Origin of the sequence: Butyrivibrio sp. AE3009 (assembly GCF_000420845.1) — a bacterium.
GTDB lineage: Bacteria > Bacillota > Clostridia > Lachnospirales > Lachnospiraceae > Butyrivibrio.
Window position 1 is genome coordinate 57,672 of the sequence record NZ_ATVS01000004.1, and the last position, 57,671, is coordinate 115,342.

The 57,671-nt window shown below is 43.1% G+C and carries 53 protein-coding genes (2 of these 53 cut by a window edge); 26 read left to right on the forward strand and 27 right to left on the reverse strand.

Going from position 1 to position 57,671, the window contains the following annotated elements:
- The 5 genes from G588_RS0103410 to G588_RS0103430 all read right to left on the reverse strand — a co-directional run.
- Positions 1 to 718, reverse strand: the 5' portion of a protein-coding gene (locus G588_RS0103410) for an energy-coupling factor transporter transmembrane component T family protein (RefSeq protein WP_022777358.1). Its footprint begins 110 nt before the window's first position; only the first 718 of its 828 coding nucleotides appear in the window; its start codon is at positions 716 to 718; its stop codon lies beyond the left edge, outside the window.
- A 3-nt stretch (positions 719 to 721) separates the two neighbouring features.
- On the reverse strand, positions 722 to 2,449 hold the full coding sequence (locus tag G588_RS0103415) for an ABC transporter ATP-binding protein (RefSeq protein ID WP_022777359.1): 1,728 nt from the start codon (positions 2,447 to 2,449) through the stop codon (positions 722 to 724).
- Between the two features lie 4 nt (positions 2,450 to 2,453).
- Entirely contained in the window at positions 2,454 to 3,011 is a 558-nt protein-coding gene (locus G588_RS0103420; protein WP_022777360.1) for an ECF-type riboflavin transporter substrate-binding protein, read from the reverse strand.
- A 141-nt stretch (positions 3,012 to 3,152) separates the two neighbouring features.
- Positions 3,153 to 3,632, reverse strand: coding sequence for an S-ribosylhomocysteine lyase (locus G588_RS0103425; RefSeq protein WP_022777361.1), 480 nt, complete (start codon positions 3,630 to 3,632; stop codon positions 3,153 to 3,155).
- A gap of 14 nt (positions 3,633 to 3,646) precedes the next feature.
- A complete protein-coding gene (locus G588_RS0103430; protein ID WP_022777362.1) occupies positions 3,647 to 4,513 on the reverse strand; it encodes a MurR/RpiR family transcriptional regulator in 867 nt (288 codons plus the stop codon).
- A 224-nt stretch (positions 4,514 to 4,737) separates the two neighbouring features.
- Here G588_RS0103430 and G588_RS0103435 point away from each other — a divergent pair, with 224 nt between their 5' ends.
- Positions 4,738 to 5,130: a Fur family transcriptional regulator gene (locus G588_RS0103435; protein WP_022777363.1), complete on the forward strand. Its 393-nt coding sequence runs from the start codon at positions 4,738 to 4,740 to the stop codon at positions 5,128 to 5,130.
- Between the two features lie 66 nt (positions 5,131 to 5,196).
- Positions 5,197 to 5,736 carry an NADH peroxidase gene (locus tag G588_RS0103440; RefSeq protein WP_022777364.1) on the forward strand — a complete coding sequence of 180 codons (540 nt, stop codon included), beginning with the start codon at positions 5,197 to 5,199 and terminating at the stop codon, positions 5,734 to 5,736.
- A gap of 340 nt (positions 5,737 to 6,076) precedes the next feature.
- Here G588_RS0103440 and G588_RS0103445 read toward each other — a convergent pair whose 3' ends face one another.
- Complete coding sequence (locus tag G588_RS0103445) at positions 6,077 to 6,541, reverse strand: hypothetical protein (RefSeq protein ID WP_022777365.1); 465 nt, start codon at positions 6,539 to 6,541, stop codon at positions 6,077 to 6,079.
- A 192-nt stretch (positions 6,542 to 6,733) separates the two neighbouring features.
- On the opposite strand from G588_RS0103445, the gene G588_RS0103450 reads away from it, so the two are divergent.
- Together G588_RS0103450 and G588_RS0103455 are read left to right on the forward strand one after the other, a co-directional pair.
- Positions 6,734 to 7,591 (forward strand): alpha/beta hydrolase, encoded by an 858-nt coding sequence (locus G588_RS0103450; RefSeq protein ID WP_022777366.1) that lies wholly within the window; start codon positions 6,734 to 6,736, stop codon positions 7,589 to 7,591.
- Between the two features lie 95 nt (positions 7,592 to 7,686).
- The gene (locus tag G588_RS0103455; protein WP_022777367.1) at positions 7,687 to 8,850 is read left to right on the forward strand and encodes a GGDEF domain-containing protein; all 1,164 of its coding nucleotides are present in this window, start codon (positions 7,687 to 7,689) and stop codon (positions 8,848 to 8,850) included.
- Between the two features lie 105 nt (positions 8,851 to 8,955).
- On the opposite strand, the gene G588_RS0103460 is transcribed toward G588_RS0103455, so the two are convergent.
- From G588_RS0103460 to G588_RS21210, 5 genes are all read right to left on the reverse strand, one after another.
- Positions 8,956 to 10,032 (reverse strand): undecaprenyldiphospho-muramoylpentapeptide beta-N-acetylglucosaminyltransferase, encoded by a 1,077-nt coding sequence (locus tag G588_RS0103460; protein ID WP_022777368.1) that lies wholly within the window; start codon positions 10,030 to 10,032, stop codon positions 8,956 to 8,958.
- Between the two features lie 27 nt (positions 10,033 to 10,059).
- Positions 10,060 to 10,305, reverse strand: a complete 246-nt coding sequence (locus G588_RS0103465; RefSeq protein WP_022777369.1) for a TIGR03905 family TSCPD domain-containing protein — start codon at positions 10,303 to 10,305, stop codon at positions 10,060 to 10,062.
- A gap of 87 nt (positions 10,306 to 10,392) precedes the next feature.
- Positions 10,393 to 11,481 (reverse strand): hypothetical protein, encoded by a 1,089-nt coding sequence (locus tag G588_RS0103470; protein WP_022777370.1) that lies wholly within the window; start codon positions 11,479 to 11,481, stop codon positions 10,393 to 10,395.
- 18 nt (positions 11,482 to 11,499) lie between these two features.
- Positions 11,500 to 13,017 carry an MBOAT family O-acyltransferase gene (locus G588_RS0103475; RefSeq protein WP_022777371.1) on the reverse strand — a complete coding sequence of 506 codons (1,518 nt, stop codon included), beginning with the start codon at positions 13,015 to 13,017 and terminating at the stop codon, positions 11,500 to 11,502.
- 114 nt (positions 13,018 to 13,131) lie between these two features.
- On the reverse strand, positions 13,132 to 16,968 hold the full coding sequence (locus G588_RS21210) for an endo-1,4-beta-xylanase (RefSeq protein WP_022777372.1): 3,837 nt from the start codon (positions 16,966 to 16,968) through the stop codon (positions 13,132 to 13,134).
- Between the two features lie 288 nt (positions 16,969 to 17,256).
- Between G588_RS21210 and G588_RS19035 the strand changes: the two genes are divergently transcribed.
- On the forward strand, positions 17,257 to 18,189 hold the full coding sequence (locus G588_RS19035; RefSeq protein WP_022777373.1) for an alpha/beta hydrolase: 933 nt from the start codon (positions 17,257 to 17,259) through the stop codon (positions 18,187 to 18,189).
- 120 nt (positions 18,190 to 18,309) lie between these two features.
- Here the strand turns inward: G588_RS19035 and trpA are convergent, their stop codons facing one another.
- From trpA to G588_RS0103515, 6 genes are all read right to left on the reverse strand, one after another.
- Complete coding sequence (gene trpA / locus G588_RS0103490; protein ID WP_022777374.1) at positions 18,310 to 19,080, reverse strand: tryptophan synthase subunit alpha; 771 nt, start codon at positions 19,078 to 19,080, stop codon at positions 18,310 to 18,312.
- A complete protein-coding gene (trpB, locus tag G588_RS0103495; protein WP_026668558.1) occupies positions 19,073 to 20,263 on the reverse strand; it encodes a tryptophan synthase subunit beta in 1,191 nt (396 codons plus the stop codon). The genes trpA and trpB overlap by 8 nt, the downstream gene beginning before the upstream one ends.
- Positions 20,260 to 20,865 carry a phosphoribosylanthranilate isomerase gene (locus G588_RS0103500; RefSeq protein ID WP_026668559.1) on the reverse strand — a complete coding sequence of 202 codons (606 nt, stop codon included), beginning with the start codon at positions 20,863 to 20,865 and terminating at the stop codon, positions 20,260 to 20,262. The genes trpB and G588_RS0103500 overlap by 4 nt, the downstream gene beginning before the upstream one ends.
- 33 nt (positions 20,866 to 20,898) lie before the next feature.
- A complete protein-coding gene (gene trpC, locus G588_RS0103505) occupies positions 20,899 to 21,678 on the reverse strand; it encodes an indole-3-glycerol phosphate synthase TrpC (protein WP_022777375.1) in 780 nt (259 codons plus the stop codon).
- 9 nt (positions 21,679 to 21,687) lie between these two features.
- Positions 21,688 to 22,704 carry an anthranilate phosphoribosyltransferase gene (gene trpD, locus G588_RS0103510; protein WP_022777376.1) on the reverse strand — a complete coding sequence of 339 codons (1,017 nt, stop codon included), beginning with the start codon at positions 22,702 to 22,704 and terminating at the stop codon, positions 21,688 to 21,690.
- Positions 22,705 to 23,139: 435 nt separating this feature from the next.
- The gene (locus G588_RS0103515) at positions 23,140 to 23,664 is read right to left on the reverse strand and encodes a hypothetical protein (protein ID WP_022777377.1); all 525 of its coding nucleotides are present in this window, start codon (positions 23,662 to 23,664) and stop codon (positions 23,140 to 23,142) included.
- A 249-nt stretch (positions 23,665 to 23,913) separates the two neighbouring features.
- Between G588_RS0103515 and G588_RS0103520 the strand changes: the two genes are divergently transcribed.
- The 3 genes from G588_RS0103520 to G588_RS0103530 all read left to right on the forward strand — a co-directional run bounded on the left by G588_RS0103520 (position 23,914) and on the right by G588_RS0103530 (position 26,190).
- Positions 23,914 to 24,339, forward strand: coding sequence for a hypothetical protein (locus tag G588_RS0103520; RefSeq protein WP_022777378.1), 426 nt, complete (start codon positions 23,914 to 23,916; stop codon positions 24,337 to 24,339).
- Between the two features lie 5 nt (positions 24,340 to 24,344).
- The gene (locus G588_RS0103525; RefSeq protein WP_022777379.1) at positions 24,345 to 25,106 is read left to right on the forward strand and encodes an exodeoxyribonuclease III; all 762 of its coding nucleotides are present in this window, start codon (positions 24,345 to 24,347) and stop codon (positions 25,104 to 25,106) included.
- A 94-nt stretch (positions 25,107 to 25,200) separates the two neighbouring features.
- Positions 25,201 to 26,190, forward strand: a complete 990-nt coding sequence (locus G588_RS0103530) for an AEC family transporter (RefSeq protein ID WP_022777380.1) — start codon at positions 25,201 to 25,203, stop codon at positions 26,188 to 26,190.
- A 4-nt stretch (positions 26,191 to 26,194) separates the two neighbouring features.
- Here G588_RS0103530 and G588_RS0103535 read toward each other — a convergent pair whose 3' ends face one another.
- The 7 genes from G588_RS0103535 to dnaA form a co-directional block, all read right to left on the reverse strand.
- Positions 26,195 to 27,652 (reverse strand): GGDEF domain-containing protein, encoded by a 1,458-nt coding sequence (locus G588_RS0103535; protein WP_022777381.1) that lies wholly within the window; start codon positions 27,650 to 27,652, stop codon positions 26,195 to 26,197.
- A gap of 41 nt (positions 27,653 to 27,693) precedes the next feature.
- The gene (gene gyrA / locus G588_RS0103540; protein WP_022777382.1) at positions 27,694 to 30,249 is read right to left on the reverse strand and encodes a DNA gyrase subunit A; all 2,556 of its coding nucleotides are present in this window, start codon (positions 30,247 to 30,249) and stop codon (positions 27,694 to 27,696) included.
- Between the two features lie 32 nt (positions 30,250 to 30,281).
- Positions 30,282 to 32,219, reverse strand: a complete 1,938-nt coding sequence (gene gyrB / locus G588_RS0103545) for a DNA topoisomerase (ATP-hydrolyzing) subunit B (RefSeq protein WP_022777383.1) — start codon at positions 32,217 to 32,219, stop codon at positions 30,282 to 30,284.
- A gap of 15 nt (positions 32,220 to 32,234) precedes the next feature.
- Positions 32,235 to 33,350: a DNA replication/repair protein RecF gene (recF, locus tag G588_RS0103550; RefSeq protein WP_022777384.1), complete on the reverse strand. Its 1,116-nt coding sequence runs from the start codon at positions 33,348 to 33,350 to the stop codon at positions 32,235 to 32,237.
- Positions 33,347 to 33,562, reverse strand: a complete 216-nt coding sequence (locus tag G588_RS0103555) for an RNA-binding S4 domain-containing protein (RefSeq protein ID WP_022777385.1) — start codon at positions 33,560 to 33,562, stop codon at positions 33,347 to 33,349. The genes recF and G588_RS0103555 overlap by 4 nt, the downstream gene beginning before the upstream one ends.
- 38 nt (positions 33,563 to 33,600) lie before the next feature.
- The gene (dnaN, locus tag G588_RS0103560; protein WP_022777386.1) at positions 33,601 to 34,710 is read right to left on the reverse strand and encodes a DNA polymerase III subunit beta; all 1,110 of its coding nucleotides are present in this window, start codon (positions 34,708 to 34,710) and stop codon (positions 33,601 to 33,603) included.
- Positions 34,711 to 35,015: 305 nt separating this feature from the next.
- Positions 35,016 to 36,413, reverse strand: a complete 1,398-nt coding sequence (gene dnaA, locus G588_RS0103565) for a chromosomal replication initiator protein DnaA (RefSeq protein WP_022777387.1) — start codon at positions 36,411 to 36,413, stop codon at positions 35,016 to 35,018.
- A 539-nt stretch (positions 36,414 to 36,952) separates the two neighbouring features.
- Here dnaA and rpmH point away from each other — a divergent pair.
- The 17 genes from rpmH to G588_RS0103650 all read left to right on the forward strand — a co-directional run bounded on the left by rpmH (position 36,953) and on the right by G588_RS0103650 (position 53,456).
- Positions 36,953 to 37,087 (forward strand): 50S ribosomal protein L34, encoded by a 135-nt coding sequence (gene rpmH / locus G588_RS0103570; protein WP_013282343.1) that lies wholly within the window; start codon positions 36,953 to 36,955, stop codon positions 37,085 to 37,087.
- A gap of 87 nt (positions 37,088 to 37,174) precedes the next feature.
- On the forward strand, positions 37,175 to 37,525 hold the full coding sequence (gene rnpA / locus G588_RS0103575) for a ribonuclease P protein component (RefSeq protein WP_022777388.1): 351 nt from the start codon (positions 37,175 to 37,177) through the stop codon (positions 37,523 to 37,525).
- Positions 37,522 to 37,731: a membrane protein insertion efficiency factor YidD gene (gene yidD, locus G588_RS0103580; protein WP_022777389.1), complete on the forward strand. Its 210-nt coding sequence runs from the start codon at positions 37,522 to 37,524 to the stop codon at positions 37,729 to 37,731. The genes rnpA and yidD overlap by 4 nt, the downstream gene beginning before the upstream one ends.
- Before the next feature lie 20 nt (positions 37,732 to 37,751).
- The gene (locus tag G588_RS0103585; protein ID WP_022777390.1) at positions 37,752 to 39,062 is read left to right on the forward strand and encodes a YidC/Oxa1 family membrane protein insertase; all 1,311 of its coding nucleotides are present in this window, start codon (positions 37,752 to 37,754) and stop codon (positions 39,060 to 39,062) included.
- A gap of 26 nt (positions 39,063 to 39,088) precedes the next feature.
- The gene (gene jag / locus G588_RS0103590; protein WP_022777391.1) at positions 39,089 to 39,877 is read left to right on the forward strand and encodes an RNA-binding cell elongation regulator Jag/EloR; all 789 of its coding nucleotides are present in this window, start codon (positions 39,089 to 39,091) and stop codon (positions 39,875 to 39,877) included.
- Between the two features lie 128 nt (positions 39,878 to 40,005).
- Positions 40,006 to 41,442, forward strand: coding sequence for a tRNA uridine-5-carboxymethylaminomethyl(34) synthesis GTPase MnmE (gene mnmE, locus G588_RS0103595; RefSeq protein ID WP_022777392.1), 1,437 nt, complete (start codon positions 40,006 to 40,008; stop codon positions 41,440 to 41,442).
- A 6-nt stretch (positions 41,443 to 41,448) separates the two neighbouring features.
- The gene (mnmG, locus tag G588_RS0103600; RefSeq protein WP_022777393.1) at positions 41,449 to 43,377 is read left to right on the forward strand and encodes a tRNA uridine-5-carboxymethylaminomethyl(34) synthesis enzyme MnmG; all 1,929 of its coding nucleotides are present in this window, start codon (positions 41,449 to 41,451) and stop codon (positions 43,375 to 43,377) included.
- Positions 43,367 to 44,107: a 16S rRNA (guanine(527)-N(7))-methyltransferase RsmG gene (gene rsmG / locus G588_RS0103605; protein ID WP_022777394.1), complete on the forward strand. Its 741-nt coding sequence runs from the start codon at positions 43,367 to 43,369 to the stop codon at positions 44,105 to 44,107. The genes mnmG and rsmG overlap by 11 nt, the downstream gene beginning before the upstream one ends.
- A gap of 279 nt (positions 44,108 to 44,386) precedes the next feature.
- Entirely contained in the window at positions 44,387 to 45,160 is a 774-nt protein-coding gene (locus G588_RS0103610; protein ID WP_022777395.1) for a ParA family protein, read from the forward strand.
- 51 nt (positions 45,161 to 45,211) lie between these two features.
- Entirely contained in the window at positions 45,212 to 46,111 is a 900-nt protein-coding gene (locus G588_RS0103615) for a ParB/RepB/Spo0J family partition protein (protein WP_022777396.1), read from the forward strand.
- 22 nt (positions 46,112 to 46,133) lie between these two features.
- Complete coding sequence (locus G588_RS0103620) at positions 46,134 to 46,655, forward strand: DUF4446 family protein (RefSeq protein WP_022777397.1); 522 nt, start codon at positions 46,134 to 46,136, stop codon at positions 46,653 to 46,655.
- Between the two features lie 51 nt (positions 46,656 to 46,706).
- Positions 46,707 to 47,993 carry a serine--tRNA ligase gene (serS, locus tag G588_RS0103625; RefSeq protein WP_022777398.1) on the forward strand — a complete coding sequence of 429 codons (1,287 nt, stop codon included), beginning with the start codon at positions 46,707 to 46,709 and terminating at the stop codon, positions 47,991 to 47,993.
- A gap of 41 nt (positions 47,994 to 48,034) precedes the next feature.
- Positions 48,035 to 48,925 carry a DUF3881 family protein gene (locus G588_RS0103630; protein WP_022777399.1) on the forward strand — a complete coding sequence of 297 codons (891 nt, stop codon included), beginning with the start codon at positions 48,035 to 48,037 and terminating at the stop codon, positions 48,923 to 48,925.
- Positions 48,926 to 48,948: 23 nt separating this feature from the next.
- Entirely contained in the window at positions 48,949 to 49,656 is a 708-nt protein-coding gene (gene deoD / locus G588_RS0103635; RefSeq protein ID WP_022777400.1) for a purine-nucleoside phosphorylase, read from the forward strand.
- A 435-nt stretch (positions 49,657 to 50,091) separates the two neighbouring features.
- Positions 50,092 to 50,220: a hypothetical protein gene (locus G588_RS23245; protein WP_278246665.1), complete on the forward strand. Its 129-nt coding sequence runs from the start codon at positions 50,092 to 50,094 to the stop codon at positions 50,218 to 50,220.
- A 382-nt stretch (positions 50,221 to 50,602) separates the two neighbouring features.
- On the forward strand, positions 50,603 to 52,414 hold the full coding sequence (locus G588_RS0103645) for a hypothetical protein (protein ID WP_022777402.1): 1,812 nt from the start codon (positions 50,603 to 50,605) through the stop codon (positions 52,412 to 52,414).
- A gap of 19 nt (positions 52,415 to 52,433) precedes the next feature.
- A complete protein-coding gene (locus G588_RS0103650) occupies positions 52,434 to 53,456 on the forward strand; it encodes a DUF6709 family protein (RefSeq protein ID WP_022777403.1) in 1,023 nt (340 codons plus the stop codon).
- Positions 53,457 to 53,545: 89 nt separating this feature from the next.
- Here G588_RS0103650 and G588_RS0103655 read toward each other — a convergent pair whose 3' ends face one another.
- Positions 53,546 to 54,568: an NAD-dependent epimerase/dehydratase family protein gene (locus G588_RS0103655; protein WP_022777404.1), complete on the reverse strand. Its 1,023-nt coding sequence runs from the start codon at positions 54,566 to 54,568 to the stop codon at positions 53,546 to 53,548.
- A gap of 43 nt (positions 54,569 to 54,611) precedes the next feature.
- Complete coding sequence (locus G588_RS0103660; protein ID WP_022777405.1) at positions 54,612 to 56,192, reverse strand: PP2C family protein-serine/threonine phosphatase; 1,581 nt, start codon at positions 56,190 to 56,192, stop codon at positions 54,612 to 54,614.
- Positions 56,193 to 56,360: 168 nt separating this feature from the next.
- Here G588_RS0103660 and G588_RS0103665 point away from each other — a divergent pair, with 168 nt between their 5' ends.
- On the forward strand, positions 56,361 to 57,323 hold the full coding sequence (locus G588_RS0103665) for an alpha/beta hydrolase (protein ID WP_022777406.1): 963 nt from the start codon (positions 56,361 to 56,363) through the stop codon (positions 57,321 to 57,323).
- 63 nt (positions 57,324 to 57,386) lie between these two features.
- Here the strand turns inward: G588_RS0103665 and G588_RS0103670 are convergent, their stop codons facing one another.
- Positions 57,387 to 57,671, reverse strand: the 3' portion of a protein-coding gene (locus G588_RS0103670; RefSeq protein WP_022777407.1) for a DUF3021 family protein. 138 nt of this gene lie beyond the right edge of the window; only the last 285 of its 423 coding nucleotides appear in the window; the start codon falls outside the window, past its right edge; the stop codon is at positions 57,387 to 57,389.

The following is a 57,671-nucleotide window of genomic DNA, read 5'->3' on the forward strand; positions in this document are numbered from 1 at the left end:
GCCGTTTGCTGTACCAGGTCCTCTTAGGCTTTTTCCCAAAGCCCCTAAGTTCCATGGCGTTACTTACAACTTCTATTTTCTCCATGCTGGAGAAGATCAGAGGAAAAATTATCAGCGAGGTGTTTTTGATTCTTTTAAGAAGACTCCCCTTGGCGCTCATTTCAATTCCTCTGGCCTGCTGGGCATTTTTAATCCTGGTGTACTCGTCCTGAACATCGGGAATGTAGCGCAGGGCTATCTCGACGGAATAGGCTATGGAATAGGGAACTCCCACGCCGTTAAGGGATGAGGCAAGTTCACTGGGATCGGTGGTTGTAAGGAATACGAATACCGAGGGGATTACAGTGAAATACTTGATACATACGTTGAATTCGTAAAAAAGCTGCTCTTTGGTCAGATAGTAATTGCCGAAGAGATGACAGATTGCAGTTCTGCTGTCATAGATCTCACACCCCTGGTAAGGCGCAAAAAAGAAGATTGCCACAAGGTTCAGAGTCATGAAGATCATAATGGCAATAAATACGCTGCTCACCTGTTTCCATTTTATGTCAGCGACATAATATACACCTGCGCCTATAAGTAGCATCACCACAAGTATCCGGGTCTCAAAAGTCATGGCGCCGGCAAAGCACCACAGGATAAGGAAAAGAAGCTTGGTGAAGCCGCTTAATCTGTGTACGAAGGTATTCTTTTTTTCATAGGATAGGATCCTTGCCATGTATTATTTTACCTCTATAGCTCCTCTTTCTCGTTTCTCATGTTCTATGAAGGTGGCTGCAAAATCTCCGGGGTCGTCAATGCCGCATTTGACCGCAAGGTCATAGAGCGAAGTTCTCTTAAGATAAGCCCTGTCACAGACTTCGTCATTAGTTAGAACGTCCCAGGGTCTTCCGTCCATAAGGAGCTCACCGTCTGCCAGAACCAGCGTCCTGTCTGTATATTCCAGCATCAGGTGCATGTCATGGGTGATCATCAATATGGTGACTCCAAGCTGATTCCTTAAGTCCTTCAGGAACTCCATGATCTCCGTGTAGTGGGCATAATCCTGACCGGCGGTTGGCTCGTCAAGGATTATGAGATCAGGGTCCATAACAAGGATTGAAGCGATGGAGACTCTCTTTTTCTGGCCGAAGGATAATGCGGAGACAGGCCAGTTCCTATATGGATAGAGGCCGCAGATCCTAAGGACTTCGTAGACCCTCTCCTTAATCTCATTCTCGGGAACGCCTCTCACCGTGAGGCCCAGTGCAACTTCCTCATAGATCATCGGTCGGCTTATCATCTGATTGGGGCTCTGCATGCAGTAGCCGATTATCTCGCCCCTCTCTTTTATTGACAGATCAGACAGATCCCGGCCTTTCCAGGAAATAACTCCCTCATCAGGTCTTAAGAAGCCGCATATAAGTGATGCAATGGTGGATTTGCCGGCACCGTTTTTACCCACAAGAGCTACCATCTCACCGGAATGAATGTCAAAGCTTACGTCCTTAATTATCTGTCTGGTGTCGTTATAGCTGAATTGTAGATGGGACAGAGATAAAAGAGTATCGCCTTTTTCCTGTTCCTTATTCTTATCCGCTTGGTGATACCATTCCTTTACCTTGTCCTTGTGAGCGGAAAGGTCCATGGTATCAATACTCGAGGGGCCGTCCTCAGGTGATATCTGTGCCCCTGCTGCCTTGAGAGCTGCTATGTAGAGCGGCTCCCTGATCCCGTGACTTTTAAGGATGTCGCTGCTAAGGAGTTTATCCGGTGTCTTGTCGGCGATGATCATGCCATCGTCCATAAGGACTATTCTGTCAACTTTCCTGTACAGAACATCCTCCAGGCGGTGCTCAATTATTATTACGGTCAGGTCCTCTTTTTGCATCAGCTCGTCTATTAGAGCAATGGTGCGCTTGCCTGTGGCCGGATCCAGATTGGCCAGGGGCTCATCAAAAAGAAGGATCTTCACGTCACATGTCATGACTCCGCCAAGGGATACGCGCTGTTTCTGGCCACCTGAGAGGGCTCCCGGCGCACTTCCAAGGAACTCTGTCAGCTCAAGCTTTCCTGCTACCTCGCTGACTTTTTGAACCATCTCTTCCTTTGGTGTGCACTCGTTCTCAAGGGCGAAAGCCAGGTCCTCTCCCACAGTAAGGGCAATAAACTGTCCGTCTGTATCCTGCAGAACGGTCCCCACTCTTTTGGACATGCCAAAAACTCCGAGCTGACGGGGCTCTCCCCCACAAACCCGGAGTACGCCGCTCATGTCCCCCGCATAGGAGCAGGGAATCAGAGCGTTAAGGCAGTGTGCCAATGTTGATTTCCCGGAGCCTGACTGTCCTGCGATAAGGACCTTCTCTCCGGGAAATATTTTCAGGTTGATGTTCTTTAGCGTCGGTTGCTGCTGAGACTTGTATTTAAAAGTCACATCAGCAAACTCGATGATTGGCTCATGTTTACCCAATCCGTCAATCCTCCGCCTTAAGGCCCGACTGTCTTCCTGCGATCTTGGAGTAAGCCACAAGAAGCACTGTTCCAAGGAATCCGATGACAACTATATTAAGGACAAAAGCAACTGTGCCCTGAGCAAATACCTTGTTGGCAGGTTCAGAATAAACAAGGATGTCAAGGAGTGGTGCCATAACGCACCAGGCAATCGCGTTACCGATTATCTGAATCACATTGAACAAAATGACATTACGTGTTACCGCAAATCCGCCTTCTCTTACTTCGAACTGTTTGGCAAAAAGTCCCAGGCAAAGGCCCACAACAGCTTCAGGAAATACCCAGCTCCACCATACGGAGGAATAATAGATGGCATCTCCCAGTGCATGGCCGAGGATTCCGATCACAGCTCCGACAATAGGGCCAAAGGCCGCTGAGAAGAACGCCAGCACAGCCATTCTGGGCTGAAGGAAGGTGTTCGGAATTAAAAACACCGGAATCTGCACAGTCGTAAGTACTACAAAAAGTGCGGTTCCAATACCCATGGCAACAATTTCTCTGATCCCTAACTTGAATTTCATACACTTATCTCCTTTATGATAGATTGGTGCGGTATTTACCTGCTGCACAGATTAATTATAATGCATATAAACGTAACAAAAAAGAGAAGTTACCCATATTTAGAGCAACTTCTCTGAATTTTCGTTATATTTTCCGGTGGATCATTCCGGATAATTAAGGTGCTTGTCATCGATGTTATAAAGGGTATTGTCGAGATACCTTTTTGCCAGGAAATTGGCCATACCAAGATTCATATCAAGGTAGTTGCCGCAGTCTCTGGGACTTGCTCCGGGAACCTCTCCCTTAAAATCTCTGATAAACTCGTACATCCTTGTGATAAGAGGTACGATGTCCTTGGAATCAAGGTCTCCTGCAAGAACTACATAAAAACCGGTTCTGCAGCCCATAGGTCCGAAATAGATGGTTCTGTCCTTGTACTCATCATCGTTTCGAAGGAAGGTGGCACCAAGGTGCTCCATTGTATGCACCTCTGCGGTGTTCATGACAGGCTCCTTATTGGGTGCAGTCATTCTAAGATCGAAGGTTGTGATGGTCTCTGCTCCAACCTTATCTTTTCTTGAAACGTAGATGCCCGGTTCGAGGTCTAAGTGATTCACTGTAAAGCTGGCTATTTTTTCCATTATGTTCTCTTCCTTTAATCTTTATTGGACTCATGGAAAACTTCATATGAATCACGAAGATACCCTTTGATATTGTCGTAATCCCTGTTTGCGATGGCTGTATAAAGCGTATCCACAAGGAAAAGCTGGGCAAATCTGGAGCTGGTGATTCCGCTCTTTTTATCGATCTCGGGAGATGTGGCAAAAAGAACGTGATCGCAGCCGGTGGTAAGTGCGTTGTTTCCAAGCTTGGTAACAGCGATGGTTGCTGCATTTCTCTCTTTTGCAATCTTGAAAAGAGACATTATCTCGGCATTCTTGGCATTGTCACTAAAGAAAATGGCCACATCGTCGCTGCAGATCTGGGAAACAGTCATGAGATTCATATGCTGGTCCTGGTTAAATACAACATTATAATGGATTCTCAGCAATTTGCAATAGAGGTCATAGGCTGCCACGCCGGCTGTACCTACGCCAAAGACCTGAATCTGCTTGGCTGCAACGATCTTGGTAACCGCATCGGAAAAGGTTCCTGCATCAAACAATCTGTAGGTGGTCTGCACTGCCTGAACGCTGGTAGCGCAGATATTGTCAGCAATTGACTGAAGGGAGGTGTATTCGTTTACATCCTTGAAGGCGATCTTGGGACCCTTGTCAGCCTGTGCAAGGGAGGTGTTTGCCTCTGCATAATAGGCATTCTTAAGGTCCTTCAGGCCGCTGTAGCCAATGGCCTGAGCAAATCTCGTCCAGGCAGCCTGAGTGGTGCCGGAGAGTCTCGCCAGTTCTTTTATCGGATATTGGAAAAGATCGTCTTTCCTCTCCAAAACATAATCCGCAACCAGTCTTTCGGAACTTGGGAGCGTATTGTAACAGCTTTTGATCTTTTCACTAACTATATTCATAGTACTTAGCCTCCACCTCATAAATATTAAGGTTATACTTTACTATTTTTAGTATATATCAAAATTTCATTCAAAAACGAAATAAAATTGCAAACTTTTTATAAGGAAATATTAAACTTTTATAAACACGTGACATAGATGAATATTTATGCTATATTTGATTTTAGGAATGATTACTGATTTTGTGTATGAGATGATTTTTTCAAATTACCAGGAGGTGATACATGGCGCTGAAATACAGTAAGCAGAGAGCTATGATCAAAGATTTCCTGCAGGATCGAAAGGACCATCCCACAGCTGAAGTAGTCTATAACAGTATCCGCGAGATTTATCCCAAGATAAGCCTTGGAACGGTCTACCGCAATCTTGTGCTCCTATCCGATATAGGAGAGATCGCAAGATTCAGAGTGGGCGATGGCTATGAGCATTTTGACTGGGATGTAAGGAATCACAATCACTTTATCTGTAACTGTTGCAAGCAGATAACGGACATTGAAATGGATGACATCAGCGAGAGGATCGATGAGGTGGCAGGCAAGACTTTTCCGGGAAAGATCGAAGGGCATAAGATCTATTTCTACGGTATTTGCGAAAAATGTCTTGAGCAAAACAGGTAATGTTTATACGAAACAGGTGTGCAGCAAATGCACTTTTTGCGCAGAGCGCAAGAAAGGAGACACAATATGAAATGGGTATGTCAGGTATGTGGTTATGTTCATGAGGGAGATCAGCCCCCGGAGGCTTGTCCTGTATGTAAGGCTCCTGCAGAGAAGTTTACTAAGCAGGAAGGCGATAAGGTATGGGCTTGCGAACATGTTGTTGGTGTAGCTTCTACTGCTCCCGAGGAAATAAAGAATGGCCTCAGAGAAATGTTTAACGGTGAGTGTACCGAAGTTGGTATGTACCTTGCAATGTCAAGAGTAGCTATCCGCGAGGGATATCCCGAAATTGGTGCATTCTTTGAGAAGGCTGCATGGGAAGAGGCTGAACATGCTGCTCATTTTGCAGAGCTTTTAGGTGAAGTTATCACAGATTCCACCAAGAAGAATCTGGAGCTTCGTGCAGATGCAGAGTATGGCGCTACTCAGGGCCGTGCTGATCTTGCCAAGAAGGCAAAAGCTCTTGATCTCGATGCAATCCATGACGCTGTTCATGAAATCGGACGCGATGAGGCTCGCCACGGCAAAGCCTTCGCAGGACTTCTCGCCCGTTACTTCAAGTGATTGTATGGCTACCAGGTAGTCGGTGGTGATTATTAGGACGCCCATCTCGGCGGGTCTGTGGCGATATTTGGAAAACTTATCTCACGGTGCTAAACGCTTCTGTGAGATAAGTTTTCCAAATATCACCGCAGATCCGCCGAGATGGGCTGTTTTATTGCTACCACTACCTATGGGGGATTCATAGTGGCAATCACTTTCAGTTGTCGAATCCGTCTTCAATCTGGGGGTGGGAATGAATCATAGTTCCAGACAATTTAAGTTATAAGATATAGTGATGATTTGGTGAGAAAGCGGATAAAAAAACAGCCCCGACTCGAATCAGGGCTGCGGAAAGTTTAGATTATTCTGTTACTGTGTTTTCTGTAACAATAACTTTCTTATGAGGTGTCTCAAGGGAGCCGTCCTTGGTTACGGCGTAGATCTCTGTCTCGCCGGGGGCTACACCGAGGATTACGCAGTATACACTGTTGGCGCGGGTTATACGGTCAAAGGTTACTTCTGCAACATCAGGGTTGGTGCTTACGAATACAACGTCTTCCTCTGTAAGAGTTGCACCTTCGCTGAGCTCAACCTTTGCGAAGATTCCTGTGTCCTGCTTTCTCATGCCAATCTCAAGATCGTCAAGGTTTGAAAGAACCAGTGACTTGATGGCTGCCTCTTCTGAGCTAGCCTCTGCTGCTACAGCAACTTCCTCTTCATTATTCTCTGAATTCTGTGTCTTACCGGAAACTGTATAAACAAGCACACATACAAGTACAAGTGCTACAGCGCCGAGAATCCACTTAATAGCATTTTTCATTTTCATCTCATTTTCTCCTGATATAAAGATATAATCTCGCTTTAACTTTTTTTCAAAGTGCAACTTAGCTATTTTATCATATTTATAGCTACTGTCAATTAGCAAAAATTCATCGTAACTTCCGCAATAACAGACAAGCGCCGGCCCCGATATAATGCGATACTTATTCTATGGTAATTCTATGGAGGTATGAAAATTATGGAATACGTATTTGAGATGCCTGCCAAAATGCTGGCAGAAACAGACAAAAAGGGGACTGTGGAGAGATTCGAATACGACAGCCGCACCTATGATGAGAAGGATGAACCTATTCACAAAGGGGCCTTCGTATATCTTCCCACAGGTTATGACAAGACTAAAAAATACAACGTTCTCTATCTTCTTCACGGAGGCGGATTTGGCGAAGAGTGGTGGCTTAAGATGTTCCCGGATACAGTTACCATCCTGGACAACATGATAGCTGAGGGACTGTGCGAGCCCTGCATCGTGGTAACTCCTACTTTCTATCCTTCGGAAGAGATAATGCACGATGAGGGGAGACCCAACGAGGATGTATGCGAGAATTTCAAGACCGAGCTCAGAAAAGACCTGATCCCTTCCTTTGAAAAACAGTATGCAACCTACGCAGAAGGCGACGTTTCCGAGACAAACCTCGTAAACACCAGAACCCACAGAGCTTTTGCCGGACTTTCATTGGGTTCAATGACAACCTATCGCGCTGCTTTTTACAACAACTTCGATCTGTTCTCCTGGTATGGACCATTTTCCGGATGCTGCGGCCCCTTCGGAGATCACGACAAGGAGGTTAGCCGTATCTGCGAAACCCTCAAGGATGGTTATGCAAAAGGACTTACCCTGGACTACATGTTCTGCTGCAACGGAGATCAGGACATGGCCTTTGCAGAACACAAGGAGATCATGGACAGAGCTGAAAAAGAGAGCGAGTTCCTTGAAAAGGGCAAGAACTACGACTTCTTCATTATCCCCGGTGGCGTTCACGACATGAAAGCATGGCAACTCCACTTATATCACGCTTTACAGGTATTTTTTAAATAATTATTAAATAGAAGGCTGCAAGCTTTTGCAGTCTTTTATTTTTGCTATAATGTTGGTATGTAACATATCCATGTGCGTTATTTCGGAGATGTGAAATGCTTGAAGCCCAGATAAAACCGCTGATCACCCTGATAATTGCCATTTATCTGATCACGCTGTGCATTATCTATTCCAGGACCAATGAAAATATCACCGACCAGAGAGAGTCATTTGCATTTAAAGGTATGCTTTTTTCCTTTATGCTATATGGCCTTGTTGATCTGCGCTTTACCAATGATAATTTTTACGCCGACTTCCCCCATTGGTTTACAATGCTGGTGACGGAGCTTGGCTTTGCCACCATGAGTTTATCCTGCTATTTCTGGTTCATCTACGTATCCTCCGATACTAAACCAAGAAGGAAATTTGCGCAGCTGTGGTATATCGCCACTTCTCTTCCTCTTCTTGTAAGTTTTGCATTCATATTCACTCCGCTTAACAAAAATCTCTTTGTTATAACCGATACCCTGGAGCTAAGACCTATACTCTTTTTCCTCACCTGGATGGACTACATCTATCTCATTCTGGCAACTATCATTTCCCTGATCAAAAGGCACAGAGCCAAGACCAGGATTGAGAAAAGAAGGTACGGAAGCCAGATCCTGTTTATTCTCTTCTTTACAGTAAGCGGCTTCATGGTGGGATTTCTTATGAATCTTCCCTCTATCGAACTGTGCATTATTCCAATTGTACTTAAGATTTTTGTGGAAATTCAGGATTCCAAGATCTATACCGACGCACTGACAAGGCTTAATAACAGAAGAAGGATCAGCGACTATATCAACGAAGAGCTTCCAAGCTGCAGCCTAGAGAAGCCTCTGTGCATAATCATGATAGACATCGACTTTTTCAAGAGTATCAACGATATACTTGGCCACGAAGAGGGCGACAGAGCCCTGATCGCCTTCTCCAATGCTCTTACCAAAGTAACCCAGTCCAAGGACGCCATGGCATCAAGGTGGGGCGGCGATGAGTTCGTTATCGCCGGCAAGGATATGAGTATTGCCGAAAATCTGAGAGAGAAGATATCCAAGGAACTGGAAAAAAATTCGAATCTGTCCTTTACACCGTCTTTCAGCATCGGTATCTACAAATGTACTACACCTTCCGTCAGAATCGATGATGCACTTGTGGCGGCGGATGCGGAGCTGTATAAGGATAAGGAGATACAGCATCAGAAGACGGAAGAATTCCATAGACAACTAAATAAAGCAAAGTAAAGACGTGAGATGACAAGGGGACGGTTGCGAGTCAATGGGGACGGTTCTTTGTGACTCGCTACGTGAGTCACAAAGAACCGTCCCCATTGACTCACAACCGTTCTTTTACTTCGCTTCTTCGTTAATAATCTGCACAATCGTATTCGTCGCACTATGCAGATTACTCTTACTCATATTCTCAATATATTTCTCACGGTTCTCGAACAGATCCTGAATAGTCTCAACCAAGATATCCTCATCAAGATCATCATTGTCTATAACCAATGAAAAGCCCTGCTGCTCGAAGCTTCGTGCGTTCAGCATCTGGTCTCCGCGGCTTGCCTTGGTGGACAGCGGGATCAGGATGTTGGGCTTTTTGAGAGCCAGCAGCTCGCAGATAGAATTGGCTCCGGCTCTTGATACTACGATATCAGCCATTGCAAATATATCCTTGAGTTCGTTCTTAACATACTCAAACTGCTTGTAGCCGGGAACCGAGAGCTTCAAGTTATCCATCTTCTCTTTTCCGCAGATGTGTACCACATTGAACTGTGGAAGGAGCCTCGGAAGCGCATATCTTACGGTCTCATTCACTGACTGTGCTCCGAGGCTACCGCCGATTACCATTAGTACAGGCTTGTCATCGGTGAATCCGCAGAACTTCTTGCCTTCTTCCTTGGAGCCCATACCCAGCTCTTCTCTTATGGGCGTTCCGGTAAGAACCGCCTTGTCTGCAGGAAGAACCCTCATGGTCTCAGGGAAGTTACAGCAGATCTTCTTAGCTCCGGTCATGCTGAGCTTGTTGGCAAGTCCCGGTGTCATATCTGATTCATGGACGATATAAGGAATCTTCAGAAATCCTGCAGCCCTAACAACAGGCACACTTACAAATCCGCCCTTGGAAAAGACCACATCGGGATGAATCTTCCTAAGGAGCTTGACCGCCTCCGTAAATCCCTTGAGTACTCTGAAGGGATCAGAAAAATTCTTTGGATCAAAATATCTTCTGAGCTTGCCGGTGGCAATTCCGAAATAAGGAATGTTGTAATCCTCGATAAGCTTCTTCTCAATACCGTTATAGGAGCCTATGTAAAAAATCTCGTAGCCTGCTTTTTTAAGGGCAGGAATCAGTGCGATATTGGGAGTTACATGTCCCGCACTTCCGCCGCCTGTCAGTACTATAGTCTTTTTATTCTCACTCACGATTGTTTTCCTTCTTTTTCTTCGGCCTTAAGCCTGTTTCATAGCCTCTTCGATGGCATAGGAGAGCTGATCGGGACATGAAGTATCCTTGAATCCGCACTTGATTCCGCGAAGCTTTGCAATAGCATCCTCGCCCTTCATTCCTTCAACCAGCTTGGAAACGCCCTTAAGATTGCCATTGCAGCCGCCGGTAAAGCTGACGCTCTTTATGATTCCACCTTCAACATCAATGTCGATCTGTGTTGAACAGGTTCCTTTTGTCTTGTAAACCATTGTAAATATCTCCTTAGAACTTATAAAACTTCATAATTCAATTCATGATACCACTTTTTTCTGAAAGGGGACAGTCCCCTAGCTGACTCAATTATGAAGAAGTCCCTGCTCTTCGTAAGGGATGATCAACTCATTAACCACATCTTCGGAAAATTGCGCTACGCCGTCAAGAATCTCTTCATAATTCTCAAGTGTCATCTCATCCTCGCCGGCGATCATTTTATCCAGCATCCGCCTGTTGATCTTTGGAGAAAAATGAATGGTATCCATGTAATTATCAAGGTTGGTAGCCACTTCTCTGTCATTCTGGAAGCAGAAGATACGCACATTGTCATAGGCTAAAAGAGCTTTCGTCATCTCTTTTTCATTGTAAATGTATGCATCTCTCTCGCCGCTTCTGACAATTCCGTCCCACCACAGCATCGAATAGGTTGGATAAAAGAATACAAACTGCGTCTCCGGATGGGCCTTGACCTGACTTGTCAGAAGCTCGATGTTGGCATCAAGCTCCGCCCGGTACACATCTTTTTCCATCATAGGAGCTGTTTCCTCCAGCCTGTTGTATAGGCCAAGGGCCAGCTCCGGGCCAAAGCTCTTCCACTTAGCCCAGTTGTAAGATAGATTCTCGTTGTAATCCCCTATAAAGGAATTGGCCAGCTGATAGGGAATCTTCTCAAGAAGAACGTCCTTGTTAAAAAGGTACTTCACATCATTGAAGGGATTCTTATCATACAGGTACATGGGGCAGCCTGTGGATTCATAGGTTGGCTCTGCAGACGCCGAAAGTGATGAAGGATCTATGTTGTAAAAAACATATTTGATATCATGACTCTCATAGGCAGCATCCAGAAGATAGCACAGATCTGCTGTTGCTCCGTAGGATCTGATGGCCTTGATTGATCTTACATTGTAGGCCTCATCGTACCAGGAATTGTCATTGTTTTCCATAACTGAGGAGCCCACCAGGAGAGCATCATAGTCAAAATTCCTCAGCGTCCCGATGCACTGGTATTCCTTGTCGTTAAGAACTGCCTTAAGACCAAACCAGGGCTTGTGGTAATGATAGAAAGGGTCAAAAACGTAGACCGTGCCTCCTATCAGAACCGCCACCGCCAGAATGGTTATCAGCAGCCTTTTTATAAATGAAGTTGATGTATGTTTATTAGCCTTATTCATAGGTTTACTCATTCCCCATCAGAACTGGAAATAGATGAAGGTGCTTACGTTTGAGAGAGAAACGAAGGACCAGATAAAAATCAGTGTAAGGAAGGCAATTGTCTTGCCGTCACGCCTTAATGTCTCCACCATTTCCTGCGTATTCTTCCTGGTCATGACGATAGCGCTGATCAGAAGAATAATCACAAAAGTAGTAACATAAATAATGTTCATGACTCCGTCGCTCATATGGAGCTGGGTTGCAAGCTGTCTTGGAAGATAGTTCTCAGCAAGCTTCATATTCTCTGAGGTCTTATACAAAAATCCCGGATAGGTGAAGAAAAAGAACTGCTTGAACATCTGGATCGCATAGGTCATGTTCTGTGATCCGAAGAACACCAGTGATACAACGAACATTATAAAAGTAAAGGCATTGCCAAGACTGTGGGGAATCCAGAGAAGAGGTTCTTTTCTGAATAGGAACTTGCCGCTCTTGTTGCCATCTTTATCCTTGACTCCCACAATTCCCAGGTTGTCCCAAACCACAAGAAGTCCCTGCATAAGGCCCCAGCAGATATAGGTCCAACCTGCTCCGTGCCATAATCCGGACAGAGCAAATACTATAAGGACATTGATCATAGTCCTGATCTTGCCCTTCCTGCTACCCCCAAGAGGAATATACACATACCTTATGAAAAATCTGGAGAGCGTCATATGCCAGCGCTGCCACAGTTCCTTGGGTGTTGCAGCCTTGTAGGGCGAATTGAAGTTCACGGGAAGCTTGTAGTTAAGCATAAGGCTGACGCCGCTTGCCATATCGCAGTAACCTGAGAAGTCAAGATAGATCTGGAAGGTATAGGCCAGCATCACCAGCGTTACGGTTATGGTGTCAAGATAATAGGTGTAGTGGAAACCATAGACAACCACTTTGGACAGAGTGTCCGCCAGAATCGCCTTTTTGCCCAGACCAATGATAAAGGACATGAGACCCTTGGCAAAATTGTCTGCATCAAAGCGCCTAAGGCTCTTATCCTCGAACTGGCTGATCATCTCCTCATGGAAGGCGATGGGACCCTGAATGAGCTTGGGAAAATAAACAGTGTACATAACATATTTAAGAACAGGATAGTGAGGCGCCTTGCCATTTGCCCTGTCAACGATAAAAGAGATCTGTCCAAAGGTAAAAAAGCTGATACCAATAGGCATAAGGATCTGTCTCGCAGTAAGAGTCCCTCCTGTCAGGGCATTAACGTTATCCACAAAAAATCCCAGGTATTTGAAATAAAAAAGAAGTGCAAGATTAAATAAAACTCCTACTGTCTTCAGCACTCTTTTGCCGGAAATCCTGTCCATAAAAAAGCTAAGCAGATAGTTACCTGCCATGCTCACAAGAAGTATCACAAGAAAGGATGCTCCAAAGGAATAATAGAAATACAGTGACATAAGACATAAAAATACATCCGCCACTGCAAACTTCTCAAATCTATTGAATATGTACCATCCTGCCAGAAGTGCCGGCAGAAACAGTAATATAAACTGAAAGGAATTAAAACCCATTTATACTCTCCATCTGATATTATCCGAAAAGAGTATAACATATTTGCTGCTATCCTTAAACGAAAAACGAGGCTTCGCACTGCTGCGAAGCCCCGCTGAAAATCTTATAATGAATTACTTTCTGGGATTCTTGTCATACACAGCTATTAAAATACCTGTGCCGTCGAACTGATACCACTTCTTGCCAATCTTAAGAACGTCATTCTTGAAGATAACACCCTGCTTGTAAGCGTAGTACTTGTTTCCGCCATCTTCAACCCAACCTGATGCTCTGAGACCGGTCTTTCTGTCAAAGAAGTATGTGTTGCCCTTATAATCAAAGAAGCCCTTCTTCAATTCACCGGTTTCAAGATCACAGTAATAGTAGCGAGTTTTCCATTTCAAAAGCTCACCATACCACATCTTACCGTCTTTGCCAAAGTAATAAGTCTTTTCACCTATATTGACAAAATCCTGGAATACCATGATACCCTTCTTATCGAAGTAGTACTTGTCACCCTTAATCTCAACGATCTTATCCTTCTGAATTACGCCTTCAGCATCAGCATAATAGGTGCTGCCCCATTTCTTAAAGAAGCCGATTACAATATAACCTTCGTTGTTAGCGTAGTACTCATTGTTGCCTTCTTTTATGAAAGATGACTTTACAAGATGTCCCTTCTTGTTGAAGTAACGCTTACCATGTTTGGTCTTAAGGAATCCTGTATGATTTACTCCGTTACTATGCTTGTAGTATGTGCATCCCCACTTGGTGTAGTACTCACCGGCCTTGGCGGTCTCGTCTGAAAGAACGATTGTACCTAATACAGAAGGTGATGACCATCCGTTACCTGTGCTGTCTGCCCAGTTGATAGTTCCTGTTCTCTTGCCGCTATTGTCAGCATCATTAACCTGAACATCGAAACCAACCTTATTACCTACTACAGGTGTGATGTCTGTCCACTTGAAGGCTGCTACTACTCTGTAGCCGTCCTCCGTTACGTACACGTCAGATGTAACAAACTCAGGTTTGCACTTAGTGCCGTTGAAACTCTGTGTATTCTCGAAGTTGATTCTGTACTGCTTGTCATCATCTTCGTAAGCAGAAGTCTTACCATTGTTCTCGTCGATGAATACTTCTAATGAATCCTGCTGATATTCATCAGAGGAATCCTTGTTAAGGATGCTGTCCTTAACTTCTGCAAGAACATAGAGGTTCTCTTCATCCCAAACAACCTTGGCTGTAGCTGTTGCCTCTGCGCCGCCGTTGATTGCAAGAGCAAAGGAATTAACATCTTCCCAAACTTCGTCAAGATCCTTAGCGTTAACTTCTACTGTGCCATTCTTAACTGTGATAAGAGGCTTAAGAATTGTCTCTGCGTAGTAAGCTGATCTCTCGCTCTGCTTAAGCTGTGTATCACCAAATGCGAAATCCTTCTCGCCGTCTGTTACTACAACGTCAAGCTTAACTGCGTTAAGTGAAAGCTTGTCAGCATCAACTGCGAGTTTAAGAACTGCTTCATAACCATTTTCTGTAGCTGTAGCCTCTGATCTTGCTACTACAGCCTTCCTGATGGAACCGTCTGTAGCATAGAGAACGATCTTATCTGTCTCATCTGCTGTAGAATCCTGAACGGATACCTTAACTGCGATGCCGCCTTCTTCCCACAAAGGAGCGAAGGAAACCTTGCCTGCATCTGTCTTGAACTCATATGTCTCGCCTGCTGAGTAATCCTCATTTACAAGCTGACAAAGTGTTACTGTTCTAACCTCAGGCATAAGCTCGCCGCCATCTACAAGTGCCCAGAATGCATTCTTAGCCTTATAGTGATCGTTGAACAGAAGAGGATACTGTCTAACTTTTCCTGAAGCTGCGCCGCCAACTGAGTTGGAGTTCTGAAGCCATGAGTGCTTATCTACTACACCCCAGATTGTCATGCCTGTGATGTTAACGCCTTCATTTCTAAGTCTTCTGATTGTGTCATAGAGATCTTTATATCTCTTGGCAAGTCTCTCATCTGTTGAGTTCTTGCTGCCCTTGAAGTCAAGCTCTGTTACCTGAACCTGATCAACAATCTTGGAATATCTTGTAGCTGCTGTTCTGAAAGCCTCCATTGAAGGATCGTTGTTTGCGATCTGATAGTGGCCCTGCATTCCGAATCCGTCGATTCTTGCTCCGGGTGTAGCCTTTACAGTCTCAAGGAGCTTGCAGATTCCGTTAACCTTATTTGTGCTTGTGTCGTTGTAATCGTTATAGAAAAGAGCAATGTTTGAAGGATAGTACTTGTTAGCATATACGAATGCATTCTGGATGAACTCAGGGCTCTGATATAATCCCCACCAGGATGATGAAGGCTGATCTGCCATTGTTCTGTAGGAACCTGTTCCGTCGCTGATAGCTTCGTTAACAACGTCCCATCCATAGAAGAGATCCTTGTACTTGCTGTCTTCTGATACATAGTGCCTTGCAACTTCTCTGATGTAAACCTCAAGACGCTTGTTCATAACATCAGTTGTTACATAGGGCTTGCTGGTATCGAAATCCTCATGGAAGATGATCTCGGGAGTCTGAGCATGCCATAAAAGAACGTGTCCTCTGATCTTGATGAACTTCTCAGGGTTCTTCTCGTTCCAATCCATGAAGAAATCAAGATATCTGTCAGGTGTTGAGAAGTTAAGTACAGGGAACTGTACCTCTTCACCATTAAGTTCATAAGTTGTAATCTCCGTCTTGCTGATCATGGAGTCGGGCTTAAGCTCGTTTCCAAGTGTGCAGCCGTTGAAGTGCTTGGTAACAAGAGCCATTTCCTTCTCATCAGCAAACTCCATGTAGCTGATAGCTGTACCGATGATGAAGTCGTCGCCCATAACCTCGCCTACTGCGTCGCGGAGGTTAACGATGTCATACTCAACTTCATTGTCTGAAGGCTCTTCTTCCTCATCTTTTGAAGTATCCTCTACAAATACAACGCTCTCAACAGTAACTGAAACAGGATATTCCTTGTTGTTCTGATCTGCCATAAAAGCGAAATCTGTAACTGTTCCTGATTGTGTAGGAATTACTGTATATTCATTGGCGCCGCTCTTTCCATAGAAAGGCTCAATCTCGTTTCCATCAGCATCATAGATCTTGAAAGCAAGAGAAGCTGTCTGATCCTTGGTCTTAACTGTGATGGACTTGATCTTCTCAGCATTGAACTCTCTGTTTAAGTGGAACCAATACTCATTCCAATCCTGTGAGAAAGTAAGTGTATTGCCTTCAACAACCTCTTCTTCTACCCATCTGTTCTTAAACTTCATGCTCTCAGGACCGTATGTGATTACCTGCTCATTCTCGCTTCCTGAAGCATTAACTGTTGCCTTGATATCTTTGATCGTGATGCTGTAAGGATAATCTGCCTCATTCCCCGGCATTGACATAATGCCAATTGCAGTTACTTCGCCATCAAAATTAGGTGTGATTGAATACTCATCACTTCCAACAAAAGTATAACCGGCAACATGTTCGGCCATAGAATCATCGTAGATCTTCAGCGCAATATTGTTTTCCTGATCTGCAACTGTTATCACAATTTCCTCGCAGTCAGCTGCTGCGAAGCTCTTAGGAAATGTATATAAATATTCCTGATACTGTGACTGGAATGTGATCTTATTCCCGCACTTGTCTGATGAAACCCATCTGTTTACGAATTCAAGAGTGTCCTTAACTTCCTCGTTTTCCCCTCCGGGCTGCTCGTCCCTCGCTGTTCCGGATCCGTCATCCTCTCCGGACTCATCAGCTGTTTCATCAAGTAAAACTGCTTCGTCGGAATCGTCCGCATTAGCTGCTTCTGACGCAGCATCCTCGGCTTCTTCCAGAAGAATTACTTCTTCTTCGTCCGCTGCCATTGCTGTAGATGCTGGTGCAAAAGAGCTTGCTGCGAGCATTCCGGCCATAGCAAGGGACATAATCCCCGTAAACTTTTTGTACATAGTTCTCCTTTCCCTCCTGTAAAATTATGTTTTATTGTGCACATATCCCCAACGCACAATGCGGTAATCTTATTATTTAGCATTATCGCACATATATCTTCTCAAAACATGCTATGATATCGTCAATTTTTGCCATCATTTCTGCAAATTGTATATTTCACACTCTTACAAAATCCGGATAATGCCACAATTTCCATTAAGAAAATCTAAATAATGCGATAATTCTCCCAAATAATGGTATTATATGATATAGTCGAAACAATCTATAACATATTGTTAGGAGTAGAAATGAGTAAGAAGAATACTTTTTTGAAATTAGGCATTTTTACCGCTCTTTTCGGCGGTGCTTATGCCTTCGGAAATTATATATACGGAATATCCTCAGTTCCCCGTCAGCACACTGACGAAGATGATTATATGGACGCTTCCCCCGAAATAACCAAGGGACGTAAGTTTATCAGAAATCATGAACGCAGACAGGACATGTACATCGACAGCATCGATCAGCTAAGGCTTCATGCATCCTACATTCCTGCCAAAGATGAGAGCCACAGATATGTGATACTTATCCACGGAATCCGTGATAACCACGAATCAGGCGGAATATACGCCGAGCACTACCTTGAGAAGGGTATTAACTGCCTGCTTCCCGACCTTAGAGGCTTTGGTAAGAGCGAAGGCAAATACATTGGCTACGGCTATGATGACAGACTTGATATCCTCGAGTGGATCCACTGGATAATCAAAAGAGATAAGGAAGCCAAGATCATTCTCCACGGAATGAGCATGGGCGCCGCCACAGCTCTTATGACATCCGGCGAAAATCTCCCGGAGAACGTCAAAGGAGTAATAGCAGACAGCTCTTACTCTTCACTTCGTGAACAGTTCGCTGACACCTACAAGAGTTTCAAATACTCTCTGGTTCCCACACCAATCGCACTTGGCATATCAAGAATCGCGATTCTGTGCAAGGCCGGATATGATATCAATAAAGTTCGCCCCATCGATGCAGTTAAGATGAGTAAGACACCTACACTTTTTATCCACGGTGATAATGATACCTTCATTGATCCCCACATGTGCTCACGCCTCTACGAGGCAGCGGCTTGTCCCAAGCAGTTCTGTATGGTTCTTGGCGCGGGTCATATTGAAGGAGTGGTGAAGGATCCAACAAATTATTGGAATAAGATTGGAAGTTTTTTGATAAAGATTTCGTTCTGAATTTATGGCAAGTTGTAAGACAAGGGGACGGTATGAGTCAGTGGGGACGGTTCTTTGTGACTCACGAAAGCGAGTCACAAAGAACCGTCCCCACTGACTCATATCGTCCCCAATTAACTGTCAGGCAATCGCCTCTTTCATACTCTTAACATATTCTCCCACATACTTCGGCGCATCCTTGCCATACTTCTCAAGTATCTTGATAATAGCGGATCCGACAATGACGCCGTCCGAGAGCTTGGATATCTTCTCTGCCTGCTCCGGCGTTGAGATTCCAAAACCGATGGCACAGGGGATATCTGTGTTTTCTTTTACAATTTTGACCATTGAACCAAGATCTGTTGTGATCTCGCTTCTTGTTCCTGTTACTCCAAGGCTTGATACGATGTACAAAAAGCCCTTGGCTTCCTTGGCGATCATGGCTATTCTGTTCTCTGAAGTAGGCGCTATCAGTGATACAAGATCAACGCCGTACTTATCACATACTTCATCAAATTCCTCTTTTTCCTCAAAAGGAAGATCAGGAAGAATGATTCCGTCAATGCCTGCCTCTTTGCAGCCCGCCATGAATTTCTCCGCGCCGTAGGAATATACTACGTTGGCATAGGTCATGAAGACAAGGGGAATCGTAACTTCTTTTCTCACATCCTTAACAAAATCAAAGATCTTGTCTGTGGTAACACCGCCCTTCAATGCACGAAGGTTAGCTCCCTGGATTACAGGTCCTTCGGCTGTCGGGTCGGAAAAGGGAATTCCCAGCTCTATAAGGTCCGCTCCGTTATTGGCGGCTTCTATAACGGTCTTTTTTGTGGTCTCAAGGTCCGGATCACCGCAGGTTATGAAGGCTACGAAGGCCTTACCGTTTGCAAAAGCATTCTTGATATTACTCATTGATATCCTCCCCTCTGTAACGGGCAATGGCGGCGCAGTCCTTGTCTCCGCGGCCTGAAATTGTGATTACTATTATCTGATCCTTATCCATAGTAGGTGCGATCTTCATTGCATGGGCAACGGCATGGGATGACTCGATGGCAGGAATGATTCCCTCTGTCCTTGAGAGGTATTCAAAGGCATCAACCGCCTCATCATCTGTTATCGCAACGTATTCAGCTCTCTTGCTGTCGTGAAGATATGCATGCTCAGGGCCGATTCCCGGGTAGTCAAGTCCGGCTGAAATTGAATAAACGGGAGCTATCTGGCCATATTCATCCTGACAGAAATAGGATTTCATACCGTGGAAAATACCAAGTTTGCCGGTATTAATTGTAGCTGCGGTCTCGAAGGTGTCTATTCCTCTGCCTGCGGCCTCACACCCGATGAGCCTTACGCTCTTATCCTCTATGAAATTATAGAAGCTTCCAATGGCGTTGGATCCACCTCCGACGCAGGCTATTACTGCATCGGGAAGCTTACCTTCTTTTTCCAGCATCTGCTCCTTGATCTCTTTGGAAATAATTGCCTGGAAGTCACGGACAATTGTAGGGAAAGGATGAGGTCCCATGACCGATCCGAGGCAGTAATGAGTGTCGCTGATTCTTGAGGTCCACTCTCTCATGGCCTCGGATACAGCATCCTTAAGGGTTGCTGTTCCTGAGGTTACGGGGATAACTTCGGCTCCGAGAAGACGCATCTTATATACGTTAAGTGCCTGTCTCTTGGTGTCCTCTTCTCCCATGAACACAACACATTCCATTCCAAAGAGTGCTGCCGCGGTGGCTGTTGCAACGCCGTGCTGGCCTGCACCCGTTTCTGCGATAAGCCTTGTCTTACCCATTTTCTTGGCAAGAAGTGCCTGTCCCAGAACGTTGTTTATCTTGTGGGCTCCTGTGTGGTTAAGATCCTCTCTCTTTAAATAGATCTTGGCTCCGCCCAGGTCCTTAGTCATCTTCTCTGCATAATAGAGCCTTGAAGGACGACCTGCATATTCGTTAAAAAGCTCTGTAAGTTCCCTGTTAAATTCAGGGTCATCCTTGTATTTATTGTAGGCTTCTTCCAGCTCTATCACTGCATTCATCAGTGTTTCCGGAATGTACTGTCCGCCGTGTACACCAAATCTTCCCTTTGGATTAGTCATAATATTTCTCCTCTTACGTTTTCCACAAAGCGCTTCATCTTTGCTGCATCTTTCTTTTTATCTGTTTCAATTCCCGAGCTTACATCAACACCATAGGCTCCTGTCACCTCAAGAGCCTGTCTTACATTCTCAGGGTCAAGACCTCCCGCAAGGAAGTATTCTCTTTTTATCCCTTGAAGTAGCTCCCAGTTAAAAGGCTTTCCTGTTCCCATTCCTGAATCAAGCAGTACATAATCGGCACCGGATCTGTTGGCAAGATCAACATCCTCTTTTTCTCTGACCTTGAAGGCCTTGATCACCGGAGCCTTGGTCTGCTTCTTGATCACGGCGATGTACTCTTCATCCTCCGATCCGTGGAGCTGTGCAATATCTATGATTCCTTCGCTTATAAGCTCTTTGATAAAAGAGATATCCTCATCAACGAATACTCCCACGGCCTTAATTTCGGGATTAAGAAGGCTCTTTAAGAGCTTTGCCTGTTCTTTTGTGACATTTCTGCTGCTTTTTTCATAAAAGACAAAACCTATGAAGTCGGGATTAAGCTTGTTAGCCGCTTCGATATCCTCTTTTCTTGATAAGCCGCAGAGCTTGATCTTTACCATATTTTTCACCATTATATTTCAAATCCGAAGACTTCAGAGCCCCTTAAGTTCCCGCAGGAGAGCTTTTTTATCGGTTGCCCGCATGAGCATCTCCCCTATAAGAACCGCATCAACACCGATGTTTTTTAACGCAATTATGTCTTCCCCTCTTGATATTCCGCTCTCGGATACGAAAATCGTATCTGCGGAAACAAGACTCCTAAGTCTTGCGGAATTTGAAGTATCGACATTAAAGTCCTTAAGATTCCTGTTATTTACGCCTATTATCCTTGCCCCGACCGATACAGCCATCTCGATTTCCTTCTCGTCATGGGTTTCCACAAGAGCTGACAGTCCCAGGTCATCGCAGATATTCATGTACTCTTTTATCTGCTCCTTCTCAAGGATTGAGCAGATTAGAAGAACTGCCTTGGCACCGAGGTTCTTGGCCTCGTAGATCATGTACTCATCTACTGTGAAATCCTTACGGATGCAAGGAGTTGTAACCTTAGCAGCGATCTCTCTTAAGTATTCATCGGACCCCAGGAACCACTTGGGCTCTGTCAGGACTGAGATGCAGTCCGCACCTGCCTCTTCATACTCTTTTGCAATATCAAGATATGGAAAATCCGGCGCTATAAGTCCCTTTGACGGAGATGCCTTTTTGCATTCACAGATAAAAGACATTCCGGGTTTTCTTAAGGCTTTCTCAAATTCGAAATCGCCCTTTGGAAGGCCCTCTGCCTGCCTTCTTACCTCTGAAAGAGGCTTAACTTTTTTAGCTTCTTCTGTCCTGTATGCGGCGTGATGTGCCAGTTCGTCAAGAATAGTCATAATCTTTCCTTATGAGTTACTTACTTCGATAAACTTGTTTAATGTCTCTGTTGCCTTGCCTGAATCGATAATCTCTGCTGCAAGCTTTATTCCTTCTGCAAAAGAAGCTGCCTTGCCGCCGATGTATAGAGAAGCTCCGGCGTTCATAAGAACCGCATCTCTCTTGGGTCCCTTTTCTCCTGCCAGAATCTTTCTTGTGATCTTAGCATTCTCCTCAGGGGTTCCGCCTAAGAGGTTCTTCTTCTCACATCTTGTGAGGCCGAAATCCTCGGGAGTTATGGTGTAAACCTTGTACCATCCGTCCTTGATCTCGCAGACTGTGGTGGGTGCACTTAAGGATATCTCATCCAGCTTGTCCTGTCCGTACACTACCATTCCTCTCTTGACTCCAAGGCTTACAAGAACCTGCGCAAGGGGTTCAACAAGATACTCGTCATACACGCCGAGAAGCTGCATTGCAGGCTTGCCGGGGTTGGTAAGAGGACCAAGGATGTTGAATACTGTTCTGAATCCAAGCTCCTTTCTGATAGGTCCTACATATTTCATTGAGGTGTGGTACTTCTGTGCAAAGAAGAAGCACATTCCAACCTTCTCAAGTAGCTCAACGCACTTCTTTGGATCCTGCAAAATATTTACTCCAAGAGCCTCAAGGCAGTCGGCGGTTCCGCACTTTGAAGAGGCTGCTCTGTTTCCGTGCTTGGCAACCTTCATTCCGCCTGCTGCAGCAACCAGTGCTGAGGTTGTAGAAATGTTAAAGCTTCCTGCGTTATCTCCTCCGGTTCCAACTATCTCGAATATATCCATTCCGGTATCAACCAGTGTAGCGTGCTCTCTCATGGCAGCTGCGCAGCCTGCAATCTCATCTGTTGTCTCTGCCCTTGCACTCTTGGTTGAAAGAGCGGACAAAAAGGCTGCATTCTGTGTAGGAGTTGTTTCTCCGCTCATAATTTCATTCATTACCGCATAGGCTTCATCATAAGTAAGGTCTTCTTTGTTTACGATTTTAACGATTGCTTCCTTGATCATCTTCTTTTTCTCCTGTCTTTACTGTTGTTTTTGGTCGATTAGTAACGTAAAAAAGCGTCTTGGCTATTCTCCTGCCAAAACGCTAAGCAATAAAAAAGTCCTTGGCAGAGAATATACCTCTGTCAAGGACGAATGTACTAAAATACTATCCGCGGTGCCACCTTGAATTCGTAGTGATGATGTTCCTACGCGCTTAATTCGAATACTAACATATTCGTCGCAACTAACGTATGCGCTCACGTTGCAGAATACTCTGCCTCCTGTTTGTTATATAAGAGGCATTTGACTGCACCCTCAACGGTCCATTTGACTACCTGTTTCTTACCCGTTCTCAGCTATGTCGGGCTCTCTGTGAAGGCATCTTAGCCTTTATCTCCGCTTCATCAGTTTAAAGTATTAACTTGGTTAACAGTTTAACCCCATTGCATTAATATGTCAATAGTCTTCAGAAAAGAGATTGGTAGTATAGGTTGCAACTGTCTTGCCATTGGACTCATATATTACAAGACCATAGCATTCCTCACCGCCCGGAAGATCATTTTCATAATATTCTTTGAACTCAAGAGCGGAGATATCTGTGAGGAAAGCCTGTTTGTTACCTACCTTACCACTGTATCCGTAAGTATCGCCTCCTCTGAAAGAGCTTCCTTCAACCTTGAAATTACCATCCTGCTTATATACAAGATAGCCGTCATTAACTGATGAAGTTCCATCATAGGTATAATATGCAATGAAGTCATCTTCGCTGATACTGTCAGGCATTTCCTTTGTGTATTCGCTTATAGTGGCTTCTATATTTTTGAAATCATCATATTTGTTGGCCTTCGAATCTTCAGACAATGACATTTTGTATTTTTTCATATTCTTCGTCAGAGCCGGATTCTTTGACATGCTGCAGCCTACTGCCAAAATAACTACCACAAAAGTCAGAGTTAATGCAATAAACTTTCTGTAATTCATAATTGTTTCACCTTTCAATTGTCATTATTTTGGGGATTTCTCAGAACTAATTATAGTATAGCAACTCAGAAATTCATAGAACATCTGCATTTTAGTGGGTTATAATGTCATAAGTCTCCATTTTTTCAAATTGCAGGCCTTTTTCTGACAAACGGTAGTTGAAATGGGACGAACGACACTTTAATTCTTTAGTTTACGATGTTAGAATAAGACAGCAATAAAAAGGAAGTAACAAACCCAGGAGAAATTATGACGGATTACAATATTAAATATCTTACAGATGACAGCACTCCGTTGCAGATCTCTTTTGACAGTTTTATGGATATTTCTGAGGAAACATCAACTTCTTTCCCTAAATATCTTTCCATGGACAACTTTTGCGGATATTATGCCTATTGCGGAAATCCTCTTAATAATGTTGAATATATAGTAGTGAATAACGGTTATTCCCTTTTGGCATACAAAACAAGATCAAGTGGCGGATTTCGGGATAACTTCGCAGGTATCGTAAACGGTGAGGAGTTATTTCTCGAAGAACTTACATCAGTTCCTCATACTATGAACCTATATATAAATGCCAACGGAGGGTACAATAGTTTCGGTTACCTGTTCTTCAAGCAGAGCGGGAGAGTAACCGTTTTACACACGACCAATATCTTCGGTGATGAGAGGTAAATACTATGAGTACTAAGCTTGTTTCGTGGAATGTCAACGGACTAAGGGCCTGTGTATCAAAAGGCTGCTTTCAGGAATTTATGGACAAAGAAAACCCTGATGTGATCTGCCTTCAGGAGACCAAACTTCAGGAGGGACAGATTGAGATGGATCTTCCCGGCTATGAAGAATACTGGAACTACGCTGAGAAAAAAGGCTACTCAGGCACGGCTATTTTTACCAAGGAAAAGCCCTTATCCGTGACCTACGGCCTCGGAATAGAAGAGCATGACCACGAAGGAAGAGTAATAACCGCTGAATATCCGGATTATTATCTCGTAACGGTCTATGTTCCCAATGCAAAAGAGGATCTTTCAAGACTTGAATACAGACAGGTGTGGGAAGATGATTTCCTTGCTTATATCAAAAAACTGGAAGAGAAGAAGCCCGTTATCTACTGCGGCGATCTCAATGTTGCCCACAAGGAGATAGATCTTAAGAATCCCAAGCCCAACCGCGGACACGCAGGCTTTACAGATGAGGAGAGAGCTAAGTTCGACAATGTGGTTAACTCCGGTCTTGTGGATACCTTCAGACATTTTTATCCCGATCTTGAAGGCGCATATTCCTGGTGGAGCTACAGGTTCAACTCAAGAGCCAAGAACGCCGGCTGGCGTATTGACTACTTTGTTGTATCCGAAAGTCTGATCGATAGGGCAGAAGATGCCAAGATTTACGCTGATGCTCTTGGTTCCGATCATTGTCCTGTGGGACTTATTCTTAAATAACAGCAATATTTGTCTAACAGGCTACGAAGGTGTACAATGTTTTGCGGTTTGATTCGCTGACATTTACACCTTTTTTATTGTGAGGAATGATACTATGGATAACCTGATCTTCAGTCTCAATGCGACTTTTCCGATTTTTCTTCTCATGGTTCTCGGATATATTTTCAACAAGATTGGACTTATGGATGAAAAAGCAGCTTCCTGGATGAATAAATTTGTTTTTAAAGTTGCTCTGCCCGTACTTTTATTTGCAGACCTGTCCAAGGAAGATTTCGCAGCAGCCTGGAACGGAAGATTTGTACTGTTCTGTTTTTTGGCAACAGCGATAAGTGTCCTGATGATCACCCTGTTATCAATGTTTCTGGTCAAAAATAAAGGAAGAAGAGGAGAGTTCATTCAAGGCTCCTACAGAAGCAGCGCAGCGCTCCTTGGTATAGCTTTTATCCACAATATCTACGGAGAAGCCAGCACAGGTATGGCTCCTCTTATGATCCTTGGAAGCGTTCCACTCTACAATATTCTTGCAGTTATAATTCTGATGGTCACAGCCCCTTCGGATTATGTAATGGGAGACAGTTCGAAAGAGGGCAGTAGTGACAACGCCAAAAAAGTTCTTATCAAAAAAACATTACTCGGAATCCTTAAAAACCCTATTATTTTCGGTATCTTCATTGGTATGATCTGGTCTTTGCTTCGGATTCCTCAGCCTAAGATTTTTAACACCGTAGTCAGTAACATAGCTTCACTGGCAACACCTCTTGGTCTTATGTCCATGGGTGCCACCTTTGATTTCAAAAAGGCCGCAAATGAAATAAAGCCGGCACTGTGTGCCAGCTTTATCAAGCTTTTTGTATTAGTTGCTATATTTCTTCCTGTTGCTGTAACTCTGGGATTCTCCGGAGAACAGCTGGTAGCCATTCTTGTTATGCTTGGGTCAGCCACAACAGTCAGCTGCTTTATCATGTCCAAGAATATGGGCCATGAAGGAACTCTTAGCAGCAGTATCATTATGATGACTACCTTTGGATGTTCATTTTCACTGACCTTCTGGCTCTATATACTGAAATCTCTAAGTTTAATCTAAGACATCAATAATTTCCTTTTATCCTCTGGAGATTTTCATCTGTCTCTTTCAGCATTTCTCTAAGGGACAGGTTCTCCTCGTGACCAAACTCACAGATTGAGTACTGAAGATGATTGATATATCTGCTGGTTTCTGATAGCAGTATAGCATTCTGGGTTGACATTTCCTGACGGAAAGTTTCCCCCTTGCCTTCATCTTCGGTTATATCTATTACAGCGAACTCATCACCGCGAATTCTGCCGTAAATACTTCCTTCAAATACTTCTTCAAGAATCTTGGCAACTCTCTTAACAGCTCTGTCACCTTCCTCATGTCCGTACATTTCATTGATCTTTTTGAGGGATTCCATATGAATATATGCCACAATGGCGCTGCTACCGGGCTTGAATTGTTCCTTAAGATAATCATAAGCCTTGGCAAAAAAGCCTCGTCTGTTAAGACCACCGGTGAGATAATCCTGATCGCCGATGTGATCAAGAACAGAGTCATCTCTTGCAAGTTCTTCCTGAACCTCGTAGAGCTCTTCATTGGTGCGCTTTAACTCTTTTTCCAGATAAGATACTCTGGAAACTCCGGTTATTACGCTAAGAAGACATTCAAAAAAGTTATCGGTCAGCATCACTGGTTTGAACTCTATGATCAGAAGTCCCAACTGATATTCGCCAACGAATATATCTCCCATGATGAAAATGTTATGTCCGGCCTTGGTAAAGGATGAGATTATCATGTCTGTACCGATACGAACTTCATCATCCTTAAGTTCTGTGATAGTGCCGTTTATCAGTGCACTCTTGATTGAAATGACTTCAGGTCTCTCCCAACTGTATTTGATGGTGTTTCTGACCTTTTTGTCATAGAGCATTATTCCGCAGTTCTTGACTCCGGCCTTCCTGGCATCCTCGGCGAAGGTCTGATAAGCCTTCTCGGAGGCATATTTTCTGTGAAGAAGGCTGCTGCTGATGTTGGCAAGTTCCTCAATCGCAGCTGCAGGAGAGCATTCCACAAAGTTAAACTGCTTCTGTGATTCTGAAGGAGGTAGTTCCTTATTCTTGGCAAAATAGATTGCATCACATACAGACTCATAACCCAGCTGCTGCATCTGATCATGGTCTGACTGCACGGGATTTACATTGGTAAAACCTTCGCATTCCGTAAGCGTCAGAACAGGAACCGGTTCAAATTTTCTAAGAAATGCCTCTTTTTTAAGAATCGGGGCATTCTTTCCTATTCTCTCGATGTCAATTATAAGTGCATCAAAATCGGTGGTCATGGCATAGTCGAAGAGAGCAGAGTTCTGATAATCATAGGGTCTGTCCTCATTCACCGATTTATCCGTGTAGAGGTATCTGCCCGGCAGGATAAAAAGATTAATCTCCTTATTCTTGGCTGCCTGGCAGGCACCAATACAGATATTCTTAACATCTATGTCTTCCAATTCAGATATCAACAGTCCAATATTCATGTATCCCCTCACATATTACTGCCTGATCTGTTAATTGCGACTTATTTCTCTTCAATATCCTCGGAAACATCATCGATGTTGTCGATATCCTTGTCTCCGTCGGAAATCTTTTCTCTTACCTTGGCAATCTTGGCAACAGTGACACCCTTATCAAGATTGATCATCTTAACACCGGAAGTTACACGTCCGTGAACAGTGATCTCATCCATACGAAGCTGGATGATGGTTCCCTGGTTGGTGATCATCATGATCTCGTTGTCATCCTTAACTGCCTTGACGCCTACTACGCTACCGGTCTTCTCTGTTATCTTGTAGCACTTAACGCCCTTACCGCCTCTGAACTGGCTGTTGAACTCTTCAAGTGTGGTACGCTTGCCGTAACCTTTTTCGGATACGATAAGAAGTGAATCACCCTGTGAATCCAGCTGCATTCCGACAATCTCATCTGTATCGTCAAGCATCATACCTCTTACACCGATAGAAGATCTGCCTGTTGAACGAACATCCTCTTCATCGAAGTGGATACACATTCCGTTCTTGGTAACAAGGAAAATCTCTGCGTCCTTCTTAACTGTCTTAACTTCGATAAGCTCATCGTCATCACGAAGGTTGATGGCTACAAGTCCGGTCTTTCTAACATTTGAGAAGTCTGTGATAGGAGTCTTCTTAACGGTTCCCTTCTTGGTTACCATGAAGAGGCTCTTGGTCTCATCCTCAAATCCGGTAACAGGAATCATAGCGGATATCTTCTCACCGGGAGCAAGCTGCAGGAGGTTGACGATAGCCATACCTCTTGATGTTCTTGAAGCCTCGGGAATCTGATAAGCCTTGAGTCTGTATACACGTCCTGTGCTGGTAAAGAACATGATGTAGTTGTGTGTTGTTGTCATGAGAATATCTTCAACAAAGTCATTATCGATTGTTGTGATACCCTTAATCCCCTTACCTCCGCGGTTCTGGGCCTTAAAGTTATCTATGGACATTCTCTTGATATATCCAAGGTCGGTCATTGCGATAACGGTATTAACATTAGGGATAAGATCCTCGATATCAATATCTGACTCATCATGTCCGATCTGTGACTTTCTGTCATCGCCGTATTTATCGGAAATTTCTGTAATTTCTTTCTTGATAACTCCAAGAAGGAGCTTCTCATCTGCAAGAATAGCCTTAAGTTCCTCAATCTTTTTAAGAAGCTCTGCGTGCTCCTGCTCCAGCTTGTCTCTTTCCAAGCCGGTGAGAGTACGAAGTCTCATGTCTACAATAGCCTGCGCCTGAACATCTGACAGACCAAAGCGTCCCATCAACTGTTCCTTGGCAATTGCTACTGTTTCACTGCCTCTGATGATCTTGATAACTTCATCGATGTTATCAAGGGCTATAAGCAGACCTTCAAGGATATGATTACGTTCCTCAGCCTTGTTGAGGTCGTATTTGGTTCTTCTGGTTACAACTTCTTCCTGGTGTCTGATGTAGTGCTTAAGCATCTCGGTGATGCTAAGAACCTTGGGCTCGTTGTTGACAAGAGCAAGCATGATGATACCGAAGGAATCCTGCATCTGAGTGTGCTTGTAGAGCTTATTCAGCATGATGTTAGGGTTAACATCACTTCTAAGCTCGATAACAACACGCATACCTTCACGGTCTGACTCATCACGAAGAGCAGTGATACCGTCAAGCTTTTTGAGCTTAACAAGTTCTGCTATCTTGGAAATCATATTAGCCTTGTTAACAAGGTATGGAAGCTCTGTTACAACGATTCTGTTCTTGCCGCCCTGCATGGGTTCTATGTTGGTAACGGCTCTTACTACAACCTTGCCTCGTCCTGTTCTGTAGGCTTCCTCGGCACCTCTTGTTCCAAGGATGATACCACCTGTAGGGAAGTCAGGAGCCTTAACAATTTCAAGAATCTCCTCAATCTCAGTCTCTCTGTCCTCAAGGACTCTGTTGTCGATCATCTTGACTACAGCGCCGATGACTTCACGAAGGTTGTGAGGAGGAATATTGGTTGCCATACCTACTGCGATACCTGTTGTACCGTTAACCAGAAGGTTAGGATATCTTGAAGGAAGAACAACAGGCTCTTTCTCTGTCTCGTCGAAGTTGGGAACAAAGTCAACGGTGTCCTTGTTGATATCGGCAATCATTTCCATTGAGATCTTGGTAAGTCTTGCCTCAGTATATCGCATGGCAGCTGCGCCGTCGCCGTCCACGGAACCAAAGTTACCGTGACCGTCAACGAGACAATATCTCATTGACCAGGGCTGTGCCATATTAACCAATGAACCATAGATAGAGCTGTCACCGTGAGGGTGATATTTACCCATTGTATCGCCGACGATACGGGCGCACTTACGATGCGGCTTGTCGGGACCGTTGTTGAGCTCTATCATGGAAAAAAGTATTCTTCTCTGTACAGGCTTAAGTCCGTCTCTGACATCAGGAAGAGCACGGGATGCGATAACACTCATGGCGTAGTCGATATAATCGGACTCCATGGTCTTCTGAAGGTCTACTTCCTTGATTCTGTCAGTGGTTACTTTGTCAAAGACGTCATCTGACAATTCGTTGTTGTTATTGTTGTTATTATCAGGCATTTTCTATCCCCTTTTTTACAACCTTGTTTGCTTTAGATATCAAGATTCTTAACAAACTTAGCGTTCTTTTCAATAAATTCTCTTCTTGGCTCAACCTTGTCACCCATGAGAGTAGTAAAGGTTACGTCGATATCGGACTCGGACTCCTCATCCATGTTTACACGAAGGAGTACTCGTCTCTCAGGATCCATGGTTGTCTCCCAGAGCTGCTCGGGATCCATCTCACCAAGTCCCTTGTAACGCTGAATCTTGTTGTTCTGGTCACGTCCAACATCAAGAAGGATCTTATTAAGCTCCTCATCGCTGTAGGCATACCAGACCTTCTTGTTCTTCTCAAGCTTGTAAAGAGGCGGCTGAGCAAGATATACGTGGCCTTCCTTGATAAGCTGAGGCATAAATCTGTATAGGAAGGTGAGCATAAGAGTAGCAATATGCGCACCGTCAACATCGGCATCGGTCATGATAATGATCTTGTCATAACGGAGCTTGCTGATATCAAAGTCGTCGTGGATACCTGTTCCGAAGGCTGTGATCATAGCCTTGATCTCGGCATTACCGTAGATACGGTCAACACGGGCTTTTTCAACGTTAAGGATCTTACCTCTAAGAGGAAGGATAGCCTGTGTTGCACGGCTTCTTGCTGTCTTGGCTGATCCGCCGGCGGAATCTCCCTCAACGATGAAAATCTCGCAGTTCTTGGGGTCCTTGTCGGAGCAGTCCGCAAGCTTACCGGGAAGTCCCAGTCCGTCAAGAGCTGATTTACGTCTTGTGAGATCTCTTGCCTTTCTTGCGGCGTCTCTTGCACGCTGTGCAAGAATAGCCTTCTCAAGAATCTGCTTGGCAACACCGGGGTTCTGCTCAAGGTAGTAGGTGAGCTGCTCGCCAACGATTCCGGCTACAGCGCCTCTTGCCTCGGAGTTACCCAGCTTTTGCTTGGTCTGTCCTTCGAACTGAGGATCCTCAATCTTGACACTGATGATAGCTGTGAGACCTTCTCTGATATCTTCACCGGTGAGGTTCTCCTCACTGTCCTTGAGCATCTTGTTGGCACGGGCATAGTCATTGAAGGTCTTGGTAAGTGCTGCCTTGAAGCCTTCAAGATGTGTACCGCCCTCAGGAGTGTTGATATTGTTTACGAAAGTATAAATACTCTCGTTGTAAGAATCGTTGTGCTGGAAGGAAACTTCAACCTGAACGTTGTTCTTGTTTCCCTCAAAATACATAATGTCGGTATAAAGAGCTGTCTTACTCTTGTTCAGATACTGAACGAATTCCTTTATACCGCCTTCGTAGTGGAAGGTCTGAACAATAGGATCTTCACCTTCCTCAACACGCTTGTCAGTAAGAGAGATTCTAAGTCCCTTGGTAAGGAAGGCCATCTCTCTGAGTCTCTGCTTAAGAATGTTGTAGTCATAAACTGTGGTCTCTTTGAAAATAAGAGCGTCGGGCTTGAAATATACTCTTGTTCCGGAAGCTCCTTCAGATGCGGTTCCAACCTCCTTAAGAGGGTAGCATACCTTGCCTCTTTCGTATCTCTGCTGATATACCTTACCATCTCTTGTAACCTGGACTTCAAGCCACTCGGAAAGAGCATTAACAACGGAAGCTCCAACTCCGTGAAGACCGCCGGATACCTTGTAACCGCCACCGCCGAACTTACCGCCGGCATGAAGAATTGTGAAAACAACCTCAACACCTGTAAGTCCGGATTTGTGATTCACGTCAACAGGGATACCACGACCATTATCCTTGACAACGATGGTGTTATCCTCATTTATGGTAACTTCAATGTGATCACAAAAGCCTGCAAGTGCCTCATCAACAGAGTTATCAACTATCTCGTATACAAGGTGGTGAAGTCCTCTGCTGGCTGTTGTTCCGATATACATACCGGGTCTTTTTCTGACTGCTTCAAGTCCTTCGAGAATCTGAATTTGGTCAGCTCCATATTGTACTTCTTCGTTAGCCATATTTCGCTCCATTTCTTAGTTTTCGCTGCTTACTGTTCCTTCTGTAACTTTGAACAGCTTATCTATTTCAAATCTGTTATTAACGAATTCATCAAGTCCGGTACAGGTGATGATGGTCTGAATATCACCAATGGTATTAAGCAGGTAATTCTGTCTGTTTGAATCAAGCTCCGACAGAACATCATCCAGAAGAAGTACCGGGTTTTCCTTCTTTGCTTTTTTAACAATTTCTATTTCTGAAAGCTTGAGTGAGAGAGAAGCGGTTCTTTGCTGTCCCTGGGAACCGAATTTTCTGATATCGATTCCATCACTTAAGCTGTCTTCACTTATTCTTTTCCTGACAATAAAAGAAAAATCATCCTTATGAGGTCCAACTGTTGTCTGCTTCAGGATCACATCCTTCTGCCTGGAAGCCCTTAACTTGTGCTCAAAATCAGCTGCGGACACATAAGGCTCATAATAAACGGACAGGCTTTCTTTTTGACCTGTCAATTTCTCATGAATAGGTTGTATTATTTCATTTAATTCGCCTATGAATTTTTCTCTAGTCTTGATAATGACGGATCCGTATTCGCACAGCTGCTTGTCCTGAACATCAAGAAGCACGCTGTTTTCCGGATGTTCGTACAGATCCTTTAGAACTTTGTTGCGCTCGGTGACGAGCTTATTGTACTTAGAAAGACTATTTAGATATATCTGATCCAGCTGACACAGCTCCATATCCATGAATCTGCGTCTCTCTGAGGGACCATTCTTAATAATGCTGAGATCTTCCGGAGAAAAAAATACTACATTAAGCTTGCCTATCAGGTCTGAAGCCTTTTTGATCTTCTGACCGTCAATGGCTATTCCCTTGGATTTGTTCTTGCGAAGGTGCATGTCTACTCGGTACTCTGCACCGTCTCTCTCAAGTATGGTGCGGACATGACCTTCGTCCATTCCAAATCTGATGATTTCCTTGTCCTTACTTCCTTTGTGGGACTTGGTGGTGGCGGATACAAATATTGCCTCAAGAATATTGGTCTTACCCTGGGCATTGTCACCATACAAAATATTTGTACCGCTGCTGAAATCGATCTTTAAATTTTCATAATTTCTGAAATCAGCCAGTTCCAATGACTTTATAATCATTTCTCTATCTTTACCTGCACGCCGTCGTATTCGAAAATGTCACCATCATAGAGCTTGCGGCCACGTCTTTCTTCTATTTCACCGTTTACCTTAACAAGTCCGGCCTGAATATCATTTTTGGCATCAACGCCGGAACCCTCAAGACCTGCTTTTTTCAGTGCCTGTCCAAGTTTGATAAAGTCATCCTGTTCACGTAATTTAACAATTTCCATATTCTTACTTCTAAAACTTTCTATTACAAAAAATATTTTTAATCAACTGTTGTAAAGTTAACCGGAAGAACAAGGTAGATGTAGGTTGATTCCTTGTCTCTGATAAAGCATGGTGCCTTAGGGTTAACGAGGTAAATATCAACAATCTCATCCTCAATTACTCTAAGAGCATCAATGAGGAACTTAGGGTTGAAGCCGATCATAAGATCCTTACCCTGTTTGTCGATATCAATCTCTTCATCCATGCTTCCGATTGCTGAATTGATCTTGAGCTCCAGTGTTCCGTCAGTTACTGATACGATAACAGGCTTCTTGTCACCCTCTTTTACAAGAAGGGTAGCACGGTCGATACAGCTAAGGAACTCTTTTCTGTTGATGCTAAGCTTGGTCTCGTAGTCGCTTGAGAGCATCTGATCTATGCTGAAGTACTCGCCTTCAATGAGACGTGATACTACAGTTGTCTTCTCAAATTCAAATAAAACATGCTTGTCTGTAAAATAGATGCTGACCATCTTGTCGGTGCTGTCACCAAGGATCTTGCTGATCTCACCGAGAGTCTTACCGGGAACAATAACCTTCTTGTATGGATAGCTGCCGCCCAGCTTGACCTTTCTGATAGAGATTCTGTGACCATCAAGAGAAACCAGCTTGAGATTCTCTCCATCTACTTCAAAGAGCTCACCGGCCATGATCTTGTTGGCGTCGTTCTCTGCGATGGAGAAAATAGTCTGCTGAATAACATTCTTAAGAGTAAACTGTGATACTTCTACGCCGTCAATCTTCTCAATAGCAGGAAGATAAGTAAAGTCATCACCCTTTCTTCCGGGAAGATTGAACTTGGACTTCTCACAGCTGATTGTTACTTTATTGGATGAATCAGATTCAATTGTTACATCATTGTCAGGGAGTTTTCTTACAATATCTACGAAGATCTTGGCATCGATTGCAATGAAACCTCTCTCTACAATATTTCCTTCTACAATAGTCTGAATGCCAAGCTCCATATCGTTGGCAATGAATTTGATTATGCCTTCGGTTGCATCTATAAGAATACATTCAAGAATAGACATTGTAGTCTTAGAAGGAACTGCTTTAGATACAATCTGCAAACTGCTGACGAGATTTGATTTCGAGCAAACGAATTTCATGTGCGGAATTACCCCCATCGGAAAATATATAAAATAATTATAAAAAAATAGTAAAAGTATTAATAAGAGCTGTTGATATGTTGAAAACCTATTCTATTATACAATTTTCAAGGCTTTTTTACAAATTTTTGATTGTTGAAAACAAAAAAATTGATGTTGAAAATTAAAAAGTTATAAACAAGCCAAATTTTTGCAAATGGGACTATAAAAATCTATCCACCCATTAATAACAATTAATCCCCAGCCAAATCACAAGTTATCAAGATAGTTATCCACAAATTGTTGATAACTTGGTTTATAAAGGCTTAAAGTGAAGGATTTAATTTCTTCATTATAATATCAAGGTTTTTGTTAAGCTCATCGTCAATGGTAATCTTCTGCTTGATCTTGTTGATACCGCTCATTACTGTGGTGTGATCTTTTTTGCCAAGGACCTTACCGATTTCCTCAAGAGAGGCATCAGTATGTTCTCTGCAGAGATACATGATGATCTGTCTGGGAAGAACTATCTCGGAATTTCTCTTCTTGGAGATGATGTCTTCCTTCTTGGTTCCGTACTGCTCACAGACGGTATCGATAATAAGCTGAGGAGTAATAACCTTGGTCTTGTCGGGATAAATGATATCCTTCAGGGCTTCCATTGCATTTTCCAGAGTGATATCAACATTGTTAAGTCTTGAGTAAGCTATGATCTTGTTGAAGGCACCCTCAAGCTCACGGATGTTGGATTTAATATTGGTAGCAATGTAGTTGATTACTTCATCATCTATGGTCTTGCCGTAGTTCTCGGCGTTTTTGCGAAGGATTGCCATTCTGGTCTCATAGTCGGGAGACTGAATGTCTGCGATAAGGCCCATCTCGAATCTGGAACGGAATCTTTCTTCAAGAGTCTCCATTTCCTTAGGCGGCTTATCGGATGAAAGGATGATCTGCTTGCCGGCCTGATGGAGCTCGTTGAAAGTGTGGAAGAACTCAACCTGAGTCTGTTCCTTACCTATAATAAACTGAACGTCATCGACCATGAGAACATCAACGGTACGATATTTGTCACGAAGCTTGGACATGCTCTCTGTCTTACCACTACGGATGGATTCAATAACTTCATTGGTAAACTGCTCGGAAGTTACGTACAGAACCTTGGCCTGATGATTATGTTCCATAATAAAGTGACCTATGGAATGCATAAGGTGAGTCTTACCAAGTCCGGGACCGCCGTACAGGAAAAGAGGATTGTAGGATATTCCGGGAGACTCCGCAACCGCAAGAGCAGCGGAATGAGCAAACTTGTTGTTGCTTCCTACAACGAAGGTATCAAATCTATATTTAGGATTTAAGTTGGCATGTTCAATGTTGGCGTTAGTAACGTAGCGGTTTTCACTGCTTCCGGAATTATCGCTTTCAACTGTTTCTTCATTATTAATAGTATCTTTGTTTAAAATGAAGATTACTTCCACCATTGAATCAAGAAATTCTGAAATTGTAACCTTGAAGAAATCCATATAGTTCTTGCTGATATAAGAAAGAGCCATGGGATTGTCCTGTGGAATAAGGATCTTAACGGTATCCTCTGATGCTTCATAAACAGACAAAGGCTCAATCCAGGTACGATAAGAGATATCTGTGATGCCTGAAAGTGTCCTGATCTGTTTCTTGATGTCCTCCCAGTTGTTTTTGAGATTTTGTGTGATTTCTGATGATTGCATGAAAAAACTCCCCAATTATGCTAATTTTAAACTTTTACTATTTTATATTAAAAGCCACCTAATATCAAATTGTGGATAACTTTTTATTTTTTGCCTGAAAAAAATGTGAAAAATATGTGTTGTGGAAAAACCCCCTTTTTTCCACTTTAAGGTTTCAACCGTTATAAACCGCATAAATCCGGGATTTCTGATTAATTTTCAACCGATTAATAACCCTTTTATCCACAAAAAAAATGAAAAATGTGGATAAAACAGGTCAAAAAATATTAATCAACAGGTTATCCACAAAATCAACATTTTGCTGTGGAAAACTTTTCAATCTACCATATATTGTTGGAGATTTTTTGAAAAAATTTTTTTATTTCAGTTAAGATATTTTAAGGGTTTTTAAGGCTTGACTGACCTATTTTTATTTATTATAATTATAAAGATTTTTTCCACACAGGATGTAATCAATTGATAATTATGAGATGCATTTATGTATTCTCATTTAACAGACCCGCAAGGGTTAGTTTGTAGACGAAGGAGGTGTTTCCGTAATGAAGATGACATTCCAGCCTCATAAGCTCCAGAGAGCCAGAGTTCACGGCTTCAGAGCAAGAATGGCTACTAAGGGCGGCAGAAAAGTTCTCGCTGCTAGAAGAGCTAAGGGAAGAAAGAGATTATCAGCATGATTTTAAAGGCCGCAGTTTTATGTGGCCTTTTTTCTTCTGTCTTTTAATCTGAAAACAGTTTTTTCTATATTATAAGGAAACTTAATAATGCTTTTTTCCGAATCAATGAAAAAAACAGATGATTTCCGCAATGTTTATGAGAATGGCAAGAGTTATGCCAATAAGTTTATTGTAGTTTATGTGTGGAAAAATGACAGTTCTCGTAATCATCTTGGAATCTCATGCAGTAAAAAAATTGGGAACAGTGTTGTAAGGCACAGATTTGCAAGACTTGTTCGAGAATCTTACCGGCTACACGAAGATGTATTCAATAGTGGTTTGGATATAGTAGTCGTTGCCAGAGCCTGTGCATCAGATGCAAGCTTTTTTGATATTGAGAGTGCTCTTTTAAGCCTGGCAGGGAAGGCCCGCATAATAAAAAATGGCGGTGAGAAATGAAAAAAATACTTATCTTATTAATCAAGTTTTATAGGAAGTATTTGTCTCCGTTAAAACGAACGAAATGTCCGTATATTCCGACCTGTTCTGAGTACGGACTAGAAGCAATAGAAAAGTACGGAGCCCTTAAAGGGGGACTTTTGGCCGTTTGGAGGATTCTTAGATGCAATCCTTTTTCCAGCGGTGGATACGATCCGGTTCCGTGAGCTTTTAGAGGAGGTTGAATTTGGAGGGATTTTTGTTAACCCAGTACTCTGGGAAAATTGTAGGACCCGTAGCTTGGCTTCTTGGCCACTTGATGAACGGAATTTACACAGTTCTTAATCTTATTGGTATTCCTAATACCGGTCTTGCAATTATCATTTTTACAATTGTTATTTATTTGTGTCTGCTTCCGCTTACTTATAAGCAGCAGAAATTCTCCAAGCTTCAGAGCAAGATGAGTCCTGAACTTAAGGCTATCCAGGCCAAATACAAGGGCAAGAAGGATAACGATTCAATGCTTGCTATGCAGCAGGAGACCAAAGAGCTCTATGCAAAATACGGTGTTTCTCAGACAGGTAGCTGTCTACAGCTCATTATTCAGATGCCTATCTTGTTTGCTCTTTATCGTGTTATCTATGCAATTCCCGCTTACGTTACTATCGTAAGAAATGCTTTTTATCCCCTTGTTGAGCAGCTCAGAACTACTGACGGAGCTGCTGAGTTCATGCAGACTCTCAAGGGTGCATCTGGTTTTGCCAAGCAGTTTACCAATGATGCTTTTGTTGCAGGCAATGTTGATTATGTAGAGAATACCTACATCGATGTTCTTAATAAGGCAACAACAGCAGACTGGACAAGTCTCCAGGAACATTTTACAGGACTTTCATCATCAATTGATGCAACACACAGCACTCTGAATCATTTCAATTCATTCCTTGGTCTTAACATTGGTCAGGCACCTTTGGAAATGATCCAGACAGCATTTGCCAACAAGCAGTTCCTTCTTCTTATCGGAGGTATTCTTGTTCCTGCCCTGGCTGCTCTTACACAGTGGATCAACACCAAGCTTATGCCTCAGGCAGCTGATAACAATGGTGGCAAGGTAGATCCCGATGATCCGTCAGCACAGATGGCTCAGTCCATGAAGACAATGAATATCATGATGCCTTTCATGTCAGCGTTCTTCTGCTTGAGTCTTCCTGCAGGTATGGGTATTTACTGGATCGCCGGTGCTGTTATCAGATCAATTCAGCAGATTGTTATCAACAAGCACATTGATAATACAGACATTGATGCAGAAATAGCCAAGAATACCGAGAAGTACAAGAAAAAAATGGAAAAGATGAAGACTTCTCCTCAGATGAACCGCTATGCAAACATGTCTACAAGAACCATCAATAAGACACAGTCCATCTCTTCTTCAACTAAGGAGAATGAGAAGGCCCTTGAGAAGACAAGATCTATTTACCAGGGCAAAGAAATCAAGAAGAATTCTCTTTTAGCAAAGGCAAATATGGTCAAGGAGTTTAATGAAAATAATAACAAGCAATAAATTGCTTATGATTGTGGGAGGTTATAATGGAGTTTAAGGAGTTTACTGCAAAGAACGTTGACGATGCTATTACCGAAGCCTGCGAGAGCTTCGGAGTACCTAGTGATAGACTTGAGTATGAAGTAGTATCAAATGGTTCCGCAGGATTTTTGGGAATCAATGCCAAGCCGGCAATTATCAAGGCAAGAATTAAGGAAGAAAAGCCTGAAGTTGTTGAAGAAGTAAAGAAGCCTGTTGAGAACAAGCCCGCTAAGGAAAACAAAGCTTCCAAGGAAGTTAAGGAAGTTAAAGAGAACAAGCCTGCAGCTGTTAAGACTGAGGCTAAGAAGGAAGAGAAGAAAGTATCGGATGTTGACGGTGCAAAGCTTGTCGATGCAGCTAATTCCTTCCTTAACGAAGTATTTGGTGCTATGAAGATGGAAGTTAAGATAAGCGCCAAGTACAATGAGAATGACAGAATTCTTGATGTTGAACTGAGCGGTGATGAAATGGGAGTCCTTATCGGTAAGAGAGGACAAACACTGGATTCTCTCCAGTACCTTATCTCACTTGTTGTTAACAGAGATTCTTCAGATTATATTCATGTTAAGGTTGATACCGAGAACTATCGTGAGAGAAGAAAGGCAACTCTTGAGAACCTTGCAAAGAACATTTCTTATAAGGTTAGAAAGTCAAGACAGTCAGTTGCGCTTGAGCCTATGAATCCTTATGAGAGAAGAATTATTCATTCAGCTCTTCAGAACGACAGATACGTTACAACTCATAGTGAGGGAGATGAGCCTTTCCGTAGAGTTGTAGTTACTCTCAAAAAGTAATTAACTATTAAAAAGAACCTGCTTCCTTTAACCCGTTGTCAGAGTGAGCGGGTTCTTTTTTTGTCTATTGTGCTATAGTATTATTAGTGAAAAGTTGACCTTTTTTTGATAATAGATGTGGATAAGTTATGGCTTCTGTTTTGAATAATTTTGGAGATGATACAATTTGTGCTATTGCGACTGCTATGTCTGATGCAGGTATTGGAATAATCAGAGTAAGTGGCAGAGACGCAGTGGAAATATGCAGCAAGATTTTTGTTTCGCCTAAGGGTGAACATAATCTTGCATCTCATGAGCCTAATACTATTAAGTATGGCTTTATTTGTGATGAATCACAGACTGAAGATAAGAGAATTATCGATGAAGTTATGATTTCTTATATGAAGGGGCCTAAGAGTTATACCAGGGAAGATGTTATTGAGATCAATTCCCATGGCGGTATGCTGATCATGAATCAGATTCTTACGTTGCTGATTGATAACGGATGCAGACTTGCTGAGCCCGGTGAGTTTACTAAGAGAGCATTTTTGAATGGACGAATTGATTTGACCAAAGCTGAAGCGATTATGGATATCATAAGTGCTCAGAACAATTTCGCACTTGAGAGTTCAAGACAGCAATTAAAGGGTAGTATTTATAATAAGATCAAAGAGCTTCGTGGAAGAATAATTTATGAGATGGCATTTATAGAATCTGCTCTGGATGATCCGGAGAATTATGATCTTACCGGTTACCCTGAGAAGCTCAAAATCGTTACCGAAGATGTTGCAAAAGTTATCGATAAATTGATAACCTCCGCTGATGAGGGTAAGATTAGAAAAGATGGTATTAAAACAGTTATTGTTGGTAAGCCTAATGCCGGCAAATCATCTCTTCTCAATGCACTGACCGGAGATGAGAGAGCAATAGTTACAGATATTGCCGGAACTACAAGAGATATTATTGAAGAGACAGTAAGACTTGGAGACATAGTTCTTCATGTTATAGATACTGCCGGAATCAGAAATACCGATGATATTATCGAGAAGATCGGTGTTGATAAGGCCAAAGAAAAAGTTACAGAAGCAGAACTTGTTCTGTATATTCTTGATTCTACTTCTGAACTTGATGATGAAGACAAAGATATTATTGATCTTTGCAAAGATAAGAAGACAATAGTACTTCTAAATAAAGACGATCTGCAAAATGATATTAAGATAACAGATGATATTGTTCGTATGCATTTTTCAGATGATAAAAATGATAAATTACCTATTATAAGAACTTCAATGCTTAAAGGAAATGGACTCGAAGATTTGAAGAAAGCTGTTTCGGATCTTTTCCTTAACGGTGATATTGCGCCGAAGCAGGAACTATTTATTACTAATCTTCGTCATAAGGATCTTTTAAAAAAATCCTATGACAGTTTGAAACTTGTTGAGCAAAGTATAGACATTGGCCTTTCGGAAGACTTTTTTACCGTGGACCTTTCAAATGCTTATGCTTATCTTGGTGAAATAATTGGTGAAGAAGTTGGAGATGATCTTGTTGAAGAAATCTTCTCCAAATTCTGTATGGGAAAGTAAGATATTATGACAGAAATACGCGAGAAAATTGATGTAGCCGTAATCGGTGCCGGACATGCCGGCTGTGAAGCAGCTCTTGCCTGTGCAAGACTTGGACTTGAGACTGTGATATTTACAATGAGTGCAGATAATATTGCATTCATGCCCTGCAATCCACATATAGGTGGATCTTCCAAGGGACATCTTGTCAGAGAGATTGATGCTCTTGGTGGAGAGATGGGTAAGAATATTGATAAGACATTTTTGCAGTCCAAGATGCTCAATACTTCTAAGGGACCTGCTGTTCATTCACTCAGATGCCAGGCAGATAAAATGGAATATTCCAAAGCTATGAAAAAAGTTTTGGAGAATCAAAAGAACCTTACGATAAAACAGGCCGAGGTTTCAGAGATTCTTTTTGAAGAAGCTGCAGATGATATTAAGAAGGATGGCTACAAAGAGAAAATTGTAGGTGTAAAGATTTTTTCCGGAATCATCTATGAGGCTAAGGCAGTAATTCTTTGCACAGGAACTTACTTAAAGAGCAGATGTCTTACAGGTGAGGCTATCACTTACAGCGGACCAAATGGTCTTCAGCCTTCTAACTTGTTATCTGATTCACTTATTAAAGCCGGAATTGAACTTAGAAGATTCAAGACAGGAACTCCCGCCAGAATGGATGGCAATTCAATTGACTTCTCTAAGATGTCGGAGCAGTTTGGTGATACTCCGGTTATTCCATTTTCCTTTGATACTGATGTGGAAACTATTCAAAAAGAACAAGTTTCCTGTTGGCTTACTTATACCAATGAGAAGACCCATGAGATAATAAGAGCTAATATCGATAGGTCTCCAATTTATGCCGGAATCATTGAAGGTGTTGGACCAAGATATTGTCCTTCTATTGAAGATAAAGTCGTTAAGTTCCCTGATCATGAGAGACATCAGGTGTTTGTTGAACCTGAGGGAACATTTACAAATGAGATGTACATTGATGGAATGAGTTCTTCACTTCCTGAGGATGTTCAGCTTGCAATGTACAGAACTGTTCCGGGACTTGAGAATTGCAAGATTGTTAAGTCGGCTTATGCAATTGAGTATGATTGCTTATGTCCGGGACAGCTGTCACCTACTCTTGAGATTAAGAATATAAGAGGTCTTTTTTCCGCAGGACAGTTTAACGGAAGTAGCGGATATGAAGAAGCGGCAGCACAGGGGCTTTATGCTGGTATCAATGCTGCAATGCAGATTTTTCGCAAACCTTATCTTGAGATTGATAGATCTGAAGGTTATATCGGAGTACTTGTTGATGACCTGGTTACAAAAGAAAACCTTGAACCTTATCGTATGATGACTTCAAGAGCTGAGTATAGATTATTACTCAGACAGGATAATGCAGACATAAGACTTCGTAAAAAAGGTTATGAAGTAGGTCTTATTGATGAAGAAAGATATAACAAGTTAGTTGATAAGATTGATTCTATAGAAAAAGAAGTAGAACGTTTAAAGAAAGCAACTGTCGGTGCCAATGCACGAATACAGAAATTCATGGAAGAGCATGGTAGTTCGACTCTTAAAACAGCAACTTCTTTGGCTGAACTTATATGCAGACCAGAATTCAATTATTATTCTCTTGCTGAGATTGATAATGATAGAGTAGAGCTTCCTAAGGATGTAATAGAACAGGTTGAGATAACCATAAGATATGAAGGTTATATCCAGAGACAGGAGAGACAGGTTGAGCAGTTCAAGAAACTTGAGAAGAGACTTATTCCTGCTGATATTAATTATGATGATGTTTCAAGTCTCAGACTTGAAGCAAGACAGAAACTTGAAAGATTCAGACCAAAGAATATAGGACAGGCATCAAGAATCGGTGGTGTTAATCCTGCTGATGTATCGGTACTTATTATTTACCTTGATTCTATGAATAGAGGAAACAGTGATGAGAGCTAAGTATTCAACAATGATTAAAGATTTTGAGGAGCTGGGACTTAGTATATCTGATAAGCAGCTTGAACAATTCAATACCTATTATGAGATGCTTGTTGAGACAAATAAGGTAATGAACCTCACTGCTATAACAGAGTTCGAAGATGTATGTAAGTTACATTTTGTTGATAGTGTTTCAGCCGCCAAGTACTTTGATTTTTCCAAAGAGGAATATTCACTTGTTGATATCGGAACCGGAGCAGGATTTCCGGGTATACCTCTTAAGATAATGTTTCCTAATCTGAAGGTAACATTACTTGACTCTCTTAATAAGAGATTGAACTTCTTGAATGATGTTATTGATAAACTGGATCTTAACAGTGAGGGTGATATACATACCCTTCATGGAAGAGCAGAAGATTTTTCAATGGCAAAGGAAGGTTCACTTAGAGAGACTTTTGATATTGCTGTATCAAGAGCAGTTGCAAATATGGCTACTCTATCAGAGTACTGTTTACCCTATGTTAAAGTTGGCGGTAAGTTCATCGCTTTCAAAAGTGAAAAAGCATCTGAAGAATTACAAAATGCAAAGGGTGCACTCCATCTATTAGGTGGTAAGTTATCTGATTGTCAGGAGTTCATGCTTCCTGATTCTGATATCAGCAGAACAATATGTATAGTGGATAAGATTGAAAAGACTTCCAAAAAATATCCTCGTAAAGCAGGAATTCCTTCGAAACAACCTCTGCAATAGATATTGTGATTATAAATTTTGTATTAACTGAATGTTTCACGTGAAACATTACTATTTAAATTATTTGTTCTACTAAAAATTGTTTCACGTGAAACATTAATACCCAATATATTGTATTAAAACCGTGAAACATTAATATTATCCCGATAATTGTACTAAATATGACTACAATTACAGACCACAATATCTAGAAAAACCAACCTAAAAGTAAAATTTTTGGGCAAAGGTATTTGTATTGTGCTAAAATCAAATTAGTGTTTAAAGAGAGTGGGAGGAGAAATGGGAAGAATCATTGCTATCGCTAATCAAAAAGGTGGAGTCGGTAAGACAACAACCTCAATTAATCTTGCAGCAGCACTTGCTGAGAAAGGGAAAAAGGTCCTTGTTATTGATACCGATCCCCAGGGTAATACCACCAGTGGATTTGGTCTTGATAAAAACGAGCTTGAGAATACCATCTATGAACTAATGATAGGGGAGTGTTCTGTAGATGAAGCTATTCACAAAGATGTAGTGGAAGATCTTAATGGACTTGATATCATTCCTTCAAATGTTAATCTTGCTGCAGTAGAGATAGAACTTATCGACGCAGATCAGAAAGAGTACATTCTTAAAGAAGCAATTGCAGAAGTAAAAGATAATTACGACTTTATCATCATTGATTGTCCGCCGTCACTTAGTATGCTGACAATCAATTCTATGACAACAGCCAGCACAGTACTTGTTCCTATTCAGTGTGAGTATTATGCATTGGAAGGTTTGGGACAGCTTGTACATACTGTTAACCTGGTTAAGGAAAGACTTAATCCTGAACTTGAGATGGAGGGTGTGGTATTCACAATGTTTGATGCCAGAACCAATCTTTCCCTTCAGGTTGTTGAAAATGTAAAAGAGCATATTGAAGAGAATGTATATAAGACAATCATTCCCAGAAATATTCGTCTTGCGGAGGCACCCAGCTACGGACTTCCTATTAATTTATACGAACCCAAGTCCGCAGGTGCAGAAGCATACAGACTTCTTGCTGATGAAGTGATCGCAAGAAAGTTTTGATATTATAAGCCGATGAATGACCAAGGTCATTTAATATAGTTGGAGGAGAACATGGCAGCGAAGAATGCAAAAAGAGGATTGGGAAAAGGAATCGACTCTCTGATCCCCGCTAAGGTAACACCCACTAAGACCAAAGAGGAAAAGGTATCCGATACTCCGGTCGAGGGACAGGTTACTAATGTAAAGATCACAAAGGTTGAACCAAACAGAAATCAGCCAAGAAAAACTTTTGACGAGGATAAGTTATTAGAACTTGCGGATTCAATTAAGCAGTTCGGAATGCTTGAACCCCTCACCGTAGTAGACAGAGGTGATCACTATGAGATCGTCGGCGGTGAGAGAAGATGGAGAGCAGCACAGAAACTTGGACTTAAGGAAGTCCCTGTAATAATCAGAAATCTTACCGAGCAGGAGATCGCTGAGATAGCACTTATCGATAACCTGCAGAGAGAAGATATAAATTCAATTGAAGAAGCATTAGCTTTCAAGAGACTTATCGATGAATTCGGATATACTCAGGAGCATGTTGCTGAGAAGATGTCAAAGAGTAGAGTATATATTACCAACTCTTTGAGACTCCTTAAGCTCTGTGAGAAAGTAAGACAGATGGTAATTGATGAACAGATTACCAGTGGACATGCAAGAGCACTTATTCCTGTAGAGGATCCCGAAGAACAGTTCCAGCTGGCTCAGAAGGTTTTCGATGAGAAACTCAGCGTACGTGAGACAGAGAAGCTGGTTAAGAATCTTGGTAAGACTTCCAAGAAGAAATCCGCCAAGAAGAATGAGAGTCTCGAAGCCGTATATGCCAGTGTTGCTGAGAAGTGCAAACAGGCAATCGGAACCAAGGTTGATATTATCTCCAAGGGTGACGGAGCCGGTAAGATCGAGATAGAATTCTACAGCAATGATGATCTTGAGAAGATTACTGACAGACTTTGCAAAGAATAAATATTGGTTGGGGGAATAATTAATGGAGAGCAGTATTTTTTCGGCAATAGGACTTAGCGGCCTGGACCCGGCAATTCTTTTTATCGTTATGCTGGTTCTTCTGATCGTAGCATTTGTTCTGGTATTTGTTCAGAGCAGCAGACTTAAGAAGCTTGAGAGAAAATACAATAAATTCATGAATGGCAAAGAAGCTGAATCCCTGGAAGATGAAATTATAGGAATCTTCCACAACAACAGAGCTATCAAAGCCGAAAATGACAAAAACAGAAAAGATATCATTGATATTAATAGAAGAATGGTACATACTGTTCAGAAGCTGGGACTTCATAAGTACGACGCTTTTGATCAGACAGGTGGAAAGCTTAGCTATGCTATATGCTTTCTTGATGAGGAGGACAATGGTATCCTCATCAATTCAGTTCATAGTGCTGATGGCATCAACTATTCATATTCCAAGAACATCACCGCAGGAGTTGCGGATGTTGAGCTTACCGGTGAGGAGAAAAAAGCTCTTGAGATTGCTCTTAACAGTGTGAATAGATAAATTAAATTGTATGCAATATAATATTATAAATATTTTTGGAGGAATACAGGAATGATCGACATTAAATTCTTACGTGAGAATCCTGACGTAGTAAGAGAGAACATCAAGAAAAAATTTCAGGATGAGAAGCTTCCGCTTGTTGATGAGGTAATCGCACTTGACGAGCAGAGAAGATCAAATCAGCAGGAGGCAGACCAGATCCGTTCTAACCGCAACAAGATTTCCAAGGAAATCGGAGCACTTATGGCTCAGGGCAAGAAGGAAGAGGCCATGGCTCTCAAGGATGAGGTTGCAAAAGAGGCTGAGAGACTTAATGAGCTGGAGGCTAAGCAGAAGGAGCTGGATGAGGAAGTAACAAACAAGATGATGATCATTCCTCAGATCATAGATGAGTCAGTTCCGATCGGAAAAGATGATTCACAGAATGTGGAGATTGAGAAGTTCGGTGAGCCTGTAGTTCCCGATTTCGAGATTCCTTATCACACAGATATCATGGAGTCCTTCAACGGTATCGACCTTGACGCAGCAAGAAGAGTTGCAGGTAATGGTTTCTATTATCTTATGGGCGACATCGCAAGACTTCACTCAGCAGTTATTTCTTATGCAAGAGATTTCATGATCGACAGAGGGTTCACCTACTGTGTACCTCCCTTCATGATCCACGGCAATGTAGTTGCAGGTGTTATGAGCTTCCCTGAGATGGAGGCAATGATGTACAAGATCGAGGGCGAGGATCTGTACCTTATCGGAACTTCAGAGCACTCAATGATCGGTAAGTTCATTGATCAGATCATTCCTGAGGAAGAGATGCCCAAGGCTCTTACCAGCTACTCACCTTGCTTCAGAAAAGAGAAGGGTGCACATGGTATCGAGGAGAGAGGTGTTTACAGAATCCACCAGTTCGAGAAACAGGAGATGGTTGTTATCTGTAAGCCAGAGGAGTCCAAGGAGTGGTATGACAAGCTCTGGAAGAATACAGTAGATCTCTTCAGATCAATGGATATTCCGGTACGTACCCTTGAGTGCTGCTCAGGAGACCTTGCAGATCTTAAGTGCAAGAGCTGCGACGTAGAGGCTTGGTCACCAAGACAGAAGAAGTACTTCGAGGTTGGTAGCTGCTCTAACCTTGGCGATGCTCAGGCAAGAAGACTTAAGATCAGAATCAAAGGTAAGGACGGCAACTACCTTGCCCACACACTTAACAACACAGTTGTTGCTCCTCCGAGAATGCTCATCGCCTTCCTTGAGAACAATCTCCAGGCAGACGGCAGCGTAAGAATCCCTGAGGTTCTTCGTCCTTACATGGGTGGCAAGGAAGTTCTTGTTCCCACCAAATAATTTTTTAGCAAAATAGGTATTAGAAAAGAGGTGTAATCCATTTGCATAAGTTCCTGCGTGCTGTGGGTTTTTCCCAGATCAAAGACAGAAAAGAATTAATAAAACTGATAACCGCATCCATTCAGAATGCTGAGAAAAGATCCTACATAACCACCGGGGACAATGTTATGCTGGCGGAGTTTGCCAAGGATTACGCGGATCGTATAGGTGTGGCTGTCTGCGGCGAGTTCGACGATGAGGACAAATTCATTTACGAATACTATTATCCTTATCTTATTCCCACCGGTGTCAGCACCGAGGAGGATATAAATGTTGAGCGCCACGCAGCCCAGTATTCCTATGCGGGCGTGGTGAACGAGCCCAGGATCGGTGTAACTCTTATCTACTACCTTCAGAATATGGTTCCTTATGTGAAGCTTGAGAACGAGAACAAATTCCCAATCAAGGGAACGAGTCTTAGTCTCTCATCCCTGTCAATCAAGGGACAGATACTGATGCCCATAGCCAAGACCGATGAGGAGAAGGCTGTGGCCAGGAAAAAGAGTAATTACAGAAATAATCTTATTAACAATGCAAGACGAGGTGATGAGACAGCGATCGAATCACTGACTCTTGATGATATGGACCTCTACACATCTATCTCCAAGAAGATAAGGAGACAGGATGTGTACAGCCTTGTGGATACATACTTTATGCCTTACGGCGTTGAGTGCGATCAATATTCGGTTCTCGGCGAGATCACCGAATGCACCGTGGTTACCAATTATGTTACCAAGGAAAAAGTTCACATCATGCGCATCAACTGCAATGACCTTGAGTTCGACGTATGCATTAATGAAGTCGACCTTCTGGGTGAGCCTGCAGTTGGCAGAAGATTCAAAGGAAATATATGGATGCAGGGTGTCATCAATTTTGATGATACTATTAATTAATTAAACGAAAGGAGATTATTAGAATGTCAACACCACACAACAGTGCAGAAAAAGGTGATATTGCTAAGACCGTCCTTATGCCGGGTGATCCGCTCCGTGCGAAATTTATTGCAGAGAACTTCCTCACAGACATCAAGTGCTTTAACGAAGTAAGAGGAATGCTTGGCTTTACAGGAAAATATGAGGGAAAAGAAGTGTCTGTAATGGGACACGGAATGGGAATTCCCTCAATCGGAATTTATACTTATGAGCTTTACAATTTCTATGATGTTGATAACATCATCAGAGTAGGCAGCGCAGGAGGACTTCAGGACAAGGTTAATGTAATGGATATTATCTTTGCCCAGGGTGCTCACACAGATTCCAACTATGGATTCCAGTTTGGACTTCCCGGAACTTTTGCTCCTACAGCAAGCTTTGATATCCTTGAGAAGGCTGTGGCTATTGCTAAGGAAAAGGGCGTAAGATACCATGTTGGAGACGTTCTTTCTTCAGATGCTTTCTATAAAAAGTGCAATGAGAGTGAGCTGTACAGAAACTTTGGTGCGCTTGCGGTTGAGATGGAGACACCGGCGCTGTATATGAATGCGGCGGAGGCAGGGAAGAAGGCGTTGACGATACTTACATGCTCAGACCATCTGTTTAAGAATGAAGAACTTTCCGCACAGGAACGCCAGACCTCCTTCACAGATATGATGGAGATCGCACTTAAGACCGCAATCCAGCTGTGATGCCGGGTGGCGGACAGTGTAATAAAGTACAATAGAGATTATGTCTCTCGGTAATGGAACGCCGGGGACTATAAAGTCCACAAATACATCTCACGGTTCTAAACGTTTCAATGAGCCCTGAACATAAATAGTCGTGCATAAGGCACTCCTATTTATAGGTCTCATTTCCACAGAACCGAAATCGATGAATCTTTGTACTCCATTTTTATTGGGCGTCTTCTGTTAGTAAGTCTTTGAAATTACTTCCTTGTACGATTTCCGTAATCATGTACTTTATTACAACTGTCCGCCTGCGCGGTGAATTCACAGCAGGTAGTATTGCGATTCAAATAAGTGCGATTCTCTTTTGAGGCTACTTTTGACTAAGCACCCCACTTCTATCCGAAATAGAAGTGGGGTGTTTTGGGCCATGCGGCCTTTGAAGGAGGAGGATTTTTGAGGAGATTGTTGGAGCGAGATTGGGAGAAGGAGGTTTTGGGAAGAGGAGGGGGAGTAGTGGTTGCAGGGAGACAGGATAATCGAGGGAGGAGGAGGGGGAGTAGTGGTTGCAGGGAGACAGGATAATCGAGGGAGGAGGAGGGGGAGTAGTGGTTGCAGGGAGACAGGATAATCGAGGGAAGAGGAGTAGTGGTTGCAGGGAGACAGGATAATTGAGGGAGGAGGAAGGGGAGTGTGCAGGAAAAGAGGACGAAAAATCATCGATTTCGGTCCTACGGAGATGAGACCTAAAAAAGGAGTGCCTTATGCACGACTTTTTTGCTCAGGGCTCAGCGGAGTGTTCAGGGCCGTGAGATGAATTTTCGTCCTCCTTTTCTGCACACTCCCCTTCCTCCTCCCTCGATTATCCGTCCGGGTAACCAATACTGCACCGCCGGCAAAACCTTGTGTTGACTAATGGAGCGTATTTGTTTAGTATAGTGGGGAAGTGATTGAAAGTGGGGTAAATATGGGTAATTTATCGATAATTCTGCTCTCCGTAGCAGTCTTTATGGCAATGGTCCTTTATCTTACGATAAATCAGGACAATCGTGAGAAGTGGGTCGGCATTGCTTTTTCTATTGCTTCCCTGGGTGGCCTTTTGGTTTACGGCTACGCATATTCCAAAAGCCCGGACATGGGCGCAGTCGAAGTTCTCCGCACAGTAATTGATACGGGCCGTATGTTTGCCGGCATGAATAACGTTGCGGTGTTCACCGAAGCGGTTGGTGAAGGTTCGCCGTGGCATATCATGTTCTGGGGAGCGCACTTTTTGGCGTATTATTCTATGGCCAGCGTTTTCATCCTGGTTCTGGGTAAGAGTGCCATCAAGAAGTTCAGATCCTGGCTCCTTAGGATCAACGATGTTGAACTCATCTACGGAATCAACGAAAGCTCGCTGGAATACGGCAGAACAGTATCCGAGGGCAAAAGAGTATCAGTTGTGTTTGTTGATACCGACGCCATGAAGTGGGAAGCTGACGTAAGACAGATCGGAGGTCTTATCTACACGGATCCATCCGCCTTAAATCCTGACATACATCTCATTAAGAGGCTGGGAATTAAGAAGGGAAAGAGCAAGCTCCATCTGACAGCGCTGTCCGACAACGCAGATCAGAACTTTGATTATGCCAAGAAGCTTCTTCGCTGCCTTGAAAAAGGCAAAATTAATCCGGAGCAGACAGGTATAACTATCATAGGAAGAGAAGAGCTGGAAGGAATGAGGCTTTTAGCCGGTCCGGGCAAATACGGCTACGGACAGGTTAAGGTCTTTGACAAGACAGAGCTCATCGCAAGACTTTTGATGCAGAAGTTCCCCCTGTGTGATGTGGTGGAATTTGATGAACATGGTAATGCCAGAAACGGCGTTGAGATCCTTCTAGTGGGATTTGGAAGGCTCGGACAGGAAGTTCTGAAAAAGCTGGTTGCCAACGGACAGTTTGAAGGCAGCTCTTTTAAAGTAAGAGTATATGATCCTAAATTCGAGAAGATAGACGGATACTTCAGATACAGATACAATGCTATGCTTGAGAACTACGACATCAAGTTCTTTGCAGAGGATGGAAGAAGCAGACACCTTACGAATTACGTCTTAGACAATGCCGAGACCATCAACTACGTGATAACCGCAGTGGGGGATGATGAGCTCGGAAGAGAGATCGCGACGGATATTCTTGACCTTTTCCATGAGAAAAAGAGGGTGGTTCCTGTATATCAGTGCACATCCGACAGCGTATGGCAGTACAGATACGGCGAGGAGAGAAAGATCTGGAGTCTTAATGATGCTAATATTCTCTACGGCGGCAAGATGGATGACCGCGCCAAGGAGATCAACCACTTCTATCACGGCGAGGAGGGAGACCTTGAGAGACAGTGGGCCGAATGTGACTACTTCAGCCGCATGAGCTGCAGAGCCAGCGCCGATTTCCTTACGGCTCTGTTCAAGAGACTTAGAATTACCGGAGATGACAAGATTTCAGAGGAGTTTCTTGAGAATCTGGCAAGGACCGAGCATCATCGTTGGAACGCTTTCCATTTTTCTATGGGATTTGCCACGATGGATGAAGAAACATTGAAGAAGAGAGCAGAGCTGTTCAAGACAGATACGTCTCTTAGAATATCCAAGGATCTGTCAGCTAGACGCCATGCATGCCTGATTCCATGGGATGACCTGGATGCTTTGTCCGAATACGAGAACAAGGTCACAGGCAAAAACATTGATTATAAGCAGATGGATAGAGATAACATTACTGTTATGCTGAAGCTGCTTGCAGATACATAAGAGGAGAATGAATTAAGTTATGATCAACAACAGTATTATCAAAAGGAAGTTTACAATCAGATTAGTGATTCTGATCATCGGAATTATCTGCGCAGCACTTGTAGTTCCGGTTCAGAAGAAGGTCGACAGTATTAACAAAGCCGGTAAAGATGCAGCAATTTCTTTTGCCGAGGCATATGCAAGCGACATGGTAAGCCCCGAGTACATTAAGGATAATTCCTATGTTGCCTATGTGGATATACAGAACAAGCCCGCTGCATTTGCATATTATGATGACTCAGAGCAGTTTGCTTATGTGTATGATGACAACGGAATGTATATCATCAAAGCTTCCAAGAGTAAGCTTGACTCTCTTAGCAGTGAGGTGGCAAGTAATGGAACAGCAAGAGTTCTGGGTGCGGTAAAAGAGCTGGATGAAGAAGTCATGGATATGGCCTTCGAGACCTACTCTGAGTTTGATATTGAAGATCCTATGAACAGAGAAGAGTTTGATGATTATTTCAAGGGCGCTGCTATCTACGAGGGCTACAATTCAAATGCATCCTCTAATTATGTTTTGCTTGAATTTCTGATTGTTGTTGTGGGAATTCTTTGCCTGCTCGGTGGAATTCCAAGTGTTTTTAGCTATGTTGTTAACAGCAAAAAGCTCACAGACAGCGATAAAGAGATGCTTGCAGCAGAGCTTGAGGATCCAAGAACTGTTTTTATGAAGAAATGCGGTGTATTCTTTACACCCAGACACCTCGTATATGCGGACAACCGCTTAGAGGTTCTTCCTTATGAAGAGATTATCTGGTGCTACAAGTACACCTTCAGATATTGCTTCATTCCTGTATTTAACTGCGTCAACGTGCACACAAGTAAGAAAAAGAAGAAGAGAATCGCATTCATGTCACTCTTTGCTTCTTACCCTGACACGATTGTTAAGGAGCTGTTCACTCAGATTAATTATCACAATCCTTCAACTATATTCGGATATACCAAGGAAGCACAGACCTATTACCACTGTGATTATTGGAAAAATACACAGCAGAGCGCTTGATAATTTTAATATTCAAAAAAGAAGCTCCGACTTTTCCCTTATGGGAAGGGCCGGAGCTAATTATTTGCCAAAAAATAAGTGAAGAAATTTTAGATTGAATCCTTAGCATTCTCCATAGCAGCAATGACTTTATCACAGAACTCATCAAATTCAGGGTCTTCCTGATATCTGTCAGGATGAGACTGTATATACTCAAGTGATAAGCGAACACCTTCATGGAAGGGAACGTTGGTGGTCATCTGAGGAACAAGGCGTTTGAGCTTGCTGTTGTCAAAGAGGACGGATACAGATTTATCTCCGATAAGGCTACCGCGGAAGTCATAGCCGTATTTTGTCCCCACATCTGCAAGAAATTCAGAGGAGACATAATAGGGTTTAAGTTCAACTCCGAGTGCATCAGCGATTGTCTGATAGATCTGATTCCAGGACAGAGCTTCGTCGCCTGTTATCTGGAAAGCTTCGCCGATGGCATGTCTGTTGCCCATAAGTCCTGTGAAGCCGATGGCGAAGTCGCTGTTGAAGGTAAGGTGCCACAGTGAGGTGCCATCGCCCTGAATTATTACGGGCTTACCCTGCTGCATACGTTTAATTACCTGATAAAAACCCTTGTTACCATGTACTCCGAGAGGAATTGTTCTCTCATCATAGGTGTGGCTGGGACGAACGATAGTCACTGGGAATCCGTTCTCGCGGTATTTCTTAAGAAGGAATTCCTCGCAGGCGATCTTGTTTCTTGAGTATTCCCAGTACGGATTGGCAAGGGTTGTGCCCTCGGTGATCACGTGATGAGCAGCGGGCTTGTTATAGGCGGAAGCGGAACTGATGAAGATGTACTGCTTAGTCTTATCCTTAAAAAGTCTGTAGTCTCTTTCAACTGCTGAGACATCGAAGGCAATAAACTCGCTGACAACATCAAAGGTCATGCCCTCCAGCTTATTGGCCACAGCTGCTTCATCGTATATGTCAGCTGTTATAAGATTAACTCCTTCCGGAATGTCATCCTTGCGGTTTCCTCTGTTCAGGAGGTAGACCTCCCAGAGCGGGTCCGAGGCAAGAAGCCTTACGATTCCCATGGAGATGGTTCCTGTGCCGCCGATAAATAGTGCCTTCATGTGTGTCTCCTCCTTTTTTCTGTAAAAAACAGTTGGCTATTGATCAATTGTTTCCGAAGTACTTAAAGCAGAGCATCGTTATGTCGTCGAACTGGGGAGCATCACCAACAAATCCATCGATATCCTTTTTGACCGCCTCGATAAGTGTCTGAGAATCTGCGTCCGGGTTTTTGTTAAGCGCAGCAAGAAGTCTGTCGGTCCCATATAGTGTATTGTCTTTGTCGGTGGCCTCCGGTACGCCGTCAGTGTAGACGAACAGCGTATCTCCGGGCTGCAGCGTAACTTCGTGTTGCTCAAATTTTATACCGGGCATGGCGGCAACTGCAAGAGAATGTTTGTAGATTCTTAGGTCAAAAGAGCCATTGGAGCTTCTTATGACGGGATGCTCGTGACCGGCGTTGGAGATAATTGCTTTTCCTGTGGATATCTCCAGGATGCAGAGCCAGACGGTTGCGAACATTTCGGCGTCGTTACCCTCACAGAGCTGGTTGTTGACATCCCTAAGTATTTCTGAGGTGGAAAGAGAGCCGCCCATCAGAGTTCTGTTTTTGATAAGTGTTTTGGTGATCACCATGAAAAGAGCTGCGGGTACGCCTTTGCCGGAAACATCAGCCATAACCATGGCCATGTGATCGTCATCAATAAGGAAGAAATCGTAGAAGTCGCCGCCAACTTCCTTGGCGGGATTCATAGTAGCGTAGATCTCAAACTCTTTCCTGTCGGGGAAAGGAGGGAAGATACGGGGGAGCATGTCCGCCTGAATCTGGGTAGCTACGTTAAGCTCTGCGCCGATTCTCTCTTTTTCCGCTGTTACGGTCCTTAGATTGTCGATGTAGGTGACGATGTCTTTTTCCATATTGTGGATGGAGAGGGCGAGATCTTCAATCTCATCTCCGGTCTTGATAGTGGTAAGAGCATCATCAACCTGTGCGCCGTTACTGGTGAAATTACCGGCGCTGGTACGGATCTGCATTACCGGATCGATGAAGTTCTTTCTCATCACTTTCCAGTTCATAACGCAGAAGATGATAAGAAGAATCAGGGAGATGAGTATCATATTAAAGATGAACTTGTATAGGATCAGTCGAATCTCATTCATATAGGTATCAACGAAGAGAAGTGCCACAACTGTACCGGTGCTGTCCTTGACAGGAAGGCAGCTGGAGGTAAGAAATCCGTATTTTTTGGAATGTCTCACAAGATAGCTTGTGGGCCGCTGGCCCGTGGAATAGGCATTCCAGATCTCATCAAAGGAAGCAGCGATAGGATCCGTATCTCCAATAAAGGTGTCGGAATCATAGACATAGCGCATGGTCTTATCTTCATAGGGAACTGCGATATAGACGAAGGCAGCGCCTGAGTAATCCTCTACTCTGTGAAGATAGGCATCCATCTCCTCATAGTACTCATCAGCTTCCCAGGTTCGGGTATATTCTGCGATTTTGTCGTGATCGAGGGTATCAAGAAGAATATTGGCTACAACATAGCCTCTGTCGTTATAGATTTTTTCAACGGATCTGTCAAAGATAAGTGAACCTGCGACGCAGATTAGAATGCTGAAAAACAGCGTAAATACGATGATTCCAAGTAATGCCTTTTTGGTAACTCCCCATTTTCTCTTCATAATTTATACCTTCTACAGATAATGTTTTACCTTTATATCATATCATATTTTAGTTGTGGAAAAGAGTGAGAAATAGGTATTTACTGCCCTTAAGAACAATGATAAGATGGTTGATGCCGGCGGTGGGGGAACGCAGGTTATAAGGAAAGAGTAAGGAGAAGGTTACAAATGAAAAGAAAAAAGGTTGTTAAGGGGATTCGTATCGCATTAGGAGTCATAGCCATACTGGTAGTAGTGCTTGGCCTGGTGGCTACAGGAGTTCTCGGTAGTATGGTATCTAAGGGAGTTCTGTATCAGAACGATGGAAAGGATACCCATGACAACAGTTTGAAGCAGCTCGAGACTTGGGAATATGACCTGGAAGGGTTCCTCGCAGCACATGAAGGTAAGGATGTCACTGCAGAGGCAGAGGATGGAAACCGGGTGCCCGGCACATATTTCGGAGAAGGAAATGAGACCTGCGTCGTTCTTGTACACGGAGCAGGCGGAGACAGATATGTAATGTATCCTCTAGCGGAGCAGTATCTCGAGAGAGGCTATGATGTTATCTCAATTGACCAGAGAGGAAGCGGAGTTAACCCTGATCCCAAGGTAACTTTCGGAATTCATGAATCCCTCGATGTTAAGGCAATGGTGGAATTAGCAAGAACAGAGTTGTCATATGAGACGGTTTTTGTTCACGGTCAGTCCATGGGAGGACAGACAGTTGCTCTGTATGCTTCTAATGTAACACCCGGCGAAACAGGCGCAGCAGACGCAGTTGTTCTTGACAGCCCCGTTCCCGGAATGGAGCTGATGCTTCTTGAGATGTTTGGCGATGGAAACACCAAGGATCCTTTTGCCAGATACCTGGCAGCTTCAGGCAAGATCTACATGAAGCTGGTTGACCACATCGATTATGATGACGCTGATACAATCGAGATCGTTAAAAAGGATCAGATTCCTACAATGCTCATCGTTTCAGATAGAGATGAGGTATGCTTACCTGATCAGGAAGAAGCACTTTATGCAAATATTGGATCCGAGAACAAGACAATCATGCACGTTGACAGTGTTCATATCGAGGGCGTTATTGTTGATCCCGAAGGCTATATGAAGGGTACAATGGAGTTTCTTGGATCAATTAAATGATAATTATCGGATTAAGAAATAGTTGAAAAGAAGGCAGGTGCTATGTTGCACCTGCCTTAAGTTTTAGTCATCGCTGTAGTTTTTAAGTGCGTTGGTCATCTCGTTTGCCTCGCCCTTGGAGAGAGCGTAGGAGATAAGGGCTGTGATGATGTAAACTCCTGCAACGCTGAGGGCTACACCACGGACACCGTTTACAGTTAAGCCGAACCAGTTAAAGAGAACTCCCAGGGTCATGATAATAATGCATAGTACAAGGTAGTGTGCGCAGCTAAGCAGGATCCTGATGGGAACTGAGATTGGCTTTTTGGGGTTATAGGAAAAATAGCAGGTGGTCACCAGTGCAGTCAC

Coding starts and splice junctions, on each gene's coding strand:
- G588_RS0103520 (WP_022777378.1), top strand. CDS start 23,914: ATGACGGATTACAATATTAAATATCTTACAGATGACAGCACTCCGTTG.
- yidD (WP_022777389.1), top strand. CDS start 37,522: ATGAAAAAAATACTTATCTTATTAATCAAGTTTTATAGGAAGTATTTG.
- trpC (WP_022777375.1), bottom strand. CDS start 21,678: ATGACTATTCTTGACGAACTGGCACATCACGCCGCATACAGGACAGAA.
- G588_RS0103420 (WP_022777360.1), bottom strand. CDS start 3,011: ATGAAATTCAAGTTAGGGATCAGAGAAATTGTTGCCATGGGTATTGGA.
- G588_RS0103455 (WP_022777367.1), top strand. CDS start 7,687: ATGCTTGAAGCCCAGATAAAACCGCTGATCACCCTGATAATTGCCATT.
- G588_RS21210 (WP_022777372.1), bottom strand. CDS start 16,968: ATGTACAAAAAGTTTACGGGGATTATGTCCCTTGCTATGGCCGGAATG.
- serS (WP_022777398.1), top strand. CDS start 46,707: ATGATCGACATTAAATTCTTACGTGAGAATCCTGACGTAGTAAGAGAG.
- mnmG (WP_022777393.1), top strand. CDS start 41,449: ATGACAGAAATACGCGAGAAAATTGATGTAGCCGTAATCGGTGCCGGA.
- G588_RS0103425 (WP_022777361.1), bottom strand. CDS start 3,632: ATGGAAAAAATAGCCAGCTTTACAGTGAATCACTTAGACCTCGAACCG.
- G588_RS0103430 (WP_022777362.1), bottom strand. CDS start 4,513: ATGAATATAGTTAGTGAAAAGATCAAAAGCTGTTACAATACGCTCCCA.
- G588_RS0103465 (WP_022777369.1), bottom strand. CDS start 10,305: ATGGTTTACAAGACAAAAGGAACCTGTTCAACACAGATCGACATTGAT.
- gyrB (WP_022777383.1), bottom strand. CDS start 32,219: ATGGCTAACGAAGAAGTACAATATGGAGCTGACCAAATTCAGATTCTC.
- G588_RS0103650 (WP_022777403.1), top strand. CDS start 52,434: ATGATCAACAACAGTATTATCAAAAGGAAGTTTACAATCAGATTAGTG.
- G588_RS0103655 (WP_022777404.1), bottom strand. CDS start 54,568: ATGAAGGCACTATTTATCGGCGGCACAGGAACCATCTCCATGGGAATC.
- G588_RS0103500 (WP_026668559.1), bottom strand. CDS start 20,865: ATGGTAAAGATCAAGCTCTGCGGCTTATCAAGAAAAGAGGATATCGAA.
- G588_RS19035 (WP_022777373.1), top strand. CDS start 17,257: ATGAGTAAGAAGAATACTTTTTTGAAATTAGGCATTTTTACCGCTCTT.
- rpmH (WP_013282343.1), top strand. CDS start 36,953: ATGAAGATGACATTCCAGCCTCATAAGCTCCAGAGAGCCAGAGTTCAC.
- G588_RS0103615 (WP_022777396.1), top strand. CDS start 45,212: ATGGCAGCGAAGAATGCAAAAAGAGGATTGGGAAAAGGAATCGACTCT.
- mnmE (WP_022777392.1), top strand. CDS start 40,006: ATGGCTTCTGTTTTGAATAATTTTGGAGATGATACAATTTGTGCTATT.
- G588_RS0103535 (WP_022777381.1), bottom strand. CDS start 27,652: ATGAATATTGGACTGTTGATATCTGAATTGGAAGACATAGATGTTAAG.
- jag (WP_022777391.1), top strand. CDS start 39,089: ATGGAGTTTAAGGAGTTTACTGCAAAGAACGTTGACGATGCTATTACC.
- G588_RS0103470 (WP_022777370.1), bottom strand. CDS start 11,481: ATGAATAAGGCTAATAAACATACATCAACTTCATTTATAAAAAGGCTG.
- G588_RS0103440 (WP_022777364.1), top strand. CDS start 5,197: ATGAAATGGGTATGTCAGGTATGTGGTTATGTTCATGAGGGAGATCAG.
- dnaA (WP_022777387.1), bottom strand. CDS start 36,413: ATGCAATCATCAGAAATCACACAAAATCTCAAAAACAACTGGGAGGAC.
- G588_RS0103515 (WP_022777377.1), bottom strand. CDS start 23,664: ATGAATTACAGAAAGTTTATTGCATTAACTCTGACTTTTGTGGTAGTT.
- G588_RS0103620 (WP_022777397.1), top strand. CDS start 46,134: ATGGAGAGCAGTATTTTTTCGGCAATAGGACTTAGCGGCCTGGACCCG.
- G588_RS0103530 (WP_022777380.1), top strand. CDS start 25,201: ATGGATAACCTGATCTTCAGTCTCAATGCGACTTTTCCGATTTTTCTT.
- G588_RS0103610 (WP_022777395.1), top strand. CDS start 44,387: ATGGGAAGAATCATTGCTATCGCTAATCAAAAAGGTGGAGTCGGTAAG.
- G588_RS0103445 (WP_022777365.1), bottom strand. CDS start 6,541: ATGAAAATGAAAAATGCTATTAAGTGGATTCTCGGCGCTGTAGCACTT.
- recF (WP_022777384.1), bottom strand. CDS start 33,350: ATGATTATAAAGTCATTGGAACTGGCTGATTTCAGAAATTATGAAAAT.
- rsmG (WP_022777394.1), top strand. CDS start 43,367: ATGAGAGCTAAGTATTCAACAATGATTAAAGATTTTGAGGAGCTGGGA.
- G588_RS0103665 (WP_022777406.1), top strand. CDS start 56,361: ATGAAAAGAAAAAAGGTTGTTAAGGGGATTCGTATCGCATTAGGAGTC.
- G588_RS0103450 (WP_022777366.1), top strand. CDS start 6,734: ATGGAATACGTATTTGAGATGCCTGCCAAAATGCTGGCAGAAACAGAC.
- gyrA (WP_022777382.1), bottom strand. CDS start 30,249: ATGCCTGATAATAACAACAATAACAACAACGAATTGTCAGATGACGTC.
- trpD (WP_022777376.1), bottom strand. CDS start 22,704: ATGATCAAGGAAGCAATCGTTAAAATCGTAAACAAAGAAGACCTTACT.
- trpB (WP_026668558.1), bottom strand. CDS start 20,263: ATGACTAATCCAAAGGGAAGATTTGGTGTACACGGCGGACAGTACATT.
- deoD (WP_022777400.1), top strand. CDS start 48,949: ATGTCAACACCACACAACAGTGCAGAAAAAGGTGATATTGCTAAGACC.
- G588_RS0103435 (WP_022777363.1), top strand. CDS start 4,738: ATGGCGCTGAAATACAGTAAGCAGAGAGCTATGATCAAAGATTTCCTG.
- G588_RS0103525 (WP_022777379.1), top strand. CDS start 24,345: ATGAGTACTAAGCTTGTTTCGTGGAATGTCAACGGACTAAGGGCCTGT.
- G588_RS0103645 (WP_022777402.1), top strand. CDS start 50,603: ATGGGTAATTTATCGATAATTCTGCTCTCCGTAGCAGTCTTTATGGCA.
- rnpA (WP_022777388.1), top strand. CDS start 37,175: ATGCTTTTTTCCGAATCAATGAAAAAAACAGATGATTTCCGCAATGTT.
- G588_RS0103475 (WP_022777371.1), bottom strand. CDS start 13,017: ATGGGTTTTAATTCCTTTCAGTTTATATTACTGTTTCTGCCGGCACTT.
- G588_RS0103555 (WP_022777385.1), bottom strand. CDS start 33,562: ATGGAAATTGTTAAATTACGTGAACAGGATGACTTTATCAAACTTGGA.
- G588_RS0103660 (WP_022777405.1), bottom strand. CDS start 56,192: ATGAAGAGAAAATGGGGAGTTACCAAAAAGGCATTACTTGGAATCATC.
- dnaN (WP_022777386.1), bottom strand. CDS start 34,710: ATGAAATTCGTTTGCTCGAAATCAAATCTCGTCAGCAGTTTGCAGATT.
- trpA (WP_022777374.1), bottom strand. CDS start 19,080: ATGAGTAATATCAAGAATGCTTTTGCAAACGGTAAGGCCTTCGTAGCC.